This is a genomic window from Acinetobacter sp. YH01007 (assembly GCF_013420425.1).
Classification (GTDB): Bacteria; Pseudomonadota; Gammaproteobacteria; order Pseudomonadales; family Moraxellaceae; genus Acinetobacter; species Acinetobacter towneri.
This window is the reverse complement of the sequence record NZ_VOYC01000020.1, coordinates 1-57556: the sequence shown is the minus strand read 5'-3', so window position 1 is coordinate 57556 and position 57556 is coordinate 1. Positions and strand designations below refer to the sequence as shown.

The window sequence follows — 57556 nt, the reverse complement described above, 5'->3', positions numbered from 1 at the left end:
AAATCATTTGAATGATTTCTTCTTGGTCTACGTGCCATAAAATACTCCATATATTGATGTTTATAACATCATTTGAGGAGCAGAATATCACTTATAGGAGTTGTTCAAATTTACGGATCCATCTCTGTGCTTCAACTCATCTTAATGAATCATACTCACTAAAATCCAACGGATTCACATCAGCAGCAAGGGGTTGATAGGCTTGCGTAAATGTCGGTGACATGCGTTTTGGACGACCTGTAGCAATTTCCACACAAGCCCATTGTGTATTGCCCATAAACAGCAGACTTTTATCTTGAGGGCGATAAAACGCATATTGGCGGAATGAATACAACGCATTCAAATCACTTAACCATGTACGCAAAATCAGCTCCTCACCTTCGAGTGCCGCTTTACGATATTGCACATGATGTTCCACCGCCACCATCGCATGTTTTAGTTTTAAGTATTCCAGCACCCCTAAACCTAATGTTTCGATATGTGCCGATGCTACATCCTGCATCCACTGCACATACACCACATTATTTACATGCCCTAAAATATCAATATGTTCTGGCTGTACGGTGATTTTTAAATCAAATATGCTGCTCATGTCATCCTTTTAACTAAAACGGCGATGTCGGTCTAGTCTAACAAAAATACCGAGTTACATAAAAAAGTCGCCCTAATTCAAGAGCGACTTCCTTAAAATAAGTGGCTATTTAAAGTTTAGCAAGATTCTAAATTTTAGATAGATTTACGATTTTATGCCACATCAACTTATTGAATACGCATGCCAATAATCGCACGTTGCCCTTGACGGATAATCACCACACGCGCAATTGTACCTTGTTTCAAGGTAGATACTGTTTCAACAAATTGGTTGGCATTTTGGATGGTGGTGTTATTCAGTTGCACAATCACATCACCTGGCATAATACGTGCCTGAGCTGCCGAACCACCACGACGCACTTCCTGAATCAACACACCGCCTTTAATATCTAATTGGCGTTGTTCTGCAACGCTTAAATCACGAATCGACACCCCTAAAACAGGGCCTTTGGCTGCGGTATCAGGGTTGTTTTTGGCAGGCGTGTCGTCAGGTGCTGTGCTCACCGTAGCGGTAATATTACGGCGTTTATCATCGCGTAATACTTCAAGCTGAATACTTTGATTTGGCACTGAACGGTTTAAATAGTTCAACAATTCAGACGTTCTGGAAATAGGTGTGCCGTTGTATTTAAGAATCACATCGCCCGCGCGCAAACCTGCACGTGCCGCAGGTGAGTTTGGTGCAACTTGAGTAATTAATGAACCTTCAGGCTTACTGAGTTTATAAGATTCTGCCAAATTGCGGTCAATATCTTGCAAACTCACCCCTAAATAAGAACGAGTCACTTTACCGTTACGCTTTAACTGATCGGCAACATCCATGGCAACATCAATAGGAATGGAGAATGACAAGCCCATATAACCACCCGTACCACTAAAAATACGGGAGTTCACGCCGACCACTTCACCGCGCTGGTTAAATAGTGGCCCGCCTGAGTTACCTGGGTTAAGCGCCACATCGGTCTGAATAAATGGCACTGAAGTTTCACCCATCATATTACGCATTTTGGCACTCACGATTCCTGCCGATGCAGAATAGTCAAAGCCAAATGGTGAACCAATCGCAAGTACAGGCTCACCTACACGTAATTGATCGACATTGCCTGTACGCAGTTCTGGATAACTGCTGCCCTGCACTTTTAATAACGCGACATCGGTACGTTCATCACTACCCACGACAGTTGCATCAAGTTCACGGCGGTCATTCAGTACAATGGTAACTTTAGAAGCATCTTCAACAACGTGGTGATTGGTTAAAAGGTATCCATCTTTACTGATAAAAAAGGCACTGCCGTAACCTGTTTTTTCTTGTGGAATTTGCTGTTGAGGAATAATCACTTGATTGCCAAAAAAACGGCGTAAAATTTCTGGAACTTGTTGTTGTAAGAGTTCTTCCTGACTCATTTTTTTGACAACATTGACACTCACCACCGCAGGACTAACCTGCTCAACCAAATTAGAAAAGTCTACTGGTGGTGCTGCTTGAGTCTGCACAGTTGCCATAGTAAAAACAGCCGCATATAAACCTTTTTTTAAGTTGCGATTTTTCATAAATAGCATTCACTCAATAATAATTATGACTTTGAACTCACCTTATTTAGCACAAAATAATAGGCTTTTGCGTAATAAAATGTTGAATCTTTTTCAATTACGGTTTGGCAGGCACTGTGGAGGATAGCTGAGATAGCATCTTATATTTGACCCATCAAAAATGATGCGCCAAAGTGCTATAAATGAAAAGCGTGGAATCGAATCACAATAAAAGTGGGATATTCCATAAAAGTTGCCAGTTTATTCTTTTTTTTCATTATTCAAATCCACTTCGCACTTGCCTTTTTCTGTAAAAAGGGGTGTCATTATCCAACTTTTTTCAAATTAGCTGATGGACATGCCTAATTTAAACACAACACATCAATTTGATGTGATTATTGTGGGAAGTGGTGGTGCAGGTTTGAGTTTAGCGCTCTCATTACCCCAGCATTTCAATATTGCCGTTTTGGCGAAATCTACCCTCACTGAAGCCAGCACCTTCTATGCGCAAGGCGGTGTCGCGGCAGTGCTTGATGAAACAGATTCAATTGAACAACACATAGATGACACTATGATTGCAGGTGCGCATTTATGTGAAATGGATGCCGTCAAACAAACCGTAGAAGGCGGCAAACCTTCGGTAGATTTTCTGCTGAGACAAGGTGTTCAATTTACTTTAGATGAACAAGAACAGTTGCACTTAACCCGTGAAGGCGGTCACTCACAGCGACGTATTATTCATGCAGCCGATGCAACAGGACGCGCAATTTCGACCACTTTAGTACAACGTGTCCAAGAACAGCAAAACATCACCATTTTTGAAAATTTTATTGCGATTGACCTAATTACCTCGCAAAAATTAGGTTTAAATGAAAGCAATCGCACTTTAGGCTTATATGCACTAGATGAAAAAACACAAAAAGTGCATAGCTTCCTTGCTCCGTTTACCGCACTTGCCTGCGGTGGTGCAATGAAAGCCTATCTATATACATCTAACCCAGACATTGCCACAGGTGATGGTATGGCCATGGCATACCGTGCAGGTTGCCGTGTGGCAAATATGGAGTTTAATCAATTCCACCCGACCTGTTTGTATCATCCCCAAGCACGTTCGTTTTTAATTACTGAAGCCATGCGTGGTGAAGGTGCATATTTGCGTTTACCCGATGGTGAGCGTTTTATGCTGCGTTTTGATGAGCGTGCAGAATTGGCGCCACGTGACATTGTAGCACGTGCGATTGACTATGAAATCAAACGCTTAGGCATTCGTCATGTGTGGTTAGACATCACCCATAAACCTGCAGAATTTGTGAAAGAACACTTCCCAACGCTGTATGCACGTTTACTGGAATTGGGCATTGATATCACTACCGATATGATTCCTGTTGTACCTGCTGCCCACTACACTTGTGGCGGAGTAATGGTGGATGAACATAGTCAAACCGATATTGCAGGTTTATATGCGATTGGTGAAACTTCTTATACAGGTTTGCATGGCGCTAACCGTATGGCAAGTAACTCTCTTTTAGAATGTTTTGTCTATGGAATGGCTGCCGCCAAACATATTGAAGCCCATTACACTGCAGATTATAGCTCGCCTGAAGTTCCTGCTTGGGATGATTCGCAAGTGACGAACCCTGACGAAGATGTGGTGATTTTACAAAACTGGGATGAGCTACGTGCAACCATGTGGAACTATGTCGGCATTGTACGCACCACTAAGCGTTTAGAGCGTGCCTTACACCGTATTGAAATGCTAAAACGTGAAATCACCGAGTATTATCAGGACTATCAAGTCAGTAAAAACTTGATTGAGCTGCGTAATTTGGTTCTGGTTTCTGAAATGATTGTGCGCTGTGCCATGCAACGCAAAGAATCACGTGGTTTACACTTCACGCTAGATTATCCAGAGCTTGCGCCTGAATTGCGTAAAACTGTGCTCATTCCACCAAATTTCCAAGTGGAAACTCCATTGGTGAATGAGTGATCTGATTGCTTGTTACACAACAGCATTTGCATAAAAGTATCTGTGAATAAAGTGCATTTGAATTCTAATGCAAGAAAGCACCGAATCGTGTTCCATAACACGATTCGATATTTTATCATTTTGAATATGATGACGTTAACTTACTAAACCTCCCCCCAAGAATTCATCAAGTTGAGTTTTAGATTACGGCTGCAACTTGAGTACCATCTTGAATAAATGCTTCTAAGCGAACTTGACCAGCCAATAGTTGCTGTAATTGGTGGCTAATTATGTACTGCAATTGCTGTCGTGTCTGTTCGTCTATAGGCGCATTTTGCAATTGTTTTGACAAATGCTGTAATGCTGCTTGAGCCCCCAACTGCTGCATTTTAATTGCATACAGATAGCCCAACACCACTCCTTTCTGCACATAATTTGCAGCTAAATCATGCTGCAGATGATAAATCAAAGCACCCATCACCCGTTCATTGGCTGAGAGTTTACGCAAAGGGTCACGTGCCACACGCTGACACGGGTCTTTATAGGCATGTTCACATGAGTCCAGAAAGCTCTGTGCCAGATGCTTTAAGTTTTGCTGACGATGCGGCAACTGTGCAGCTAATCCCAACGCTACTTGTGCCGAAACAGCGCGGGTAAAATCTGCAACCAATGGGTCTGCCATTGCGACACCAATACTGTTATGCCCTATTAAACTGGATAACCAAGCCATCATGGCATGTACACCATTCCATAAACGATTTTTAATGAGTTGGATTTCGGCAATATCATCTACCAAAATCATTTGACGCATGTGTTGCAATAATGGACTGGCATTTTCCACATAAATAGGCATGTCACTTTCAGCATGAAATAAAATTAAATCCATACTTTGCAAAATGTGACTGGGCTGAAAATTGCGTCTTAAATCTTCTACATATAAGGTGGCTTGACGCTCTTGCTCAGGCTGCAATCGAGTATTGTCTTCAATTTCAATTGGCTCTGCTTCGTCATCCAACTGAAATTGCTTAAAAATATTATACTTGATGCGTAATTGGCGATATAAGTTTTGATCGCTTAATTTAGAGACCATTCTATTTACGACAGTATCGCAAAAATAATGCTGCGCCATAATTTTGGCTGCCGTATCGGGATCCAACAACGCCTCTAACGCCTGATGAATATGCGTCATCAAGAGCTGTTTTGCCCCAACTTTATTTAAAATTACCAAAATAGTTAAAGGCTGATGGAGTTCAAATTGCGCTATAAAACGGGCATATAAGCCCTGCGCAATTACTTTAGCCTCTTGCTGTAAAGCATGTTCAGGCAAACATAATGCAATTAGGCTCGACTCCACATACATTTGCTGCATCTGCTGCAAGTTCTCCGCATCAATGATGTGCATATTTTCAATTCGTTCATCATAAGAACATTGTCCATAACGAATTGAATACGTTCCAAAGGCGTTTACTGCAGAACGATATAAGGTATTCCGTGTAGAAGCATAAATACGTTTAGGACGGGTATAGCCATCCCAGTGCGATAAAATTTGGGCCAAATAGCCCCCACCTATTGCACCAAAACCATGAATCCCCACACTCAACTGATTTAAAGTTTGCGGGAAGGCCTCTTGTAAACTCGGCATTTCCAATACAGGAATAACTTGATTTAAGTCATCTAAATAAGCTTGCATACTTGCGTAATAATGCTGCGTGAGTGACAACATATTAGCATTAGGTTTTTTTATATCCCGAAATAGTATGGTTATGCCACCCGCTGCATGTGCAGATTTGATTCCATTTTCAGAATCTTCCAGCATGAAACATTCGCTGGGTTCTAGATTAATTTTTTGTGCGGCTGTTATAAAAATTTCAGGATGTGGCTTGCCCTGTTGCACCTCATCGCCACAAACTAATACATCAAAAAACTTATAGACATTGGCATTAATCAAATATTCTTCGGCAATGGCACGACGACTAGACGTAGCAACCGCCATTCTCAAGCCAGACTTTCGTAACCGCTCTAATACCTGCAACAAACTTTTTTTAATGGGCACACCAAAATTGCGCACACTTTCTAGTTCTAGTTCATCAGCACGCTGACGGATCTCACGGTAAGGAATGTCTGCACCATATTCTGCTTGAGCCAGTTGTTCAGCGCTCTTTGCACTCAAACCCAAACATTGCATGAGGTATACGTCTGAAAATTCAACGCCAATGAGCTCCTGAGATGCCTGCTTCAATGTTTGAAACCGTAATCGTTCAGTATCAAACATTGTTCCATCCATATCAAAGATTGCTCCATGAACAATATTGTTCTTAAATTTAAGCATTTAGCTCCCTTGTTTTATTACTTACGGGTTGCTAGCTTAGACAAAAGCAGATTTGATCTATATGAAAAACATAAAATGAAATATTTGTGATTATTTTTTAACCAATAAAACCCTGATTTTCATGTGGTATGTGTACATATGTAACCACATGGTAAATATAAGTAACTAAAATTAAGATAAAGCTGACTTTATTCTCAGCCAATCTGTGGAATCGAATACGTCCCTGTGACATGCGCCACGGCATCATCTACACCTTCGGAATATACCCAAACCTCACCGACCACGAGGTTTTTCCCTACTTTCATTAAGCGACATTCACCACGTAAATTACGCCCTGCTGCGGGCTTGCGTAAAAAGTTGATGTTTAAATTACTGGTCACCGCCAAAGCCACCAAACCCAACTCCCCTAAAATGGCGATATAAAGTGCATAGTCTGCAACGGTCATCATAGTCGGCCCTGATACCGTACCACCTGGGCGTAAATCACGTTCATCGATGTGATAATTCACCAATGCCCCACGTGGCGTGATGGACACAATTTCACATTTTTCCAAACTTTGCGGAAACTCAACTTTTAAAAATTCAATAATTTCGTCTTTGGTCATATTTACTATTCGCTATTATTTAAATAAAAAAATCTTCTAAAGCATTTCCACTATAGAAGATTTTTCCATTCAATCAAATGCATAACCATGACCCATTGGCTTGTTATACCTTTGTTTGTTATGCCTTAGCTTGCAAATAGTGCATCGCCTGTGCAAATACTTGATCGGGGCTTTGTGTTGCATCTAAGCGCTTCACTCGCTCAGGGTGTCGCTCCCACAAAGTTTGATAGCCACCTCTTACTTTCTCAAAGAAAGTTGCTTTCTCTTGTTCAAAACGATCAAGTTCACCACGTGCCCGTGCACGGGTCATACCCAGTTCAATCGGTGCATCCAGCCAGAAAGTTAAGTCAGGCATACGTGCCACAAAGTTATTATTTAAAGTCTGCAACTTGCTTTCACTCAAACCACGTCCTGCACACTGATAAGCAAAACTCGCATCACTAAAACGGTCACACAGTACAGTTTTTCCTGCAGCCAACGCAGGTAAAATCACCCGATCTAAATGCTGTGCACGCGCTGCATACATCAACAATAACTCAGTGTCTGAACACATTTTTTCTTCATGGTTGACCTCGAGCAACAAAGCACGAATTTGCTCTGCCATAGGGGTTCCACCCGGTTCACGGGTTAAAACCACCGACTGACCTTGTGCAGTAAAATAATCATGAATACGGCGAATAAGTGTAGTTTTGCCTACCCCTTCAGTACCTTCAAAACTGATAAACATGCTTATTCCCCTGATTTTTTCGTGCGTAGTACGTTTAAATATTCCTGTACGGCACGGTTATGATCTTGCAAATTGGTGCTAAATTTATGCCCACCGTTACCTGTCGCGACAAAATAAATATTGTCAGATTGGTCTGGATGCATAGCCGCTTCAATGGCTTTTTGACTTGGCAAAGCAATTGGTGTTGGCGTTAAGCCACTCATGGTATAGGTGTTGTATGGCGTTGGAGTGCGTAAATCCTGACGGGTGATATTGCCCTGATAACGGTCACCCATACCATAAATCACGGTTGGGTCAGTCTGTAAACGCATCCCCAGTTTTAAACGACGTACAAACACACCCGAAACCTGCTCTAATTCAGCATCAACATTGGTTTCTTTTTCAATAATAGATGCCATGATTAAAGCTTCATATTTATTTTTATAGGGCAAATCTGCTGCACGATTATTCCAAGCATCATCCAATGATTTCATTTGACGCTGATATAAATCGGTTAATATTTTACGGTCAGTTTCACCTTTGGCAAAGAAATAAGTATTCGGCGCAAATAAACCTTCGGGATGTGTAAAAGGAATATTTAAAGCTTTTAGCATTTGATCATACGGCAAATGCGACACTTCTTTGGTGACCAACTCATCTTTCTTTAACGCATCAATCAATTGTTTAAAAGTCGTGCCTTCGATCACCAAAATACGGTTCATTTGTGCATTTTCAGCATTGGCGATCATTTCCATAACCTGACGCACACTCATGCCCTGACGAACTTCATACACGCCTTTTTTCATGCTGTCGTGAATCATCACTCGTTGATAGAGCTTTAAAACAATTGGAAAATTCACATGATCTTGTTCTGCCAAACGATCAATAAAGCGTGAATAGGTATCACCATCATTAATTGCCAATAATTGTTTTTTGCCTTCAATAGGATAATCTTTAAATAAGCTTGACCATAAGATCATGCCAATGACCAAAAACAGTCCGAGTACAAAAATAAGCGCACCCTGAATAGCACGCTTAGACCATATAGGTTTGGTTTTCTTTTTAGATTTTGATGGACGCTTAGACATAAGAATGAATCTGATTCAGTTGAAGTTGCTTAAATAGTTCCACACACGGCTGCACATCTAAAACCTGCTGCCCTAAATGGCTGACAATTTTCATGGGCGTTAAGGCATTACAGAAAAACAGACTTTGAATCTGCGCAATTTCCGAAACATGAACATCACGCTGTTCACAATGCAAATTCTGTTGTTGCATGCGCGATAAAATTTCTGCCCGCATGACACCGTGCACGCCATTATAACCAAGTTGCGGGGTAATCCATGTATTGTTTATACGAATGAAACAATTACTACTCACACCTTCAACCACACTGCCCTGTACATCAGTAACCAAAGCTTCTGTCCAGCCTTTTTGATCGGCTTCTTGTTTGAGCAATACCTGTTCTAGTCGGTTTAGACTTTTCAGCCCAACTAAATTCGGCATGCTTAGTCCAATCGCTTGTGCCAAGATGCCACTTTGAATGATGTCATAATGATATGCCGTATCTAAAGCCGCTTGTACTTGTGGATAGAAAAACACCCAAACATCGGCAGGATGATCAGGCAAGCTGTAGCCACGCTGCCCCACACCACGACTTAAAACAATCTTCAAAGTACCATTTAACTCGCCATGCGCCTGCTTTAAAAGTGTCAGCGTTTCAGTGATTAACTCAAGATTGGCATTTAAAGAAAGTTGGCGATTGGCATATTGCAAACGCGCCAAATGGCGGTCAAATAATTCAATTTGATTTTGGCGAAAACGTGCAGTGCTAAAGCATCCATCACCATAATGAAACGCGCGATCTAACACATGAATCTGCTCGGTAGGCTTGGCATTTTTATAACACTGCATGGAAGAAGTACTCGTTATTTATCTCTAAATATAGAAAACAATGAAGAAATTTATATTTATCATTTACTGATATTCACCGCATTTTAAATTATTTTTTCAGCAAATAGACTACCGATATGCTTGCCTCATTCAACAACAGATTTAATACCTGAGGTCAAACATGAACTTTACAAAACTGAAAATTGGACTACTGGCGGCAGTACTTTCGGCAACAACCTTGAGCGTTTCTGCAAAAGACTTTCTGAATGTTTCCTACGATCCAACCCGTGAATTATACGATAACTTTAACAAAGATTTCGGTGCGTACTGGAAAAAAGCCACCGGGCAAAACATTAACTTTAAACAATCGCATGGCGGTTCGGGCAAACAGGCACGTGCGGTGATTGATGGTCTAGGTGCCGATGTCGTGACTTTGGCACTGGCTGCCGATATTGATGAAATTGCCAAACGCGGTCTATTACCTAAAGACTGGCAAAAGAAATTTCCGCACAACTCGACCCCTTATACATCCACAATTGTATTTTTAGTGCGTAAAGGCAACCCGAAAGGTATTCGAGATTGGGGCGATTTGGTCAAACCTGGTGTGGAAATCATTACTCCAAATCCAAAAACATCTGGCGGTGCACGCTGGAACTATTTGGCAGCGTGGGCATGGGCAAAACATCAACCTGCGGGCAATGATGCTAAAGCGCAAGAGTTTGTTCGCCAAATTTATAAACAAACCAAAGTATTGGATTCAGGCGCACGTGGCTCAACCACCACTTTTGCAGAACGTGGCATTGGTGATGTTTTGTTAGCTTGGGAAAATGAAGCCTATTTAGCCGTGCGTGAACAACCGGGTAAATTTGAGATCATCACGCCTTCTCTATCTATTTTGGCTGAACCGCCTGTGGCGATTGTAGAGAAAAATGTGCAAAAAGATGGCAATCAACACTTAGCCAAAGCCTATTTAAACTATCTCTATTCGCCTGCGGGTCAAAACATTGCTGCGAAGAATTATTACCGACCACGTAATGCTACGGTGTTGGCACAATATAAGTCGCAATTTAAACCATTGAAGTTGGTGACTATTGATCAAGAGTTTGGTGGATGGAGCAAAGTTCAGAAGCAACACTTTGAAAATGATGGCATTTTCGATCAGATTGTCAAAGCCAACCAAACCAAATAATACTCCGAAAGGTAAATCATACCAAAGCTCTAGCTGAAAACACCCAAATTGAAAAATGCGGGTGTTTTCACAAACGCATTTTTACCTGATTCACATATATCTCTTTTATTCATATAAAATTCATTTTTAATTATTTTTTTTGCATAGAAACTCTAGTTATCCTTGTTGCAGATTATTTAAAACATGAATTTTACAGCATTATCTTACTGAGTTTTGAATCCAAGTGATCACAGCCAAAGCTGAAAATGATGGGTTCAATTCATATTCAAGCGTTATTCAGATCATTATTTCAGGCTGAAATATGCGAAGGAGCATCGACATGATTCATACCGTAATTGTTCCAGGTGTAGGTGGCAGTGAACATGCTCACTGGCAATCTTGGTTACAACGACAACTCATGTCTTGCTCGCGTGTACAACAGTCAGACTGGAATAGCCCAATTTTACAGAACTGGGTTGCTGAATTTGTCAAAACAGTTGCCCCAATTCAGGACGACATTCAAATTGTGGCGCACAGTTTTGGTTGTCTGACCACAGTGGCAGCATTGGCGCAGCACCCTGAACTGCAGGCGAAAATAAAAAATGTGGTTTTGGTTGCACCTGCTAACCCTGCCCGTTTTGGTGAGTCTGGTTTTGCACAATATAGCCAAAGCAATTATTCGGCATATTTTCAGCAACTTAAATTGGCTGTACCGACACGCTTATTGATCAGTGAAAATGACCCGTGGCTAAGTTTTGCAGATGCACAGGCACTTGCCCAAGCATGGCAATTAACACCGATTAATTTAGGACAAGTGGGTCATATTAATGTTGCATCAGGCTTTGGGGCATTTCCTGAAATTTATGATTATTTGATTGCAGAAAATATGCAATCACATATCAGTATTTCTGATAACAACAAGTATTTATTCAAATTTGCAATTTAATCTTCGCAAATTATGCTTGTGCCGAATTTATCTTTTGCTTTTATCTGTTTGTTTTCAAACACTCATTCTCTCTTTTGAGGAGTCATCATGTCGCAGCGATCCAAAGTGCTGCCAGGATTTGGTCTTTCTCTAGGCTTTACCCTAGCGTATTTATCCTTAATTGTTCTTATTCCCTTATCGGCTGTATTTATTAAATCGCTGGGTATCGGTTGGGATGGTTTATGGGAAATTTTAAGTTCAGAACGTATCCAAAAATCTTTGCAACTCAGTTTTAGCGCTGCGCTCATTGCAGCCTTTATTAATGTCGTCTTCGGCTTATTATTGGCATGGTGTTTGGTACGATACAGCTTTCCGGGCAAACGTATTATAGATTCTTTGGTCGATTTACCTTTTGCATTGCCTACTGCAGTTGCGGGTATTGCCCTGACTTCTTTATACGCACCGACTGGCTGGATTGGACAATATTTAGAACCATTAGGCATTAAAGTCGCGTATACCCCTATCGGGATTACCCTTGCCCTGATTTTTATTGGTATTCCATTTGTTGTGCGTACCGTGCAACCCGTACTCAGTGACTTAGAAACCGAGTTGGAAGAAGCAGCATCTGCGCTAGGGGCTAACCGCTTTCAAATTGTCACCAAAGTGATTTTCCCTATTTTATTGCCTGCACTGATTACAGGTTTTGCACTCGCATTTGCGCGTGGCGTGGGTGAATATGGCTCGGTAATTTTCATTGCAGGTAACCAACCATTTAAAACTGAAATTGCACCCTTAATGATTATTTCTCGTTTAGAAGAATATGACTACGCAGGTGCAACCACAATTGCTGTGGTGATGTTGCTGATTTCTTTTGTCATGCTGTTCTTAATTAACTTATTACAAGCATGGGCAAGTCGTCGCACAGGGAGAGCTGCACGATGAGTTTAAATACCAACAGCAATGCTTTGGCTGAAAAACTACAATCACGCGATGCAACACGTGAACCGACTTGGGTACGCTATACCCTGATTGCAATTGCCTTCATTTTCTTCTTAAGCTGTCTGATTTTGCCGCTGATTTTGGTTTTTGTCGAAGCGTTTAAACAAGGCATTGGTGTCTATGCCCAAGCATTGGTGCATCCTGACACTTTATCGGCAGTGAAATTAACCTTACTCACTGCAGCCATTGCCGTACCTTTAAACGTGGTATTTGGTATTGCCGCAGCGTGGTCAGTGGCGAAATTCAATTTCCGTGGTAAGTCGATCCTCACCACCTTAATTGATATGCCTTTTTCAGTTTCTCCTGTCATTGCAGGTTTAATGCTAGTCCTGATTTTTGGTACACAAGGTTGGATGGGCGGCTGGTTGATGGAACACGACATCAAAGTTTTATATGCCGTACCTGCAATTGTGATTGCCACCATCTTCATTACTGTACCTTTTGTGGCGCGTGAATTGATTCCTTTAATGGAAGCGCAAGGCACAGAGGAAGAAGAAGCTGCGATTGTATTAGGTGCATCGGGTTGGCAGACCTTCTGGAAAGTCACTTTGCCAAACATAAAATGGGGGTTAATTTACGGCGTGATTCTGTGTAATGCCCGCGCAATGGGTGAGTTTGGCGCGGTATCTGTGGTATCGGGGCATATTCGCGGAGAAACCAACACCCTACCGCTGCACGTCGAAATTCTCTATAACGAATATACCTTTAGTGCTGCGTTTGCGGTGTCCTCTCTCTTGGCACTTCTCGCGATTGTGACCCTGATTTTAAAAACTTGGGTTGAAATTCGCCAAGAAAAGCAAAACCAACGCAATGAAGATTCAACTGTTTCTTAAGGAATGACCGCATGAGTATTCAAGTTAAAAATATTGAAAAAAATTTTGGTGCATTCCATGCACTTAAAGACATCTCCCTCGATTTTCCAGATGGTCAATTGGTAGCACTGCTTGGGCCTTCAGGCTGTGGTAAAACCACCTTGTTGCGTATTATTGCAGGATTAGAGTCGGCAGATCGTGGGCAAGTGATATTAGAGGGTCAGGATGCAACCGATGTGCATGTGCGCGAACGTCAAGTTGGATTCGTTTTCCAACACTATGCCCTATTCCGCCACATGACCGTATTTGACAATATCGCATTTGGTTTACGGGTACGTCCACGTGCAACCCGACCTTCAGAAGCCGAGATTAAAAAGCGTGTTATGCGTTTACTCGACTTGGTACAGTTAAGCTTTTTAGCAGACCGTTATCCTGCGCAGTTATCGGGTGGACAACGTCAACGTATTGCTTTGGCACGTGCCTTAGCGGTAGAACCACGCGTATTGTTATTGGATGAACCTTTTGGTGCGCTTGATGCCAAAGTGCGTAAAGAATTACGTCGTTGGTTAAGAACTTTGCATGATGAATTACACATCACTTCAATTTTCGTGACCCACGATCAGGAAGAAGCACTCGAAGTTGCCGATCAAATTATTGTCATGAACAAAGGTAATGTCGAACAAATTGGTTCACCGCGTGAAGTGTATGAACAGCCTGCAACTCCGTTTGTATTTGACTTCTTAGGTCAAGCCAACCGTTTTGAAGGACAACATCATCAAGGGATTGTGCAAATTGGTGAAGATCGCGTACAACTTCTCAATCAACCAAATGCACCACAAGGCAAAGTGATTGCATTTGCGCGTCCAGATGAGTTGCATATTCATGCCCAACCACAGGAAAATACCATTCAAGCGACCTTCTTACGTGAGGTTTGGATTGCTGGTAAAGTAGTTGCAGAATTGCAAGATCGCCAAGGGAATTTAATTGAAATTGCACTCACTGCAGATGAAGCGAAACTGCACCAATTCCGCCCAAATCAAACGGTTTGGTTAAGTGTAACCACTTTACATTTATTTGAAAATCAAGTCGCATAAGGACATCAAGATGGAGCCTAACCCGCTCCATCCTTTTTAGGGTTGCACCACTATGAATTTCCAACAACTTAGAATTATTAGAGAAACCGTTCGGCAAAACTTTAATTTAACCGAAGCGTCTGCAGCACTATACACCTCTCAATCGGGCGTGAGTAAGCACATTAAAGACCTTGAAGATGAACTTGGTGTGCAGCTTTTTGTGCGCAAAGGCAAACGTCTACTAGGTTTAACCGAGCCAGGACAAGCTTTGCTGAGTATTGTCGAACGCATGTTGGTTGATGCAGATAACATTAAACGCCTTGCCGATGACTTTAATAAAGTCGATGAAGGCACGCTCACCATTGCGACTACACATACCCAAGCGCGTTATGTGCTGCCGCCTATTGTGAATTTGTTTAAAAAAGAATTCCCTAAAGTACATTTGATTTTGCAACAAGCCAGCCCTGTAGAAATTGCCGAAATGCTGCTGCAAGGTGAAGCCGATATTGGTATTGCAACTGAATCTCTAACCACTGAAGAGAACTTAGCAAGTGTGCCTTATTATGACTGGTGTCACAGCATTATTACCCCACAAGATCATCCTTTAGCCAGTAAAACTGAGATCAGCCTGACCGATTTGGCAGAATATCCAATCATCACTTATCACGGCGGCTTTACGGGACGTTCTAAAATTGACAAAGCATTTACCGATGCAGGAATTGATGTCAATATCGTCATGTCTGCACTTGATGCAGATGTCATTAAAACCTATGTTGAATTGGGCATGGGCGTAGGTGTGGTGAACAATGTGGCATACGATGCAGAACGTGATTACCGCCTAAAACAAATCCAGACTGATATTTTTGGGGTAAACACCACGTGGATTGCTGTTCGCAAAGGACACTTACTACGTGGTTACGGCTATGAGTTTATTTCTTTATGTGCACCGAATGCCGATATTAAAGCTTTAAAACGTATCGCCTATCCTGAAGAATAAAACAATAATGCATAAGAGAGCCTAGGCTCTCTTTTAGTTCTCTGGCAAAATTCTTGCTGATCTAAATGCCTAGAAATAATCAAAATAATGATTTTAATTTATCAGAAACATGAATAAAATATAATCAATAATAAAAAACGTAATTTGATTTTAAACACAATTGTATAATTTAGACCAAGGACGTAACATGAAATTTCACATTTTTGTTGGATTGCTGTGTGTCCTGCCGCTAGGTTATGCCTCTGCTGCCGCTTTAGAACGTAGCGGTCAATCGGTACATGCATTATTTGAAAAAGGAAATTATGCGGAAGTCGCTTTGCTACACGTGGATACCAATATTTCAGGTCAGGTACAGCATCAACAAAATATTGCCGAATTAGGCGTTCAAGATTTTTCAACAGGCAATTTAGTCAATAATCAACACTTCATCCAAGCTGCATTAAAATTACAACCACATCCACAAATTTCTGTGGCGTTATTATTTGACCAACCTTATTTTGTTGATGTGGATTATCACTATAGTCCTATTCTTTCAGGCGAACCTTTACCTATAGAAAATGCAGATATTAAGTTTGACTCAAGAAATATTACAGCGCTTATTGGCTATCAACCCACACAACATTGGAACCTCTTTACAGGTCTGAGTTACCAGTCATTTTCAGGTGATCTGAAAATTGGTACACAAGTTGACTATACCTTTTTTGATTATCACGTACATTTTCCAAAAGACCATGCGTGGGGTTGGTTGGCAGGTGTAAGCTACCAAATTCCTGAATATGCATTTAATACAGCAATTACCTATCGCTCTAAAATCAAGCACAGTACCAATGCAAGCGAAAGTATTTGGGGATTTCCTTTAGAGATTGCACCACAACAAGCAACTGAAATTCAGACACCTGAATCGGTGAATTTAGATTTTCACACAGGTTTACCTGCACAAAATTTTCTGTATGGATCATTGCGATGGGTCAATTGGCAATATTTTAAAATTCAACCCACTCAATTTGCAGCAATTCTGCAATCTGAAGGACTAGGTAATCAGTTCAACCTGATTGATTATCAAAAGAATCAATGGTCTACGCGTTTGGGTTTTGCCCATCAATGGTCACCCAAGTGGATCACTGCGGTGGAAGGATTATGGGATTCTGGTGCAGGTAATCCTGCCTCAAGTTTAAACCCTGTAGATGGTTATGTTGGTGTTGGTACGGGCGCAGTTTATCACTTTAACCCCAAAACGTTTATGATTGCAGGTCTGCATTATTTGCACTTTACCAAGCCAGACACGGTACAACCACAGTCATTGATCACTCAAATTTCAAGTTTTTCTTCACTCGAACAACGTGAGGCTTGGGTTTATCACTTGAAATTAGCACATCGCTTTTAAGACACAAAAAACGAGCCGAAGCTCGTTTTTTAAGGTTTAGCTAAAACTAATGGATATTACCAGTGGTAACTTACACCTAGTTTCGCTACTGGCATCCATTCGTATTTGTCATCATTGGCAATTTTTCGCTCTTCAGCACGTAAGGCATCTTGGAAGTCTTGACCGCCAGTCAAAGCATCACCACTACCTGTTAAAGATACTTTTGGATTACCTGTATAATATGCACCAACCTCACCAAACACGCCCCAGTTATTGTTAATCTTTGGAGCAAAACCTAAACCTAAGTAAGGTGCGATGTCATTTTTATATTCCATATGACCTTTAATATCGACACCATTGCCATTTTGATCAGCGATAAAGTTAGTATTATTTACTTTAAAGGCCTCACCTGGTTGAACACGACGCTCAAGACCATAATCATTGTCTAAATAAGCTACACCCGCAGCTACATAAACACCTTGTGCCCAACGGTTAGCACTTGCACCCCATGGACGAAGTTCAGCATTTAAATAAACGTTGTTGTTATCCATATCTAGGTCATATTCAGAACCATCAATTTTGACATCATCCGACCAAGAAATATCACCACCGTTATAACCCAGTGCTAAACCCACATACGGGTTTGCAGTCCAAAGCAATGCACCACCATAACCAGTTGTACCTACTTCAGCACGTACACCTGTTGGAATTAATTGGTTACGATCAAACGCATAGCCATCTTTTACCACAGCTGTATCTGCCATTGCAGAACCTGCAACTGCTGCCAATACCGAAGCGGCTAAAATTGTATGTAAAGTTTTCATTGTGTTTCTCCTCAAACTAAAGCTTTTTTGAATTTTCATTCGTTCGTTTTTCATGTGAAAACTATAAAGCTTATTGCGCTCAGTATTTATGCAAGATTTGCTAGGTTTATGTTATCTTTTGATACAAATTTATTTTTATTGTTTATTGCAAAAGCATTTATTTTCAAAACTTCAACAATTTAGCGCGCAACTTAACTTGTTTATCTTACTAAGGATAAATTCCAATCTGTTCCAATTTTTATCTATTCCTCACTCAATATAGTGTAAAATCTTTGGAAAATTTTTTTCTGGTAAGAACATCGATGTCTCAGCTTTCAACAATCATTGAACAAGCATTTGAAGACCGCGCTAATTTCAGCGCTGCAGATTGTCCCTCTGAAATTCGTCAGGCAGTTGAACAAGCAATTGCAGGTTTAGATAACGGCACATTACGCGTTGCTGAAAAAATTAATGGTGAGTGGATCGTTCACCAATGGTTAAAAAAGGCAGTTTTGTTATCTTTTAAACTCAATGATAACAAGCCAATTGAATCTTGCGATTTGCGTTTCTACGACAAAGTAGACACGAAATTTACAGGTTGGACTGACGAGCAATTCAAACAAGCAGGTGTGCGTGTTGTACCGCCAGCAGTTGCACGTAAAGGTTCATTCCAAGCCAAAAATGTGGTGTTAATGCCATCTTATGTCAATATTGGCGCTTATGTAGATGAAGGCACCATGGTTGATACATGGGCAACGGTAGGTTCATGTGCACAAATTGGTAAAAACGTGCATTTATCGGGTGGTGTAGGTATTGGTGGAGTACTTGAGCCACTTCAAGCAAATCCAACAATTATTGAAGACAACTGCTTCATTGGCGCACGTTCTGAAATTGTTGAAGGCGTGATTGTGGAAGAAGGTTCTGTCATTTCTATGGGCGTTTATATTGGTCAATCGACCAAAATTTATGACCGTGAAACTGGCGAAATCCATTATGGTCGTGTACCTGCAGGTTCGGTGGTAGTTTCTGGTAACCTGCCTTCTAAATGTGGCACTTATAGCTTGTATGCTGCTATCATTGTGAAGAAAGTAGATGCAAAAACCCGTGCAAAAACCAGTTTGAACGATTTATTACGCGAAGACTAAACTTTTTTTAGTTTTCCCCATCTCTACGGCCAGCAATGACCGTAGAGATTTTTGTTTTTTTACATACTGTGATGAATTTTATGAATACCCTCCGATCTTCCGCTATTCCTGTTTCTGATCCGTCTGCGGGTTTACGCATTACGGAGATTTTCTATTCATTGCAGGGCGAAGCCAATACATCAGGCTTGCCAACCGTGTTTATTCGTTTAACGGGTTGTCCATTGCGTTGTCATTACTGCGATACCACCTATTCTTTTGAAGGTGGCGAACGTCAATCTTTAGATGACATCATCCAAACCACGCTAGATTTTAAAACACCGTATGTATGTGTGACAGGTGGTGAACCTCTGGCTCAACCGAATGCACTGCCACTCATGCAACGCTTGGCAGATTTAGGTTGTGAAGTGTCTTTGGAAACCAGTGGAGCTTTAGATATTTCTAAAGTGGATAACCGTGTATCTAAAGTGCTGGATTTAAAAACCCCTGCATCGGGTGAAATGTCGCGCAATTTATTATCAAATTTAGATTTTTTAAACCCACATGATCAAATCAAATTTGTGATTTGTAATCATGACGATTATCTTTGGGCGAAGCAGCAAGTTGAGCAATATCAGTTGCATAAAAAAGTCGATACAGTGTGGTTCTCCCCTGCATTTGCTGTCGAAAAAGGTGCAGTCGCCTTGCCACAACTTGCACGTGATTTGGCACAGTGGATTTTAGCCGACCATCTCCCTGTTCGTTTCCAATTGCAATTACATAAATTGCTTTGGAATGATGAAACAGGTCGTTAATCTCCTCACGAATCCCCATTCGTATTGACGTCAATCTTCACACTTTTGCTCAAGTTCTATCGCTATATTTTAAAATTTGGAGTTCAATTATGCGCCCTCGTGCCATTGTATTGTTATCTGGTGGATTAGACTCAACCACGTGTTTGGCATGGGCACAAGCGCGTTATGAATGTATTGCACTTAGTTTTATGTATGGTCAACGCTCGACTACAGAGCTAGATGCTGCACGTGCCTTGACTAAAAATGCAGGCATTGAGCATCGTGTGATTAATATTGATTTAGGCAACTTGGGCGGTTCTGCCCTGACCGATCACAGCATTGAAGTACCTGATCATGAGCAAGAAGGTATTCCTGTGACTTATGTGCCTGCGCGTAATACCATCTTCCTGTCTTATGCTTTAGCAGCTGCCGAAGTTTTTGATGCAGAAGCAATTGTGATTGGTATTAATGCGGTAGATTATTCGGGCTATCCTGACTGTCGTCCTGAATTTATTGATGCTTTTGCCAATATGGCACGCTTGGCAACCAAAGTTGGTGTAGAAGGCAAACCGTTAAAATTTGAGACACCTTTGTTACATTTATCCAAAGCAAATATTATTCGCTTAGGTATTGAACATGGCGTAGACTATAGTCAAACGGTTTCTTGCTACCAAGCAGATGACCAAGGACGTGCTTGTGGTAAATGTGACAGCTGTCGCTTACGCAAACAAGGTTTTGCCGATGCCGGTGTTGCAGACCCAACGCGTTATATACCGTCATAACAAGGTAAAGTGTATGAAAAATTTAAAATCAAACATTATAGTTTCTGCGATTATGTCTGTTGCTGCATTATTCGCAACAACGACACACGCAAATAATGACAAGTTGCAACAAGCATATAAAAGCACCAATGTAAAAGCAGCTTTAATTAATGTTTGTAAAGAAGAAACTGCAAAAGGCAAAAAACTGACTACAGCTGAAGTAAGCAAATATTGTACTTGTGCAGTAGAAGCAGATGGTAAATTAACCAACGCTCAAAAATGGGAAATTCAAAGCGCAATTAACCAGAAAAAGAGCCCTGCGACTTTAGCTTTTGTACAAAAGCAAAATAAAGATTTGCAAACTTGTTTTGGTCCTCAGCTTACAGGTAAATTAAAAACCTTAACTGAAGAAGCAATGAAAGCGGCTGAGAAAAAATAATTTTTCTTAACAATTTCAACTAGCCACTTTATGTGGCTAGTTTTTTATGTGCATGATTTTGGAGAAAAATATGAGCACGACAATTCAATTACCAAATCAAGCTTTTCCTGCAACCACAGGCGAAGTCAATTTAACCGAACTTGGTACAGATTGGTTAGTGGTGTATTTTTACCCGAAAGATTCTACCCCAGGCTGCACCACACAAGCTGTCGATTTTACTGCGCTAAAGCCACAATTTGATGCGCTTAATACCACCATCATTGGCATTTCGCGCGACTCAGTCAAAGCCCATCAAAACTTTACCGAAAAACAATCTTTAGGCATCAACTTGATTAGCGATAAAGAAGAAGTATTGTGTCAGTTGTTTGATGTGATTAAAGAAAAAAATATGTATGGCAAAAAAGTTATGGGCATTGAACGCTCTACTTTTATTTTCCATCAAGGTCAATTACTGAAAGAATATCGTAAAGTCAAAGCTGCAGGACATGCCGAGCAAGTGCTTGCGGATTTAACCGCTTTACAGGCTTAATTTTCAGCCTCTAAAAAAACACAATGTTCTGGATGATTGAAAGCTTTTTCAATCATCCTTTTTCATTTAAAAACTGGATTACTCCGTCAAATTACTGCTGTCCTGCTGCTGGTATTTGTCTTGTAATTGACGATAAATTTCCGTGTTTTGAAATGCGGTTAAGAAATCAATTGTGCCTTGCGGGAAAAAATTAGGCTGTATTTCCCCACGATAATAAGCCTCACGTGCAGGCGTAGCAGACATGGCATCTTGCAAGCTGTCTAATTCTACCATCTCCCATTCAGGGAAAAACTTTAAATAATAAGACGAGTCATCTTTAAAATGCCCAATTAAACCAACACGATCTTGCGGTTGAATCAATTCACCGACTAAAGATTTGACTAGTTTTTGCCATTTTTCATCATTGTAGACATCTACGACATGCACAAACTTAATCCGTTCTTGCATCTCAGGTGAAAAGTTAGACAAAATCATCTGCTCACGTTCTTTGGCTAAAAACGGATTTTTTAAATTGCGCTCATTTTGTGCAGAACCTAATGCCAAAATCACATAATGACTACGTGCTAACGCAATTTGAATGGTTTGCAAATGCGCCAAATGAAATGGCTGAAAGCGGCCAATGAAAACCAAATAATCAAACGTATATTGCATAATAAATACGCCAATCCTAATTTTGATAACAACATGATGCTATCTGATACGCGGAAATGTCATCCACAACCTGCGTGGTATCAACTCATTATTGTTTTTGCAAGATAATAAATCAAAAACAATAATTGGGCAGGTTTCGTGGATGACAAATGGTTTTGCCTACTTTTGCCAAAACAAAAGTAGGTCGAACCGAAGGTTAATCCTAAAATAGAATTAATAGACGTTAAGATTCCGCCTTGCTTATTCATTTTTTAAATGAACAACCCCAAATTCTAAATAAATTTCACATTGAATTAGGAACGCAAATCTCATCATTCACTAACTTTTTATGAACTCATGAGTTGTGCCAGCGCTGCGAATTTGCGACATAATGAGCCATAAATTCAAACCAATCAAAGCAAGGATAGTACGATGACACTGAGCTGTATTCAACAACCTCACCCACATTTGAATGCGAATTTAGACAATGGCGTACTGACTTTAGCCATCAACCGACCAGAAGCAAAAAACGCGCTGTATGGTGAATTATATTTGTGGATTGCACAAGCCTTAGATGAAGCAGATCAGTCCAACGCAGTACGTTGTGTGATTTTACGTGGTGCAGATGCAGACTTTAGCGCAGGCAATGACATGCAAGACTTTATGAAGTCTGCCGCACTTAAAGGACAACTACCTGCTGCCGAAGGTCCTCCATTCATCTTATTAAAATCTGCAGCCAAGTTTTCTAAACCGCTGATTGCAGCTGTACGTGGGGTGGCAATTGGCATTGGTGTCACAATTTTATTGCATGCAGATTTGGTGTATAGCGACAATACTGCCCTATTCCAAATTCCATTTGTGAGCTTGGGCTTATCGCCTGAAGGTGCATCAAGCAAACTTCTGGTAGAACAAGCAGGCTATCACAAGGCGGCTGAACTGTTGCTAACTGCACAAAAATTCAATAGCGAAACGGCATTATCGGCAAATTTAGTTAATAGCATTGAAACCGATGTCTATGCAACGGCGCAACAAAAAGCAGCACAATTGGCAGCTTTACCATTGGCATCACTTAAACAATCTAAAGCCCTCATGAAACATAATGTCAATGAAATTGTGGCGTGGATTGACCATGAAGCAGAGATTTTTATGCAACGTGTCGGCTCAGCAGAAATGATGGAAGCGGTGCAGGCCTTTATGCAAAAACGTAAACCTGATTTCAGCCAATTTAATTAAGCGCTGTTTAGCTGAAATGTACTTACACCCATTTCAAGTGAACTAGATGTTTTAAAACCACATTCATTTTGGCTGAATGTGGTTTTTTCTTTATTCGCCCCCATATTCTGCAATGTGCTGTCAATCATTAAAAAATTGAGGAAAATTGTAATGTCTAATCCAAATCCAACCGATGTTAAAGCTGAAAAAAAAGAACGTTATTTTGAACCTGCACCACAAGATATTGATGTAGAAAACTTTAAAAAAGTCATTCAAAGCCGTCGTTCGGTGCGTAAATTTACCGACAAAGCCATTCCTGCAGAAGTATTGGATGATTGTTTAGATATGGCTTTATTGGCTCCAAACTCATCTAATTTACAACCGTGGACTTTTGTCGTGGTGCAAAATCCTGCCAAGAAAAAACAACTGGTTAAAGCCTGCTTAGGACAACTCGCTGCTCGTACTGCAGCAGAGCTAATCGTGTGTATTGCACGTACAGACCGTGTTGATGAAATGGCAAAAAAGAATATCAGCGAGTTCCCTTTTCCTGAAGCACCTGCTGCAGTCAAAAAATATTACAAGTTTATTCCTTATAACTACATGACTGGCTATTTAAACGCAGTAGGTAACTTTAAGAAAGTCGCTTTCAAAATTGCACGTAGTTTAGATAAACAATTACCTGTAACTGCGTTTAACCCTGCCGATGCCAAACTTTGGGCAAGTAAAACTACAGCACTCGCCTGTGAAAATATGGTCTTAGCCCTTCGCGCACACGGTTTTGATAGCTGTATGATGGAAGGTTTTGATGAGCCGATGGTACGCAAACTCTTAAAACTGAATGAACAACAATTTCCAGTGATGGTGATTGCTGCAGGTGAACGTGCCGAAGATGGTGTCTTTTTCCCGCAATACCGTTTTGACCGTGACCTGTTTATTCAGAAAGTCTAGGGGCTGTTAACATTTCATAAATGGCTTGCGCTGTAGGCTAAAACTGAGCAGATTAGGCATGAAACGCAAGGAATAGCGAGACTATTGCCAAGTTTCATAACGTAATCTGAGAAAGTTTTAGCCACATGAGCAAGAACAAAGCGCTGCTTTGTTTGCTGCGCAAGGGGACGAGCATATTTTTTGCTGCTATTGCGTTATGAGTCAGTCATTTAGAATAACTAAATTTCCTGCCCCATGCCTTATAGCAGCTAAAAAAACCTTGCGAGATATATCTCTCACGTCGCAAACATAGATGAAGTGTCAACAGACCCTAATATTTCAACTGTACTTTTAAAACCTAGCCACATTTCGACTCGTGACAAGGCGACAAGGATGTCGCCCGTTAGACTGTGGTACAGGACGTACCATCAGTCTAACAGAGGGCTTTTGTTACTTTTCGCCCGTGAAAAGTAAACTCTATCTACGCAACTTATATTTGCCCCAATCCATATATGAGTGATAGTGCAATTCTATTTTTCTTTAAAAATTGGTATTTAAGTCTTTAAAAATTAATATCTAAAAGTTGCATAAACTCAAAGGCAGGCTCTTCGTAAGGATGACTTGCCTTGAGCGCTTTTGCGACTGCCTGAGCATTTTGCTCAGGTACAATAGTTTCCACGCGCCACTCGGCAACGTGTTCCAAAGCATCTAACTCGCCAACAAACGGATTTGCTCCTTTGACAGGTTTAAATTGCCCTGTGCCTAAAACCTGCCATGCACAATGTTCATAATTGCCAATTCCACCTGCACCCGCTGCAAAAACCGCCAGTTTAGTTTCTTCAAGATGAGATTCAGGCACATAGTAAATCAGTTTGAGCATATTTAAACTTCGCTATCCATTTCACAATTAATTAGAAATTAGCATAAAAATTTGAGCATTGTTGCTATTTTGGCAACCTATACGCATCATCCAATCCTCAATTTATACAGTTCCCCAAAAAAACTTTAAAGTACGCTTCGCCACAAACTTATCCCCCATTTTGTATGAATTTAGATTTAAAAAGACAAGCCATGTCGCACGCCCCTAGAGCTTTTGTCATTTTTTTGGCATGATGCAAAACAAGCACATAGTGAATAATGATAAATGACTCAAATGCGTTGGTTAGAACTGCTTTCCACAGTTCGAATTGGTAGTAAAAAACAAAGTACAGAACAGGCGCGCAGCCCTTTTCATAAAGATTATGACCGTATTATTTTTTCGCAAAGTTTTAGACAACTAAACCGTAAAACCCAAGTCCATCCACTGACTCAACACGATGGTATTCACACTCGCCTGACCCATTCTTTAGAAGTGTCTTGTATTGGACGTTCATTAGGGATGCTGGCTGCAGAAAAAATCAAAGACCATTTGCCTATGTGGATTTCCCCTGCCGATGTCGGTGCGATTATTCAAGCCGCTTGCTTGGCACATGATATTGGTAATCCACCTTTCGGACATGCAGGCGAATATGCCATTCGTGAATGGTTTGACGATGCTTCACACGGCAATTTTCTCGCCAAACTTAGTGATGAGGAAGAAGCCGACGTACGTCAATTTGAAGGCAATGCGCAAGGTTTACGTCTACTCACCAAAATTGACTATCATCCAAATGATGGCGGCATGCGTTTAACCTATGCCACTTTAGGCGCTTATTTAAAATATCCGTGGCTCTCCAAAACCATTGCCGAACAAGGCAACCGCCCTGCCAATCAACGTGATAAATTTGGTTGTTACCAAGCTGAAAAAGAAATTCTCAAACAAATTGCAGAACAACTTGGACTGATTCAATTGGGCGATTATCACTATTGTCGTCATCCACTGACATATTTATTGGAGGCAGCGGATGATATTTGCTATGCCTTAATTGATTTGGAAGATGGCATTATTTTAAACATGCTCAGCTATGAAGAAGTTGAACCGATCTTTTTAAACTTGATTGGTGACTACGGTATTCCTGCAGAACTAGCGATGGCACGTACCACATGGCAACAAAAAATTGCCGCTTTGCGTGGTCGGGTCATGAAGCGTTTAGTCGATGAAGTCACCACAGCGTTTGCCAAACACCATTTTGAAATCCTAATGGGACAACTTAAAGGCAGCCTTTTACAGTATTGCTCAGCAGATATTGAAATTGGTATTAATCGCGCCAAAGACTTAGCGCGTGAGAAAATTTTCGAGCATCCGCAAAAAGCTGGATTGGAAATTATTGCGCATCAAAGTTTACAAAATATTTTGGATGCGTTTATTCCGCTCACCACACCCCATAAAACCCTAAGTTTTAAAGAGCAGCGTTTAATGTCCATCTTGCAACGCTCAGGGGCAGATTTTGCGCATAATCATTATGACAATATCATGCAAGTCTTGGACATTATCTCTAAGTTTTCAGATCACCAAGCCTATAATTTATCGCAAGAATTACAAGGCAATAAGGTTGGTCTGCTATGACGAATCACATGTATATCAATAACTTATATAAGATTGACGTAGAATTTAAGCACGAATTTTGCCTTTTGTGAAAATGCGCTCTACTATGCGAACAGCAACTTATTTTAAATCAATCAGTGAATCACAAATATGATCGGATGTCTTATTGGCGAAGTATTGGCTTTAGAAGCACCAACCGTGTTGCTGAATGTGAATGGTGTGGGCTATGAAATTGACACGCCGCTCACCACATTTTGCCAATTACAAAAAGGGCAGAAAATTACCCTATGGACGCATTTAGCCGTGCGTGAAGATGCTCAATTGTTATATGGTTTTTTAGAAGCCCAAGAAAAAACCATTTTCCGAACCTTACTTAAAGTCAATGGTGTCGGCCCAAAAATGGCGCTAGGTATTTTATCAACCTTAAGCGTCGAGCTACTGATTCACACCGTAGAACATGAAGATATTAATACCCTGATTAAAGTGCCAGGTGTGGGCAAAAAAACTGCTGAACGTTTAATGATTGAATTACGTGATCGCTTTAAAGCCATGTCCAACGAAGTGAGCAGCAGCAATTCCACAATGACTCAAATCCAGTTTACAGGCAATTCTGCTGTTGCCGAAGCCGAAGCCGCTTTACAGTCTTTAGGTTATAAACCTGCCGAAGCACAAAAACTGATTAATGCAGTTAAGGCCGATTTTACTGAAGCCAGTGATATTATCCGTGCAGCATTAAAGTCGATGAATAAATAAAAGATGCCAACAAACCTAGCGTAAGTTCATCTTTCCAATATTGGATACATGACTGGCGACATGGATGTCGCCCGTTGAGTTGGGGTATAGGGATATACCCTCAACTCAACATAAGATTTTTGTTACTTTTGATCTTTCAAAAGTAAAATCATGCCTTCGCAAAGGCATTTAAACGCAACTCATACTTTGAGGCTGTGCATGCAGCATCAAAATGCCCAGCTCAAGAGATTAGTTAACACGATATGCAAGACCGTCTAATCAGTGGTTCTGAAAAACCCGAAGATCAAATTGATCGCGCCATTCGCCCCACCTCACTCGATGACTATATTGGGCAACCTGTAGTGCGTGAACAAATGGAAATTTTCATTGGTGCAGCCCGTGGACGCGCAGAAGCACTGGACCACACCCTGATTTTTGGACCACCAGGTTTAGGTAAAACCACACTCGCCAATATTATTGCCCGTGAAATGGGCGGCAATCTTAAATCCACTTCAGGGCCTGTCTTGGAACGCGCAGGTGATTTAGCCGCCATGCTGACCAATCTTGAAGAAGGCGATGTGTTATTTATTGATGAAATTCATCGTCTTTCACCTGTGATTGAAGAAATCTTGTATCCAGCGATGGAAGATTATCAACTGGACATCATGATTGGTGAAGGGCCTGCAGCACGCTCCATTAAACTGGACTTGCCACCATTTACCCTTGTCGCCGCTACCACACGTGCAGGCTTACTCACCTCACCGTTACGTGACCGTTTTGGTATTGTGCAGCGTTTGGAATTTTATTCGGTTGAAGATTTGACCCATATTGTCAAACGCTCGGCGAGTTTAATGGATGTGCCAATGACCGATGCAGGAGCCAATGAAGTCGCTCGTCGTTCGCGCGGTACACCACGTATTGCCAACCGATTATTGCGTCGCGTTCGTGACTATGCGCAGGTCAAAGGCACAGGTGAAGTCACGCAAGAGATGGCACAACGTGCGCTAGATATGCTGAATGTCGATAAAGATGGTTTAGATACCTTAGACCGTCGTTATTTATCAATGTTATTAGAGCGTTTTGATGGTGGGCCTGCAGGTGTGGAAGCTTTGGCCGCTGCTATGGCTGAAGACTCTGGCACTTTGGAAGATGTAATTGAACCATACCTAATTCAACAAGGTTATGTAATGCGAACCGCTCGCGGGCGTATTGCCACCAATATGGCGTATTTACAATTTGGGATGACACCGCCAGAGCCAAAAGAAAAATAGCTCAAAGGAAAAAATAGCTTGAAGGGAGCTATCTCCCTTTAAGCTATTAAATATTTAGGTCAATTGGGTCTGTAGATAGACCCTAATTTTCGATGACACGCACATCTTCAACGAGCATTAATTCACACGCGCCCGCCCCTGTGTCATTGCGGCTTAAAGAACTACGCCACTGCCAACCATCTGTGGCAGTGACCTCAACCAATTTACCTTTCAAATAAATCAAATCATCTTCATCAATCTGTTTTAACTGTGTCGCAATCGCGGGCGTTGCAGGAATTAAATGCGTATTGGCACTCATACTTGCAATCTCTTGCACAGGAATTGGTGGTGCTTGTTCATAACGCCAATGATACCAACGGTTGCTTTGACGAATAGACAACTGTTTATACACTTCAGGCTTGGCCATTTCGCCCCAGCCCAAGGCAAAATCTACAGGGCTAAGCTCGGCTTCACGTCCAAAATTGTAATTTTCACGTGACAATACCCGAAACTCACCTTCATAGCTTTCCAAAACTTTAATGGTATAGTCTTTAAACTGATGGACTTGCTGCGATGACTGATAGGTTGTGCTATCCGCAATTCCTCCATCTGACTGGAGCAGCATCATCCACAACAAATACAATATGGCAATCACCACAAAAAATTTAACTAAACGACTCATGTACTGCTCATTGGGATGGATCATCTGCATGTGTAAGGCAAGCAGCTAATTTTAACTTAAAAGCATGTTTGAAATCTTGTGCCATTGGACGAAGCGTTGAGAATGATAAACTGCCACGCTATACACAGCTTGACTTATAGCCCCGATTCACGTCAATTTCATAGACATGGTTTAAGCTATAAGTATTGCTTATCAAACAACTTTGCAACATTGAAGCGGAACATCATTATGGCGAATAAATTTGAATTTAAAATTCGTATCTATATGGAAGATACTGATGCAGGCGGCATTGTTTACCACGCCAATCATATTCGCTTTATGGAACGTACCCGTACCGAATGGCTTCGTGCGTCGGGTGTTGATCATTATTGGCATCAACAAGATTACAACTTTGTCGTACATAAAATTAACGTGAAATATTCACGTCCAATCTTAATGGATGACCTAATTACTGTTACAGCAAGTGTAGTTTCGTGTAAAGCATCATCATTTGTATTGCAACAAAATATTTATCGTGGTGAAATCATGCTTGCATCTGGCGAGGTTGAATTGGCCTGTCTGGGTTCAGATATGAAACCACGTCGTCTGCCAGATGAAATTCGTAGCCTTATTCTGAAAGAATTAGGACAAGATTAAAAAAATGAATTGGCACATGTAGTAACTATGGCAACACAACTCGAATCATCTCTTCAAGTATCAGATCTTATTTTACAAGCAAGTCCTGTTGTTCAGCTGGTAATGCTCTCGCTGCTTTTAGCATCATTATACAGTTGGTATCTGATTGCCAAGTTACACATGAGCTATAAAAAGGCACAGGCAGATGATCAGCATTTCCAGAAAATCTTCTGGTCTGGTGCAGAATTAAATACGCTTTACAACAATGCACAGCTCAATTCAAAACGTGTCGGTTTGGAAGATATTTTCTATCAAGGCTTAGGTGAGTTTTTAAAACTCAAAAAACGCCAAGCGCCTGCTCCACAAACCATTGAAGGCACAGAACGTATTTTACGTGTCGGTTTAAGCCGCGACCAAGCTCAACTTGAACAAGGCTTAGGCGCGTTAGCCAGCATTGGTTCGGTTGCGCCATACGTGGGTTTATTTGGTACCGTCTGGGGCATTATGAATGCCTTTATTGGGTTGGCAGATGTCGATCAAGTCACATTGGCAACAGTCGCACCAGGGATTGCCGAAGCCCTCATTGCCACAGCCATTGGTTTATTTGCCGCCATTCCTGCGGTACTTGCCTTTAACCATTACACCGCCAAAGGTGAAGCAGTTTATTCTGATCGTGCTTTATTTGCCGAAGAAATGGTGGCTTTATTACAACGTCAATCTTTAGGCAACACTAAGGATCACGACTAATGGCCATTCAACGCTCAGGACGCTTCGAGCGCATTAAGAAACCACTCAAAAGTGACATGAATGTAGTGCCTTATATTGATGTCATGTTGGTGTTATTGGTGATTTTTATGGTTACTGCACCGATGATTACCAGTGGGATTCAAGTCGATTTACCTCAAGCCAATGGTAATCCAATTGAATCGAAAGATGCCCCTGCTTTGGTGACTTTAAATAAAGATGGGCAATATTTTTTAGAATACAAAGAACACAAAGCCGAACCTTTGGAATTAGCCCAACTGAAACAAATTTTGACCGATGCTCAAATTCAAGCCAAAGCTGAAAACAAAGAGTTTCAGGTTGTTATTCGCGGTCATAATACACGCCCTTATGGTGATGTGATTGCGTTAATGTCTGACTTACAAGATGCGGGTTTAACCCAAGTTGGATTGCTGACCGAGCCTTTAAAGTAATTTATGAAAGATTTTAAAAAGCCACCTTTTCAACAAAAAGCCATCGCGATTGGGTTCACCGTAGGTGTCCACCTTATCGCAGTGGTTGGCTTGCTTTATTTGGGCATGAGTAAAGCACCTGAGCCGCCTAAACCCATTAAAACGGTATTAATAAAACCAGAAGATTTAAAACCCTTATTAGAAACTGAATCTGCTGAAACCACACATGAAAATGTAGCAGAGCAAATTACTCAAACAGCCGAGCCTGCTCTTGAACCTGCCCCTGTCATTCCAACACCTGCAGCGGCTCCTACGCCACCCGCTCCTCAAGTTGATACACAAAAAGCTGCACAAGCAGCAGAGGCGCAAGCACGAGCAGAACGACAAGCTGCTGAAGCCAAACAAATAGCCGAGCGACAAAAATTAGAAGCTGAACGCTTAAAAGCACAACAAGCACGCGCTGAAGCACGTGCTCAACAAGAAGCTGACGCCAAAGCAAAAGCCCAGGCCGATGCCAAAGCACGTACTGAAGCAGATGCTGTACGTCGTAAAGAAGCCGAAGCCCTGAAAAAAGCAGAAGCTGCAGAGAGACGTAAACTCGAAGCCAATGCAGCAGCAAAACGCAAAGCTGAAGCAGATGCAAAAGCCAAGGCAGATGCTGAGGCAAAACGTAAAGCTGCTGCAGACGCAAAAGCCAAAGCAGATGCCGAAGCAAAACGTAAAGCTGACGCAGATGCAAAAGCCAAAGCAGATGCCGATGCAAAACGTAAAGCTGCAGCAGATGCAAAAGCCAAAGCTGATGCCGACGCAAAACGTAAAGCTGCAGCAGATGAAAAAGCCAAGGCTGATGCCGACGCAAAACGTAAAGCTGCAGCAGATGCAAAAACCAAAGCTGATGCCGAAGCGAAGGCGCGTGCCGATGCTGAAGCCAAAGCTTCAGCTGCCAAACAAGCCGCAGAAGAAGCCGCTCAGAAAAAGGCCGAAGTAAGACGTATTGCATCCACAGCTAAACGTGATTTTGAAAATAAAATTAGACGAGCATGGGATACCCCAGCAGGTTCTTCAGGTCAACGTGCAACTGCTCGTGTGACTTTAAGTGACAGTGGTGCAGTTCAGTCTGTCGTGGTTAATTCTAGCGATCCTGATATGAAGGCCAGTGTAGAGGCTGCCGTTCGTGCTGCTGCGCCTTATCCGATGCCGTCAGACTCAGAGGCACGACGCGAAGCACGTAGCTTCACCTCTACCTTTACAGCACAATAAGTTACCAGTTAGCCGAATAACATCTATTCGGCTAACTCCTTCTCAAAATATTCGTGAGTATAAATAAATTTAAATTTTCACAGTGTTATAACAGTTTTATTATAAATTCATGCTTTCATTCCTACCAAAGCATGCCATTATGTACCACAATTACATCCAAAAAAGTTATGTTGATTTGAGAAAATAGCGAATGATGGAAACAACGCGTAAACACCTACTTTGTCTTGCTATTTTAACTGCGCTTAGCCCAGTTTTAAGCACACAATCTTTTGCACAACTGCATTTAGAAATTGCCAAAGCACCAGAAGAAGCACCTAAAATTGCGATTGTGCCGTTTGGCAATGATCAAAGTATTTATCCTATTGTAGAAAACGATTTAAACCGTTCAGGCAAATTCACCAGTTCATCTAAAAACCTTGCTGCAACTGCAAGCATGAACAATCCAAATGCAGCTGCATGGCAAGCCGCAGGTGTACCTTATGTGGTGACGGGAAATGTCAAAGCCACTGCAGAAGGCGGTTATGAAGTTCATTACCAACTTTATGATGTGCAAAAACAGCAATACTTATTGAATGAATTATTAAGCGTGCCTGCGTCACGCGTACGTTCTGCTGCACACATGATCAGTGATGCCATTTATGAAGCACTCACGGGCATTAAAGGTGACTTTAGCGGACGCATTGCTTATGTACTGCGCAACCCTGCAACACCTGAACAACGCTATACCCTGCAAATTGCCGATACTGATGGTGAACAGCCTAAAACTATTTTGACTTCGCGTGATCCTATTTTATCGCCTGCGTGGACACCAGATGCCAAAAAAATTGCCTATGTGTCGTTTGAAACCAAGCGTCCTGCTATTTATGTGCAAGACTTAGCGACAGGTCAGCGTGAAAAATTAGCCAGTTTCCGTGGTTTAAATGGTGCTCCAAGCTTCTCACCAGATGGTCAAAGCATGTTGTTTACCGCATCCATGCATGGCAATCCAGAAATTTATCAAATGAATTTAAGCACCCGTGAACTGCGACGCATGACCAATGACAGTGCGATTGATACCGAAGCACGTTATGCACCAGATGGTAAATCATTTATTTACACTTCAGATCGTGGTGGTTCCGCACAAATTTATCGTTATGACTTTGCCACAGGCAGCAGCAAACGCCTAACCTTCCGCGGTGCATTTAACGCACGTGGTACGCTCAGTGCCGACGGTCGTAAACTGGCATTGGTACATCGTCCAAGTGGCAGTAACTACAAAGTCGCAATTCAAGACATCAACACCAATATCACCAATATTTTAACCCCAACCAGTTTGGATGAGTCGCCAAGCTTCTCACCAAATGGGCAAATGGTAGTGTACGCGACACGCGAAGGTGCTCGTGGCTTATTATCGATTATGTCTTTAGATGGTCGCTTTCGCATGAACTTACCTAGTGAACAAGGTGAAGTGCGTGAACCTGCGTGGGCACCAAAATAATGAGTACCCGCAAGGTAAACACTTTTCAGTTCTGTTTTAAAACCAAAAATCAAGCTTCATGGAGATGAGGATGAACGCAGTTAAATTATTGGTACTCCCTGTTTTGGCATCGGCTTTAGTGATGACAGGTTGTGCAAACCGCAAACCAACGACTGACTCACAAGCAGGTCAAACACCAAGTGGTGCAACTACAGTCAACACCCAAGGTTTGAGTGAAGATGCAGCTTTAAATGCACAAAACCTTGCAGGTGCATCTGCCAAAGGTGTAACCGAAGCCAACAAAGCTTTCTTGGCAAAGCGCGTGGTGCATTTTGACTACGACAGCAGCGAATTATCTAATGATGATTACCAGACCCTACAAGCACATGCACAGTTTCTAATGGCGAATGCCAACTCTAAAGTAGCGCTTACAGGTCATACCGATGAACGCGGTACACGCGAATACAACATGGCTTTAGGCGAGCGTCGTGCCAAAGCGGTTGAGAGCTTCTTAATCACCAGCGGCGTTAACGCAGGTCAGCTTGAAGCAGTGAGCTATGGTAAAGAAATGCCAGTCAACCCTGGACATGATGAAAATGCATGGAAAGAAAACCGTCGCGTAGAAATTAACTACGAAGCTGTTCCACCATTATTGAAATAATAATTTGCTGTTTGGGAAAAACTCGTTTAGAACGTGTTTCCCCAATACGAAAAAAGCGCTCTTTATTACAAGGGCGCTTTTTTATGACATAAAAAACTGGGCAAACGAATATTTTAAAAACTAACAGATAAGTGCAGAAATACAGCTTTGCTTCAGTTATTCCGACTCGGCATCAGCTTTTGCAGTTTGCATAGATTCAATCAAATCATGCTTGTTAAACTTTTTATATTCAGGTTTAGACTCGTAATCTTTCCAAGCGGCTTTCATCTTGTCCTCAGAAATATCGTCTAAACTAATCCCTTCGCTTGGCGTTGGAGTCGCATCAAACTTTAACGTTGTCATATCTGTGCTCCTATCTCAAATTAAATCCTTCACATCAACATAGCACTTTCTGCAGGACTTGCAAGGGTAAAATCACAGCAAATAGTCGAGTTTAATTTTTCTTTTAACGCGTTCTCATCTAAACTATTGCAGCATATTGTTATCCTCATTTTTGCAGTCATTCGGAGTTTTCCAGTCATGTCATACCGCACCCTTTCCCAATTTCTACAACAACAAACTGGAAATTTAACAACCGAACTTGCTCAAGTAATTGAAACCATTGCCAATACTTGCAAAACAATTGACCAAACATTACAAAAAGGTGCGTTGGCGGGCGTATTAGGCAGTGCGCAAAATGAAAACGTACAAGGCGAAGAACAAAAGAAATTAGATGTTATTTCAAATGATTATTTAATTGATGCGTTACAAAAACATCCTAATGTGGGTGGTTTGGCGTCGGAAGAATTAGACGAATTCACTCCTGCTCAGGAAAATGGTCAATATTTAGTGTTATTTGACCCACTGGATGGTTCAAGCAACATCGACATCAATATGTGTGTGGGTACTATTTTCTCAATTTTACCTGCAAAAAATGCCGTGACCCAAGCTGCAGACTTTATGCAAGCAGGTACACAACAAGTTGCTGCAGGTTATGTCCTGTATGGCCCATCTACCATGATGGCGCTCACTGTTGGTGCAGGCGTGGTATTCTTTACCTTTGACCCAGAAAGCCAAGAGTTCTTGGTGACTGCAGACAACATTCAAGTTGCTGCCGATACAAAAGAATACGCGATCAATGCTTCAAACCAACGCCATTGGGAAGCACCTGTAAAACGCTATATTGATGAGCTTTTGGCTGGTAAAACTGGGCCACGCGAAAAAGACTTTAACATGCGTTGGGTTGCATGTATGGTGGGCGATATTCACCGTATCCTTTGCCGTAGCGGGGTTTTCATGTATCCATACGACTTAAAAGACCCGAAAAAAGCAGGTCGTTTACGTTTAATGTATGAAGCCAATCCAATGAGTATGCTCATGGAACAAGCAGGCGGTGCGGCAACCACAGGTCGTGTGCGTATTTTAGACATCCAACCCACAGACCTACATCAACGTGTGCCTGTCATCATTGGCTCAAAAAATGAAGTCGATTTGGTCAGCAGCTACCATCAATAATTTTTAACAACAGCAGTCGGCCATTCGCTGACTGCTGTGGATTTTATCGCATGCCTACGATTTTTTTAGAATCAAAAGATAACCCGAAAATTAAACACTTACGTGGTTTAATTGAACAAAATAACTATCGCAAAAAACAGGGACAAACGGTACTTGAAGGTACACATTTGTGTCTGGCGTGGTTACATGAAAATAAAAAAATCAATTCGATTTTTACCACCGAACATGCACTAAGCCATCCTGACTATGAGCGTATTTTGGCTAAATACACAGGCGTGGTCTTTGTCATTGGCGAATCTTTATATAAAGATTTAAGCACTTTAGGCACTTCCCTTGCCTGTTTAGCCATTGTCGACGTGCCAAGTTCAAGCCAAGCTTTAGACTTTAAAGCAGACACACTGATTTTAGAAAATGTGCAAGATCCGGGTAATGTCGGCACCTTATTGCGCTCTGCAGCAGCAGCAGGTATTGAACAAATTATTTGTACCAAAGGTTCTGCCTCACTTTGGTCGCCACGGGTGTTACGTGCAGGCATGGGCGCACACTTTAGCTTGCATACCTTTGAAAATATTGAACTCGAAGATGTCTTAGCACAATTTCAGATTCCTGTATATGTGACCAGTTCACACCATGCAGAAAGTCTCTATTCCAAAAATCTGCGTAAGGCTTGCGTCTGGATTCTAGGCAATGAAGGTCAAGGTGTGTCCGATTATGCCTTACAGCATGCAGAAGCGGTAAGTATTCCACAACCAGGTGGACAGGAATCTTTGAATGTGGCAATTGCAGGCTCAATCTGTTTCTTTGAAATGGTACGCCAACGTCTGTAAATGGTTAATTTATTTTAAAAAGACTAGCCCTGCAAAAAAAATAGATTAGACTGAAAATAATAACTTGCAATGTCAACCAAACCATTGTTTTTAGCGTTATAAAAATATGATGTTAAAAATAATGGTGGGTATCCAATGACAGGATTTTCCATCTCTATGGATTTAAACCCGAAGTCGTCACACTCGGAAAATTTGAGTGCTCTTAAGAGTACGGCTGAGCAACGTCTGAAGAATTTCATGCAAGACGTAACGGGGCGTGCCTTAGTGATGATGGAAAGTGCAACGCAAGGACAGCACGGCATTGCTATGGATTTGGTGCAAGAAGCCTTTATTTCCTTGCATAAATCTTATGCTGACAAAGCCACAGAGGAATGGTATCCCCTGTTTTACACCATTTTAAATAACAAATTACAAGATTGGCGTCGTAAAGAAGCTCGCCGCGCTCAACCGTTTTCATGGTTCAAAAAAATCAGTTTAGATGATGACGATGTTGAACAACTTGATATTGTCGATGAGCAAGCACTCAATCCTGCAGAGTTTTTAGATCAAGCTGTGACTGTAGAAGAAATTCAGGCAGCAATTGCGGGGCTTCCTGTGCGGCAACAACAAGCTTTTATGTTACGTGCTTGGGAAGGTTTTGATACGCAAACCACCGCACAAATTATGAACTGCACTGAAGGCAGTGTAAAAACGCATTATCACCGTGCTATTCAAGCTTTACGCAACAGTTTGGCACATATGAATCCGTATCTGGGAGGATCATCAGAATGAAACAAGATGATTTCTTAAAACAAGTGACATCTAAACTTGATGGATTGGCTCGCCACCATCAAGACAAAGCCGCGGTCATGAATCATGTCTTGGACAATATTCAAGACAAGAAAACATCGCGCTATGGGCTTTGGAAAATGTCAGGTTTTGCATTGGCTGCGGCAATTGCAGGTTTTGTGGTCTTGCCAAATTCAATGGAAATGACCACACAGCCGCAGAATCAAGCTGTATCTGTTCCTAAACTTTCTCCACAAATGGTGGAAGATTTAGAAATGTTAATGGTGTTGGGTGAGGACAAAGTTCCACATGGCAGCTAAACGAATTGTGATTGCGTGTTGTGCGCTCAGTTTTTTACAAACCAGTTTTGCAGGGTTTGAGCGTTTTTGGATTTTTTCCAAAGATGCAGATACGCAAATTTCAGAAACCTGGGAAACTCTTTCTGAAGAAGAACAATTGGCCTTAATTAAGCGCTATCAAAACTTAAAAGAAATTCCTGCAGAAAAAAGCGTAGCTTTACAGCAGCGGATGGATTGGTTTACTCAACTGCCTGATAGCGAAAAACAAAAAATGCGTGAAACTTGGCAAAAAATGAGCACGCAAGAACGTCGTGAATTAGGACAACGCTTGCAACAAGCAACACCTGAACAACGACCTTTAATTCGTCAGGAATACATTCTTAAATATCAGCAGCCTGCAATGAGTCACTAATTTTATCTGTTCATGGATAATAGAAAGTACTTGAAGTCACCAATAACAAAAGCCTCATCGTGTAAAACAGATGAGGCTTTTGCAATAAAGAGTCGGTAGATTACGATTTTCTTGGACGTTGACGATAGAACGCCAATCCGATTAAACCAAACATACCCCAGAAACCTAAGCTTCCCCCACCGCCACCACTGGCTTCATAATTGGTATTTTTCGCTGTATTTTCTAAAGTAATGGTCGCTTCAGGCGATAATTCCAGTTCATGATCGAAAATCGTGTATTTCAGCTCATAATCAAATGGGCTAAAGCTATTACGCACTTGTACCTGAATATTGCCTCCATAGCAGGTTTCACGTTTATAATCACCTGGACAAGGTGCTTGACGATCTGCCGTAAGTATCACACCTGAAGGCAGTTGCTTAAAACGAATTGCCAGTTCTTGTCCTGTACTATCTTTATAGAATGCAGGCTTATTGGTATTTTCTTTCAGAGTGCTGATAGAACCATCCCCACCATCGCTATCATTCGCCAATGGATTAAAACTAACTTTCAAGTCTGACCCATATTCCATACGTATGTGATCATCTTTTGCAATTGGGGCAATATTGCTAAATTTACCTTCAAGTAAGCCCGAAGAATGCAAATTACTGTCCAATTTTGAGGTAATGGTGTATTTACAATACGCTGAATCGGTTGCTTCTGTGACTTTATCATTCAGTCGATACATCACAATCCGTTGCAACTGTGCATCCCATTCACATTTGAATAGTGGATCTTGGGTCAATTTATCGGTACTAAATGTGGTACCTGAACCCGAAATTGCACCAATCCCCAATACTTCAGTGCTAATGCTAAAGTTGTCAGAATTAAGCTGTCTTAACTGAACAAATTTCCCATCTGCAGTTGGTTCATCTTGCTTTAATGCCATCGCAAATGGATCAACATAAATGGCACGATATTGCTGCTTAGCTTTGGTATTCGCCAACAAATCCTGCATCGTTTTCAAATCAGTACGCGATTGAGAAACGACCGAAGATGCAGCATCTTTACTTTGATCTATCGCAGACTGAATACGGTCAATTTGTTGCTGATAATTGGCAAATAAACTTTCATAAGAGACATTACGCAAGCTTTGAATATCGGCTGCATTTAAGCGCATCACTTCTACAGAGCCAATTTCACAGGTATTTTTTGCATCAGGATTTAAAGTTAAAGTTGCATTACTCACCCGCGCTAAACCACGTTGTTCATAATCACTACACCCCATGCTGTTTACATCAATCAAATCTTTCGCAGGGTCTGAACCAAGTTTTGGATAATACAACGGCAGGAATAAATTATAAGCAGATGGTTCTTGCAAGGGCTGCAATACTTGATCAAAGCTAAGCCCTGTCAAATCCAAATTTTTAGCACCATCATAAGAACTATTTGCTGTTTCAGGCAAATCACACTCGCCTTGCTCTGTCGCTGATCCCATTGCGAATAAGGCATTGCGAATTGTGTTGATGTTGCGCGCCTGCTCTAAGCTCGCAGGGAATGCATAACGACAAGATTTACCTTGGTTAAAGGCCAACATATTAAAAGAGAGGACAATACGTGGATAATTGTCATAAAACAAAGTACTCAATGCTTTATTTTCAACAATGGTATTACTTTGCAAATACACCTGTGACAAAGTGCTAAGCGGATGATTTTCTGCATTACTTAAGTTAAAGATATGACCTTTGCTGGTATCAGCTTGGTTTTGTGCAATCGTACTGGCAGTCAACGCAAGATCTGGTTGGCCGCAAAGATCAAAAGTACTAAGACTATTTGCAGCACCATTTTTCACAATACTGCTGCGGTCAATTTTCACCATAGAGCGTGTATTGACCAAGTTAGCACTACAATCCATTGCCAACACACTGCCTACTTTGGCTTGGTTCGCATGGATATAAGCATTCTCTAAATTGACTTGACGCTCCGCTTGATGAGCAACAACGTAAATTGCACCACCTTGTTCTGCATGCGAATTTTGAATTTCGACATTGTTCGCAGCTAATGGGCCTGCCACAAATAATGCACCACCCTTGCCTGCATCTGCAGGGTTTGCATTACCACCACCATGGGCATTCCCATTTTTTAGAATGACATCGTATAGCGCCACGCTGGCTTGGGTATCTGAAGTATTGATAATGCGGCTATTGCCATGTGCATTAATAGTGGTTTTTAACGGTGCAATTGAAGGATAACGATGTGTAATTGGATCTACTTGGTTATAGTCGACCGCTGTCGCCCCATAAATACGCACCATAGATTGCGGGCGTAATTCTGAGTTTAAGATATATTCCCCAGCCTGCAACTGAATCATATCGGTTGCACCACGGTTGGTATTGCCTGCGCTACATCCACCGAACGCAATATTCTGCTTGGCCGCAACTAACGCTTCACGTAATGAACATTTGCTTAAGTCTTCACCATTTTGATCTTCAAAAGTCGTGACCTGAATCACACGATTATCTGCTGCCATAAGCGACATAGCAGACAGCACCATTATCCCTAATAGTGTTTTTTTATTATTTTTCATATTCATCCTTTATGCTTTTCTACGGCGTAAACCCAACAAGCCCAATAAAGCCATTAATCCGTAAGCGCTCCATGCACCGCCAGAAACTTTTATTTTATCGCTTTCCATACGATTTTCATGTTCTTGAATAACTTGGACTTTCACTTCCATATAAGGTGTTGTGCTGTTAAAACGTGTGGTACTGGTGACTAATTTAATTTTAAAAACATCTGCACCATGCCAAGCAGAATCTGGGGTATATACCAAATTCCCCAACTCATCTACGGTCAATTTTCCTTTAGAACGTGTATCGAGTTGCTCAATTTGCACACAACCTGCTTGCCATGCTTGGCCTGTCGGATTGTTTGGATAGACTTGATCACAAAATTCTTTAGGCACCAAATCACTATCACCCAACAAATCACTCACCGACATTTTAGCAATTTGACCCGCCAAAATATCTTGACCTATAAGCCCCATAGTTTCAGGAACCATCACCTCTATTGCACCACGGTCACATAAGGTAATATCTGACTGACGGTTTTTACCGCGCTGATCTGAAGCAGCACAACCGACTACCGTATTATCCCCCAGTTGTAATTGCCCCTGATTCAACACCACAGAATCTTTCAGGCTGTTATAATTGAGCAATACGCGTGGGCGCATAAAGCCCAAGAATGAGTTTTCAGGAACTTGATATGGACAAAAGAGTGCCGTTTTATCTTGACTGAGGGTTTGGCATGCACCTTCAAGCAGATTACCTGCAAGCACCGAATTTGCAGTCCATAGCGTATTTGGATAGTTGCTATCGCCTGCTCCACAGCCTGCGCCGACTAAATTATTTTGCAATCTTGTTGCATCTGAACCTGCTTGCACACAGTTTGCTGCAGTATTCACACTCACAGGATGTGGATTACCCAAAATCACACTATTGGCAATATAGGCTTTACCCAAAGGTGCGTTGAGATACACACCACGGCTGTTACCAATCAAGCTAATGTTATTGACACCAATATCATCCAGCACATTCATGACATAGCCTTCATTTGCAGTAAAAGTACTGCTCACGATCATATTCCCCATACTAGGAAAGGCTTTGATTTCTTCATCTGCCAAACTTGCTGCAGAATAGAGATTGGCTGAAGCAACTGATATGGTTTTGTTGCCTTTAAATACTGAAGTTGTAATCACAAAGCGTGGGAATTGCGTATAAATGACGCCACCTTCCTGCGCTTGGTTAGCTTCAAGCAAGCTATTTTTGATCTCAATAAAACCTGCAGGGATCTTCTCGTCAGTCATTTGTGCGAGGTTATAAATTGCCCCACCTTGATTGGCTACACCCTGACTCAGTTTCACATAGTCTAAAATTAAATGTTCATTATTATAAATCAGACCACCTTGTTGCTGACGACAGCGTTCCTCACCGCAGCCCTGTAAAGTTAATTCTTTTAAAGAAACTTTTAAGAAACGATCCTTGCTATCTTCAATGTGGAAAATTCGCTCATTGCCGCGCATCTGAATCGTGGCATTATTCAAACCTGGGGCAGTTTTATCATTCAGACTACTGTCATAGGTGGTTTTAATTTCAAGGTTTTCTGTAATTTTAAGTTGAGTATCAATTTGATAGACGGCTTTCTTTTCTAATAAAATCACACTTGAGGCATTTTTGCCGCCACAGCCCAAATAGCCTTCTTCGGGCATGCCTAAATTAATATACTCAATGGCTTCACGCAAAGAACATTGTTGATCATCTGCTTTGGTGTCAGCAGTGGTGGTGACAATGATATTACTACTATATGCATGACCTGCGATAAACAGCATACCAATGCCGATGCTCTGCTTGAGCATAAGCGTACTCCTTGTAATTTTCTTTGTTTTTTTTCTTCTTTAGTTGCAAATTCCCTGCAACTTCGAATTATTTTCCGAATAATTTGGCATAGCTTGCGCAAATTCTCAAGTAATTTTAATTTTTACCGATATTCGTCAATTAAAGCATAAATCTGACGCAGGTTTGCGCCACTTAATTTCGTTTTCTCTCCTTTAAGTAATTGCACCAACTGTTCAAGGCTTTGCAGCAAAATCGAGGTCTGCTGTGGGCCATGTAACAACAAATAATCAATAATTTGTGGGTCGATGATAATCCCGCGACGCTCTAACACGGAACTCACTAAAGCTTGTCGGTCTGCATACAAACTGCCTGAAGGCACTTTAACACTCACTGCCTGCGTCAAACGTGATTGCAAATCGGGCAATTCAAGCTTTAATTCAATCGGTGCAAAACGTGATGAAAACACCAACTGACCACCAACCTCATTGCTGTAATTGATTAAGTGAAACACCGCACGTTGCCAATGTGGTACACCACTAATCGCTTCAATATCGTCTAAAGCAACCAAATCATAACGGTCTAAAGAGGTAATTGCTTCAGTGGGGGCATCCAATAATTCAAGTAAGGATACTTTAATAGCTGATTTGCCAATTTCTAAATAGGAATCGCAAATTGCAGACAATAAATGACTTTTGCCTGTGCCCGCACCACCATAGACATAAAAGCGATTGACCAATCCTGCATGAAGCTGTCGAACTGCATCAATCACATGCCCCCAACCCGGACCAGAAAAATCACTGATCCGTGCATCTAATTGAGGCTCGATATCTAACTGCAGTTGACGCATAGAATTGTAATCACCTAGGAGTTTTGCTGATCTGAGGGCTTTATCTTACTTGATTTTTCAGTCTGTTGCAGTGAATTTGCTGACTGAGGATCAAGCTCAATATCAATATGAACTTGTGCTGTATCAATGCTGATATCACCCGATGCACCATCTTCCGACACCACCACAGGTTGCCCATACAAATAACTTTTTTCGTAAAAATCACGTAAATGACGCAGTAAAACCACAATCACTGCTGCTACTGGTAAAGCAATCAACATACCCATGAATCCAGCCAGTTGTGCACCTGCTAAAACAGCAAACACCACCGCGACTGGCGAAAGCCCGATTTTATCACCCAATAAAAACGGTTGTAGAATATAGCCTTCCACCGCCTGTCCAATCATAAAGACCACAAGGACTAAAACCAATTGCATCCAGTCAATGCCAAATTGTAGGAAAGTGGCAATAATGGCTGCAACAATCCCTACAGCGAAACCTAAATACGGAATAATACTAGCAAGTCCCGCAACCATCCCAATAATCAAACCGACTTCTAAACCAATCAGTTGCAATCCAGTCGCATAAACGACGCCCAACAAGATCATCACCAAAAACTGACCTTTAACGAAAGCACCTAATACACTGTGACATTCTTGCACCACAGCTAAAGTGCTTTGCTCATAAGGACGCGGAATTAAGCGACGCAGGCTGTCGAGCATACGCTGCCAGTCGAGTAGAAAATAGAAAGCAATAATTGGAATCAGCACTACGGTACCACCAATTTGAATAAAATTCAGACCAGACTGTGCAACACTCAATAACATGGCCTGAATACTATCGGCACTATAATTGGTTTGCACATAATCCATGACGATGCTGCTCATGTGCGAGGTATCAATTTCCATTTCTTCAATATGAAAAGTCGAAGACACCCACGGCAAGAAGGTCGAATTGATCCAGTTAATACCGACAGGAATACTGTCACGCGCAATCATCAACTGCTTCCAAACCAAAGGAATGATGTACCAAACTGCCAAAGTCAGCGCGATGCCAATCCCAATAAAAACCAAACTGATAGATAGCCAACGTGGCAAACCGACTTTGCAAAATTGTTCAACCAATGGGCTAAATAAATAAGCCATGAAAAATGCAACAACAAAAGGAATGACAACCGGTTTTAATAAGTACAGCACCCAAAGGAGCAGAACTATCCCAGACAGGATAAAAATGCGACGCAAGGTACGATCGACCATAGAAATTCGCCTTTTTTCAGTTTATTCGTTATAGAAGTTAAAATATTTGAATAAAGATAGCATTTTAGCGCATAAATAACATAAGAGTTTCGTATATTCAGGTATAATCGCCCCGCGAATGCGGAGACTTCATTATGAGCAACTCAACTTCTAACCCAACCACTGGTTTAAGCTATAAAGATGCTGGTGTCGATATTGAAGCGGGCGACGCGTTAGTCGATCGTATCAAATCTGTCGCTAAGCGCACGACTCGTCCTGAAGTGATGGGTGGATTAGGCGGCTTTGGCGCACTTTGTAAAATTCCGAAAGGTTATGAAGAACCTGTGCTCGTATCTGGCACAGATGGTGTAGGAACTAAATTACGTTTAGCGTTGAACCTAAACCGCCATGACACAATTGGTCAAGATTTGGTGGCAATGTGTGTAAATGACTTACTGGTGTGCGGTGCTGAACCTTTATTCTTCTTAGACTACTATGCAACAGGTCACTTAAATGTAGACGTTGCAGCCAATGTTGTTACAGGAATTGGTAAAGGCTGTGAGCTTGCAGGCTGTGCGCTTGTAGGTGGTGAAACTGCTGAAATGCCAGGCATGTATGAAGGTGAAGATTACGATCTTGCAGGCTTCTGTGTGGGCGTGGTTGAGCAAAGCAAAATTATTGATGGCTCTAAAGTAAAAGCTGGTGACGTTCTGATTGGTGTCGCTTCTTCAGGTGCACACTCAAACGGTTACTCTTTACTTCGTAAAATTTTAGACGTAAAAAATGTTGATTTAACTCAACTGGTTGATGGTCGTCCACTGGCTGACGTTGCCATGGAACCAACACGCATTTATGTCAAATCAATGCTTGAACTGTGCAAACAAGTTGATGTGCATGCTATGGCGCACATTACGGGTGGCGGTTTACCAGGTAACTTACCACGTGTATTGCCAAATGGTGCGCAAGCAGTGATTGACGAATCATCTTGGGAATGGCCAGAACTGTTCAAATTGTTACAACGTGAAGGCGGTGTAGAACAGTTTGAAATGTATCGCACCTTTAACTGTGGTGTAGGTATGGTTGTTGTTGTAGATGCCAACGATGCAGACAAAACAGTTGAACTTCTCAACAGCCTTGGCGAAAAAGCTTGGGTGATGGGTCATATTCAAGACAACGCCGAATCCGTTGAAGGCGCAGATGAAAAAATTCGCGTAATTTTTGCGTGATTTGACTCAGATGATCAAAATAGCTGTCCTCGTTTCAGGCAGCGGAAGTAACTTACAAGCCCTGATAGATGTCAATCTTTCAGGGCAAATTGTTGGGGTTATTTCCAATAAGCCTGATGCTTATGCTTTACAACGCGCTCAACAAGCAGGGATTCAAACTGCAGTGATTGAGCACAAACAATATCCGAGTCGTGAATTATTTGATGATGTCATGCATCAACAATTACTTGATTGGGATGTTGATTTGGTGGTGCTTGCGGGCTTTATGCGTATTTTAAGTGCCAAATTTGTGCATGCTTGGGAAGGTAAAATGCTCAACATTCATCCTTCACTCTTGCCGCATTATAAAGGCATGCACACCCATCAACGTGTACTCAATACAGGCGATACTTTACATGGTTGTACCGTGCATTATGTCACTGCTGAATTAGATGCAGGTCAAGCACTGGCACAAGGTGTGTTGCAAGTAAACATCCACGATGATGCCGAAAGCTTGGCGAACCGTGTGCATGTGTTGGAGCATTTGATTTATCCGCAAGTGGTTGAATGGATTTGTAACGGAACCATTCAGCACACTGCGCAAGGTGTGATGTATCGCCAACAACTGATACAACAACCTGTGCAGTTTTGCAATTTTTAAATATTCTTTAAGTATGTAGCTTTTGATATATACGAAAAAACGCCTGTTGATCAGGCGTTTTTTATGGTTCGTATTTGGTTCAGACTGAATTAAACAGAAGCAGCTTTACTCTGCTGTGCTTGAATCAAATCTTTAATCAACTGCACCGTCGCTTCAGGTTTTTCTAAAGGGAACATATGTCCACCTTCAACCACCTGATAAGCAATGTTGAATTTCTTGGCGGTAATTTGTGGGAAACCTGCTTTTAAGAACGGCCCTTTTTTTGCAATCACCAATTCTGTCGGCACTTGCAGTTTTGCTTGCGGTAACCACCACAGTGATGGATTGGTTCTAAAAATATTGACCTCGTCCATTTTTGGAATGGTCAATTGCACCCCGCCTCGTACATGGTCATCAGTCAAAGCATGCTCGATATAAGCCTGAAAACAGTCGGCATCAAAATCTTGATAAAAACCTTTCGGACGCAATAAGTCTGCTGCTTGCTCACGACTTTCCCAATGATCACGACGGCGCAAAGACAAAGATGCAGGCGACAGTTGATCTACTGCTTTAAGCTTAAACATTTTGGCAAAATGTAAAAACACCGATGCTTTACCCATAATTAAAGGTGGATCAAGCATGATCACTTGTTCAAATAATTCAGGGCGTTGTAAAGAGGCTTGAAACGACAACACTGCACCTAAAGAATGCCCCAACGCAATCACTTTACGTCCCTGAGCTTGACGTACAACACTGTCAATCACTTGTTGGGTTAAGCTTTGCCAATGATTATCAATCGGATAACGCTTATCTGGCCCCAACAAAGGGACGTAAATCACATCGTAATCATCTTTAAGTAAATCAAACAGTTTTTGATAAACCTTCGATGGCACGCCATTGGCATGCGCAAAATGAATCAGTGGTTTCATTGTAATTTCACGTTTTGCTCAGTCTGAATATGTTGAGATAAAGAAGTGGCAAAGCCCTCTCCCACTGCTGCACCCATACGACCCAACACAGAGTCTAAAGGACTGTGTTCAATGGTATAGTTCACTGTTTTATCTAGGTTTAAATCACGCTTCAGGCTATTTAAACTGCCAATCTTATCGGCAATGCCTAAAGTCACGGCTTGCTCACCTGTCCAGAACAGACCTGAGAAAATCGCAGGATCTTGTGATTTCAGTTTCGCGCCGCGTCCATCTTTCACTGCTTGAATAAAGTGGCCATGCACATTATCTAATACGGCTTGCACATGTTTTTTCTGTTCAGGATCAACAGGTTGTGTCATCGACAATAAGGCTTTATTTTCACCTGAGGTCATAGTACGATCTTCCACACCCATCTTCTGCATTAAACCGCTCAGCCCATAATTTGGCATAATCACGCCAATTGAACCCACCAAACTTGATGGATTGACAATAATTTCATCTGCAGCGGAAGCAATGTAATACGCACCTGAAGCGCCAGTATCGCCAATCACGGCATAGAGTTTTTTCCCTTGATGCTGTTTTTTCAGATATTGAATTTCTTGCCAGATTTCATCTGACTGCACAGGTGAACCACCCGGAGAATTAATATTTAGCACCACCGCCTGACTGTTGCTGTTTTCATAGGCTTTTTTCAGTGACTTGATGGTGTCATTGCTGTTCACACTTTGCTTATCAGATGCAATTGTGCCAACAATATCCACCACCGCGATATGTGGACTCGCTGCCGATGGATTCGTGGTCGTGGTACTGCACCCTTTGCCCATTATCACCAACAGTAAAAATATATAAGCAAAAGTTAAAAACTTAAAGAAAATCCCCCAACGACGTGCACGACGTTGTTCTTCAACTGAAGCTAAAACAGCTTTTTCTAATAGTTTCCACTCATTGCCTGTGGGCTGCTGTGCTTGTGGAGATATTTGTTGTGATTCATTTTGTGGTTTTGGTGGCCAATCGGACATGAAACAATCCAAAAAATAGTAAATTTGCTCCATTATATACACGGAATTGGCAAAAACTGTCTAAAGCCTGTATTTTCTCCTATAATATTTTACATCTTTATCCTTTCTATCAATTGATGCTGTCGTTATGACCGAACCTGCACCGACAACGGCTTTATCGCGCCTGCTTGATTTTGTCAGTCGACAACCTTTAACAGTTGCGCGTTTTTTTGCAAAATCTTTGGCTTTTTTGGTCAATACACTGCGTTTGAGTAAAACCTCTCAAACCATTCAACTCAATCTACAAATTGCGCTTCCTGAGCTGAACTCACAACAACGCGAACAGATTATCCAGCAAGCAATTCGTAACGAACTGACCTCTTATTTTGAGTTTTTTCATATTTGGGGATCAAGCAATCAAAAAAATATTCAAAGAATCCATCAGGTACATGGTTTAGAACTATTACAAGATGCACTGGCTGCACAAAAGGGTTTGGTCTTAATTGTGCCGCATTTTGGCACTTGGGAAATTATGAATGCGTGGATCGCTCAATATACGCAAATGACCATCATGTATAAACCTGTCAAAAACCCTGCGGCAGATGATTTTGTGCGCCAAGCACGTAGCCGTGAACAGGCACATTTAGTCCCAACAGATGAATCTGGGGTACGTCAAATTTTTAAAGCACTCAAACAAGGCGGAACCACTGTCATTTTGCCAGACCATACCCCAAATATAGGTGGTGAGATGATTCCTTTTTTTGGTATTCCGTTGGAATCGAGTAATTTAAGCGCCAAATTGATTCAGAAAACTAAAGCAAAAGCTTTGTTCTTATATGCGTTAAGAAATGCAGATCAAGGCTTTGATATGTATATCGAAGCGATAGATGAGCACATTTATCAGTGTGATGCCAATGCAGGGACAGCTATTATTCACCGTGCAATTGAAGATTTGATCCGTCGTTATCCTACACATTATCACTGGAGTTATAAACGCTATAAAGCCCATCCAGATTTACGCGGGGTCTATCATAAACCTGTGCAAGAAGCCTTGGCAGATGTGCAGGCTGTACGTGCCCAGACACAGAACCAAACTAACGCTGCAACCACAATTTCTGCTGCCGATACGGCTGTATAAGCATACGCTGTTGTGCATCTACAGAAAAACGTACGCTGCCCTGTTGTATGGTGTTCATGAACGGAATATTGAGCGCAGCCAAGCGTTGCTGAACTAAAGAACTAGGATGTCCATAACGATTATCAAAACCTGCAGATGCCACGGCCAATTTGGGTTTAAAATGTGCTAAAAAATCATAGGCAGAACTGTGCTTACTCCCATGATGACCCAAAATTAACACATCTACTTTTAAATCAGGATATTCCTGCAACAATTGATATTCAGTTGCCCAACCTGCATCGCCCATCACTAAAAAATGCTGATATGGCTGTGCGGATGGCACTGAAATATACAACACACATGACAACTCATTTTGTTGCTGTGCGGCATAGGGTAATTGACTCGGTTTAGGAGATAAAACTTGTATCTGTACCTGATGTGGTAAAGACCACTGTTGCCCTTGCTGACACAAATTAAACTTGCTATTTACTGCCACATCTACGGTCTGATTGGCAAAGACATGTTGAATATTGACTTCATTTTGCAAATGAGGAAATGCACCACTATGGTCTTGGTCTAAATGACTTAAAACCACCAAGTCCAGTTGTTTAATACCATGCACCGCTAAAAATGGACGTAAAATTTGCTGTCCAATACTAAACTTACTTTCATCATAAGAACCGCCCACATCAATCATCATGTTGTAATGACCTGAACGTAAAAATAAAGCTTGTCCCTGCCCCACATCGAGTACTGTTAATTCAAATGGTTGTCGTTGGCTATCGACTATAATCAGTGGAACAAAACATAAGATTGCCCAAGTTTTAGGCAATACCGATTGTGGTAAAAATAGCAGAAATAAGCCTAAACATAGACAGACATACACCGCTGCAGACATCGACAAAGTATGTAACCGTGGTACAAAAACGGTTTCCATCCCCCTAAAAATCAAGCGCAACAAAGCCATAGCTAGATCATTCAATTGAAACAGTATTGACGCCAAGGGTTCAAAAATAAAAAAGCAAATTCCTGCCAAAACATCTAAAGGCACGATCAGCATACCAATCAATGGAATTGCGATGATATTAATAAGCGGTGCAATCCACGCCACTTGTTTAAAAAACACAATCACTAAAGGAAATAAGGCAATAAAAATTTTCCATTGCGACTCGATTAGAATTTTGCTGGCATGTTTCAGTTGCTGCCAACGATTCAGCTCTATACGTGGTTGCGCACTCAAGCTCTGATAAATACGCAGTAGAATAAAACAGGCCCCGTAAGACAGCCAAAAAGCAGCAGACAGTACACTTAAAGGATCAAACCATAATAATAAGGCAGCACTATAAATCAGCAAGGCAAAGCCTTGAAGCTTCTGCTTCAGCACTAACATTACTGTCACTAGACTGCACATCAGCAAGGTTCTTAATGCAGGAATTTCAAAACCGACAAAGGCGGTGTACAGCAATACACAACTTAAAAATGGCAACATGAGCAAGTATTGTTTAGGCATCCACAAATACCAATGCGGACGGTAATACCTAATCAGCTGACGTAATGCCCAACATAGCATGCCTGCAAAAATCAGCACATGTGGCCCTGAAATAGCCAATAAGTGGCTAATTCCAAAACGCTGAAACTGTGCTTCAGTTTCTGCATCTAATAGGCTTTTATCTCCTGTGAGTAATGCAAGAATTAAACCTTGATGATGCAAAGGTTGCTGCTGAATAAACAGTCGAATTTGATAACGCTGCTGTTCAATCCATAATCGAAATTTTGCCCATAGCGTCTGTTGGGCACGCCAATGTTGTGTAAACCCCATGGCATAAATTTGTTCAGCCGAGATAGGCTGAATCTGCTCAACCCGAAAACCACTCATAATATTTTGCTGTAAATACCACCGCTCTACATCAAATGCACCTGCTGTGGCATAACTATGCGCAGGGCGAATTTTTCCACTTAATTTGTAATAGTGTCCAAGTTCTAAATTTTGCTCTTGATCTACCTGAGTTTGTGCTAAAGTTGCTAACCATGTCACTGTTTGAGGATGTCGGTTTAACACCTCAACCCTTTGTGAAATGCTGTTGTCATTTAGCTGATTTAACTGTCTGACATAAACCACGACTTCAGCAAATTCAGGTTGTAGTTCACGCCATTGCAAACGCTGCTGCATCTGCGTATCCGCATAGATCAAACCGAAAACAAGACTCAAAACACCTGCCACTCCTACATTCAAACATTTCCAATAGATTGAAGATAAGCGAGCTTGCAACAAGTATTGCACAACGATACTGCATAAAATCAGTAAAACCATTGCACTAGGCATGGAAGTCAATGAATGTATTGGAAAAGAAGAAGAACGTATTCCGACACAGGCGATCCCAATCACCCAAGCCAGACCAATCAATTGCAGCATGAATATTAAACTTATTATTTTTATTGGCATGCATCATAAAGCCCACCGAAGTGGGCTTCAACAAAACAATCTTATTCCAGCAATTGCTATTTTAAACGCAATCGCTTTTGAGCGGCTTTACGAGCTATGCCCCTAAGCATCTACCCAAACACCATCTTGCATGTGCAGAATGGTATCGGCAGATTTTGCCAGTTCTTCATCATGGGTCACAATTAGCATCGCCATGTTAAATTCACTGCGTAATTCACGCAGCAATTCAAAAATTTTAACTGCAGTTTTGCGGTCTAAGTTTCCAGTAGGCTCATCGGCAAGCATGAGTGCGGGTTTCGCCACCAACGCACGTGCCAATGCAACACGCTGACGTTCCCCTCCAGAAAGCTCACCAGGTTTGTGGGTTAAACGATGCGACAAACCGACACGCTCAAGCAGATACTCTGCCTGTGCCTTCACCTCTTTATAGTTCGTGCCTGCGCGTAACATTAACGGCATCGCCACATTTTCAAGCGCACTAAACTCAGGCAGCAAGTGATGAAATTGATAAACAAAACCGAGGTATTGATTACGCAAATAACCGCGCTCAGCTTCGCCTAAATTGTCAAAACGCTGACCATTTAAAAATACTTCGCCTGTACTTGGTCGGTCTAAGCCACCTAAAACATGCAATAAGGTACTTTTACCCGAACCACTCGCCCCAACAATAGACATAAATTGCCCCTGCTGAACTTGTAAATCTAGACCACGAATCACTTCAACAGTGGTTTTGCCATCGGTAAAGTGTTTAGAAACTTGTTTGGCTTCCAGAACAATCTTACTCATAACGCAATGCCTCTGCTGGTTGAATTTTCGCGGCACGTAATGCAGGGTAAATCGTCGCCAAGAAACTTAAAATTAACGACAAGCTCACAATCACCACCACATCTTGCCATCTTAAATATGAAGGTAAGTAGTTGATAAAGTAAGCATCAAATAAATTTAGCCCTAATACATTATTCAACCATGCAATAAAACCACTGATACTAGACGCGAAAATAATCCCCAAGATTGCACCTGAAACCGTACCAATAACCCCAATGACCGTACCTTGCACCATAAAAATTTTGGTAATCGTGCTTGGTGATGCACCCAAAGTTCTTAAAATCGCAATATCCGATTTTTTATCGGTCACAACCATCACCAAAGAAGACACGATATTAAATGCAGCCACCAAAACAATTAGGAATAACAATAGGCTCACCATCGCCTTTTCCATTTGAATGGCGCTAAACAAGTTACCGTGAGTATAAGTCCAGTCCGAAGCGTAAAAGTTGGCAGGTAGCTCTTGCACAATATCTCGAGATACTTGTGGTGCAGCAAAAATATCATCCAGTTTTAAACGTACACCTTGCGCACCATCGGGTAAACGCAGCAAAGTCGAAGCATCATTCAGGGCGATATATCCCATCATCGAATCGACTTCTGCACCAATACTAAAAATACCAACCACTTTGAAGCGTTTAAAACGCGGTACAACCCCTGCAGGGGATGGCGTTGCTTCAGGTAAAACCAAGGTGATGCTGTCGTTTAAACCCAAACCCAAGGCATCAGTCATTTGTTTGCCCAAAACAATACCGAACTCACCCTTTTTCAGATTGTCGATACTGCCTGCAACCATGTGGTTTTGAATGATGGATACTTTCTTTTCGTATTCGGGTTCAATTCCCGTGACCATAATGCCCGACACTTGCCCTTGTGCGGTCAACATGCCTTGCAATTGCGTGAATGGTGCAGCACCAACAACATGCTTATGTTGCTCAACTTTCGTTGCAAGTTCTGGCCAATTTGTTAAAATTTGTGTTGATGAAACAGTGGCTTGAGGTATCATGCCCAAGACACGATTTTTTAATTCGCGATCAAAACCATTCATCACCGAAAGTACGGTAATGAGGACGGCAACACCCAAAGTTAGACCGATCATCGAAACTAAGGCAATAAAAGAAATAAAGTGGTTACTGCGCCGAGCGCGCGTATATCTCAACCCTATATATAGCGAGATTGGTTTAAACATACCATCAAGTCCGAGGTAATACATTATGGAAAATTTACAGCATCAAAGCGTCGCGTCTGAACGTCGTGTCATGTCACGAATTGATGCTGCCCTGAGAATCAATTACCAGATCATTTCTGACGATGTTGCGCTGAACGACCCTTACGATGCTAATTTTGTTTTACCGCGTTATTTTCTACTACTCGCAGAATTAGATCAATTTGATCATGCATTAAACTACGAATTAGAACAATTAACTGAAAAAGATCAACAAATTGCTCGAATCTTATCCTTATTCAACCAAAAATTAAACCTTATTACAGGGTCTTTATACGATGCAATTGTACAAAGCATGTTACCTATCCCTGAACAGGTCAATTTTTCAGAAAGTGGTTTCAGTTTTTATAGTGAACGTGAATTAAACACGGGCAGTTATATTCATGTCACGCTCAGCCATCCTGAAAACTTTTTCCATATAGCCGCAACCGCGCAAGTGGTTTACAGCCGTGAAGAAGAAAATGGACAATATCGTACTGGGGCGTATTTTATTACTCTACACCCTCAAGATCGCGTCAAACTTGCAGAAGCCGTTGCTTTAAAACAAGCATAATCTAAGAAATAAAATAAATCATTTCTGCATGTTCGCGTATATAAAATCACGTGGATAACGCCATCTTTGCATATCGTTAGGATGGTGTTTTGATTTTCTGAGCCAATGCCCGACTTGCTTTAAGATCACGATAAAAATACAGCACTAAGCCTGACAATAAAACCAAAGCGCCCACAAATACCATGACCGATAAAGCTTCTTGATTGAGTAAAGCACCAATCAACAAAGCAATCATTGGCGTCATGACGGTGGTTAAAGATAAGGTGGTCGCCTGAATATTCTGCACCAATTTAAAATAACAGAACATTGCAATCAAAGAAGCCATGATCACGGTATAAAGTAAAGCTGCGATAGATTTAAGACTCGGCAAACTAGTCGGTACATATTGCCAAATAAACGGCACAATACATAAAGCCGCAATGGTTGATACCAAAATCGAGCCAGTTGCCTGTGCTACAGGTTCAACTTGCGCATTAACTTTTTTCACCCAGAAAATAGACATGGTGTAGGTCAATACACTAAACAGCATTAAAACAATACCCAGAGGATGCACATGCTGTGTTTCGCCGCCAAAGCAGATGATGCCAAGCCCTAAAATGGACACTGTCATTCCGATCCATTGAATACGTGCCAAATGCAACTGAAACACAAAACGACCAATCAAACCTGCTATGATGGGGGTCAGACCAAACATCAGGGCGATAATGCCTGAGCTTAAATAAGCGGTGGCAATGTAGGTGAAAATTTGTGAACCGATCAGACTAAACGAACCTGCCAAATAACTATGCCACGCTTGTAGATGATGTGGAAATTTCACTTTTAACAGCAGCAATAAAATAATAGCTAAGGGCAAAGCAATGAAAAAACGTAGCACCAAAGCCCAAAGCATGTGTAAATCTGACACACTCCAGACAATTGCCAAAGGCGTTGTTGCCCAAATGAAAACCAATAAGGCATAGGTCATCATAATATTGGTTTTAGAAGGCATGCGTGACTCGTATTAAGCAGTTTTACGTTTTTGCTTTTGGATAGTTTGATCTAGACTACTTGAAAACTCACGTTTATCACGTTCTGAAATAGGTGCTGGCCCACCTGTTTGTACGCCTGCACCACGCAAAGTATCCATAAAATCACGCAAATGCAGACGCGCTTTCACATTGGCAACAGTATAAATTTCACCACGTGGATGAATCGCTATTCCGCCCTTTTCAATCACTTGTGCCGCTAGTGGAATATCCTGCGTGATCACAATGTCGTGTTCCTTCATGCGATCTACAATTTCCTGATCGGCGGCATCGGCACCATGCATCACTTGAATAGAGTTAATCCGTACCGAAGGCGTAATCCCGACCGATTGATTGGCAACAAAAGTGACTTCAAGTTGGTAACGATCTGAAGCACGTAAAATGACTTCTCTTAGAATTTTAGGTAATGCATCTGCATCAACCCAAAGTTTAAATGGCAGCACTGTGCAACCCTGATAATAATATGCGACTAGTGTATCAAACTCATTACATTGCAGTATGTTTAAAATGCTCAGAATTGCATGCTAAAGTGTAGATGGATGTGATTTTGTTTCTGCTGCATCGCTGTCCACAATCTGTACAAATGCAGTGGCATTACATGAAATTTCAGCCAAAGACTTGAAAAATCGAAATAACACTCGATCTAAGAGTAAACAAAAGAACCCAACATCTCAAAGTGCTTATGAACAATCAAAATAGACCAGAAATCATCCGCATTGAAGATCAGAACTTCGGCAGCCATGTTGAACATTGGAATTTACTCACGGATGAACCCTGCACCGAAGTTCCAAAATGGTTAGGACTGGCTCTAGATGCACCAATTATGCCAATGGGTTTATGCCGCCAAGAAGCAGAAATGGATCAAAGCACATGGCTGATTCAAGGCCCAAGCAAAGAGGCAATTCAATTGACACAAGTGATTGCGGTTGAAAATAACAAACCACAAGCTGTAAAAACGGCTTTCCCTTGCTTTGAAAGTCCTTACAAAGTTGAAGCTAAAATTGAACGTATCATTAGCTGCAAATCTAACACTCAAGCGGTGCTTCGACTCAATTTAGGCAACAACAGTATTGTCTATGCTTTTGACAGTTTATACAGCGTCAACCATCAACAATACCAAAAAGATCAAACCTACTGGGTGCATTTAAACGCATGGGCGTATGAACTTGAAGCTGTTGCTGAAGGCGAACAATTGGTGGTCGATGATCCTGCGTCAATTAAACACCATCGTGCGCTGAATGATATTTTAGCAGCCAATGATGGTGTTGCACCTGCCAATCTGCAAGAACAAATTGACGCATGGCAACCTAAGTCCGAAGATGACAAAGCACCTGTAACGGTGGATTTTTCTAAAATGGTCGCATATTTATATGGCGAAAATATCGGTCAGGAAGATGAAGCTTGGTTTCAGGGCAATGTTGTTGGTAAAACCAGTTTTGAATTCATGAATCAAGCCTATACTGTTTATGATGTCACTCTAATTCATGATGAAAATCAGCCTGCGATTTTAATTCGTCTTGCAACTAAAAATCCTGCGCACCAAAACTTTGAAATTGGACAATACATTCGTGGCAATATTTGGATTCAAGCCAATATTCACAATATAAAACAGTAGTTTATTAAAAATAAACCTCAAAGTAGCTGTCTAAATAATAAATTCATATTCATCATCCCCCCATCCTCGCCTTCTCCTCAGGGAGAAGGAACTTTCAATACTTATTTCACTGATGGCTTATAATCAATTTTTGATTGTTAAAAGCGTGCTATTGATAAGTTGACAAAAATAACTAATCATGCGAAAAAGTTTTTTTAGTTAACAGATGTTCACACATGCCTCGAATTGTTTCTGTACCACTTAGTTTAGAACAGCGAGAACGACTCATTTTTCTGGCCAAGC

At 41.4% G+C, this 57556-nt stretch carries 58 protein-coding genes and 1 pseudogene; 36 read left to right on the top strand and 23 right to left on the bottom strand.

Annotated elements, in window-relative coordinates; all coding sequences use genetic code 11:
• Window positions 1-136: 136 nt before the first annotated feature.
• Window positions 137-592, bottom strand: coding sequence for a thioesterase family protein (locus FTT74_RS11300; RefSeq protein ID WP_004971726.1), 456 nt, complete (start codon window positions 590-592; stop codon window positions 137-139).
• Between the two features lie 167 nt (window positions 593-759).
• The gene (locus FTT74_RS11295; RefSeq protein WP_131261155.1) at window positions 760-2142 is read right to left on the bottom strand and encodes a Do family serine endopeptidase; all 1383 of its coding nucleotides are present in this window, start codon (window positions 2140-2142) and stop codon (window positions 760-762) included.
• Window positions 2143-2473: 331 nt separating this feature from the next.
• Here FTT74_RS11295 and nadB point away from each other — a divergent pair, with 331 nt between their 5' ends.
• Complete coding sequence (nadB, locus tag FTT74_RS11290) at window positions 2474-4108, top strand: L-aspartate oxidase (RefSeq protein WP_154320890.1); 1635 nt, start codon at window positions 2474-2476, stop codon at window positions 4106-4108.
• A 178-nt stretch (window positions 4109-4286) separates the two neighbouring features.
• On the opposite strand, the gene mtlD is transcribed toward nadB, so the two are convergent.
• From mtlD to pabC, 5 genes are all read right to left on the bottom strand, one after another.
• Window positions 4287-6416, bottom strand: coding sequence for a bifunctional mannitol-1-phosphate dehydrogenase/phosphatase (gene mtlD / locus FTT74_RS11285; RefSeq protein ID WP_179989035.1), 2130 nt, complete (start codon window positions 6414-6416; stop codon window positions 4287-4289).
• A gap of 194 nt (window positions 6417-6610) precedes the next feature.
• Entirely contained in the window at window positions 6611-7021 is a 411-nt protein-coding gene (locus FTT74_RS11280) for a PaaI family thioesterase (RefSeq protein WP_096901103.1), read from the bottom strand.
• Between the two features lie 118 nt (window positions 7022-7139).
• Window positions 7140-7748, bottom strand: coding sequence for a dTMP kinase (gene tmk, locus FTT74_RS11275; RefSeq protein ID WP_131261157.1), 609 nt, complete (start codon window positions 7746-7748; stop codon window positions 7140-7142).
• 2 nt (window positions 7749-7750) lie between these two features.
• Window positions 7751-8815 (bottom strand): endolytic transglycosylase MltG, encoded by a 1065-nt coding sequence (mltG, locus tag FTT74_RS11270; protein ID WP_004971735.1) that lies wholly within the window; start codon window positions 8813-8815, stop codon window positions 7751-7753.
• A complete protein-coding gene (gene pabC, locus FTT74_RS11265; protein ID WP_019837698.1) occupies window positions 8808-9641 on the bottom strand; it encodes an aminodeoxychorismate lyase in 834 nt (277 codons plus the stop codon). Before pabC ends, mltG begins: the two co-directional genes overlap by 8 nt.
• Window positions 9642-9801: 160 nt before the next feature.
• Here pabC and FTT74_RS11260 point away from each other — a divergent pair, with 160 nt between their 5' ends.
• The 7 genes from FTT74_RS11260 (at window position 9802) to FTT74_RS11230 (ending at window position 16978) form a co-directional block, all read left to right on the top strand.
• Window positions 9802-10809 carry a sulfate ABC transporter substrate-binding protein gene (locus FTT74_RS11260; RefSeq protein WP_004971740.1) on the top strand — a complete coding sequence of 336 codons (1008 nt, stop codon included), beginning with the start codon at window positions 9802-9804 and terminating at the stop codon, window positions 10807-10809.
• Window positions 10810-11128: 319 nt separating this feature from the next.
• A complete protein-coding gene (locus FTT74_RS11255; RefSeq protein ID WP_179989036.1) occupies window positions 11129-11734 on the top strand; it encodes an alpha/beta hydrolase in 606 nt (201 codons plus the stop codon).
• Window positions 11735-11821: 87 nt separating this feature from the next.
• Entirely contained in the window at window positions 11822-12655 is an 834-nt protein-coding gene (cysT, locus tag FTT74_RS11250; RefSeq protein ID WP_096901107.1) for a sulfate ABC transporter permease subunit CysT, read from the top strand.
• Window positions 12652-13545 (top strand): sulfate ABC transporter permease subunit CysW, encoded by an 894-nt coding sequence (gene cysW, locus FTT74_RS11245; RefSeq protein WP_096901108.1) that lies wholly within the window; start codon window positions 12652-12654, stop codon window positions 13543-13545. Before cysT ends, cysW begins: the two co-directional genes overlap by 4 nt.
• Window positions 13546-13556: 11 nt before the next feature.
• A complete protein-coding gene (locus tag FTT74_RS11240; RefSeq protein WP_168417798.1) occupies window positions 13557-14618 on the top strand; it encodes a sulfate/molybdate ABC transporter ATP-binding protein in 1062 nt (353 codons plus the stop codon).
• 52 nt (window positions 14619-14670) lie between these two features.
• Entirely contained in the window at window positions 14671-15594 is a 924-nt protein-coding gene (locus FTT74_RS11235) for a CysB family HTH-type transcriptional regulator (protein ID WP_178318841.1), read from the top strand.
• A gap of 187 nt (window positions 15595-15781) precedes the next feature.
• Window positions 15782-16978: an outer membrane protein transport protein gene (locus FTT74_RS11230; protein ID WP_179989037.1), complete on the top strand. Its 1197-nt coding sequence runs from the start codon at window positions 15782-15784 to the stop codon at window positions 16976-16978.
• 56 nt (window positions 16979-17034) lie between these two features.
• Here FTT74_RS11230 and carO read toward each other — a convergent pair whose 3' ends face one another.
• On the bottom strand, window positions 17035-17781 hold the full coding sequence (gene carO, locus FTT74_RS11225) for an ornithine uptake porin CarO (protein ID WP_179989038.1): 747 nt from the start codon (window positions 17779-17781) through the stop codon (window positions 17035-17037).
• 302 nt (window positions 17782-18083) lie between these two features.
• Between carO and dapD the strand changes: the two genes are divergently transcribed.
• From dapD to FTT74_RS11200, 5 genes are all read left to right on the top strand, one after another.
• On the top strand, window positions 18084-18905 hold the full coding sequence (gene dapD, locus FTT74_RS11220; protein WP_131261166.1) for a 2,3,4,5-tetrahydropyridine-2,6-dicarboxylate N-succinyltransferase: 822 nt from the start codon (window positions 18084-18086) through the stop codon (window positions 18903-18905).
• Window positions 18906-18985: 80 nt separating this feature from the next.
• A complete protein-coding gene (gene queE, locus FTT74_RS11215; RefSeq protein ID WP_179989039.1) occupies window positions 18986-19696 on the top strand; it encodes a 7-carboxy-7-deazaguanine synthase QueE in 711 nt (236 codons plus the stop codon).
• An 89-nt stretch (window positions 19697-19785) separates the two neighbouring features.
• On the top strand, window positions 19786-20457 hold the full coding sequence (gene queC / locus FTT74_RS11210; protein ID WP_136144778.1) for a 7-cyano-7-deazaguanine synthase QueC: 672 nt from the start codon (window positions 19786-19788) through the stop codon (window positions 20455-20457).
• Window positions 20458-20470: 13 nt separating this feature from the next.
• Entirely contained in the window at window positions 20471-20875 is a 405-nt protein-coding gene (locus FTT74_RS11205; protein WP_004971768.1) for a hypothetical protein, read from the top strand.
• Between the two features lie 70 nt (window positions 20876-20945).
• Window positions 20946-21404, top strand: a complete 459-nt coding sequence (locus FTT74_RS11200; protein ID WP_096901114.1) for a peroxiredoxin — start codon at window positions 20946-20948, stop codon at window positions 21402-21404.
• A gap of 78 nt (window positions 21405-21482) precedes the next feature.
• Here the strand turns inward: FTT74_RS11200 and FTT74_RS11195 are convergent, their stop codons facing one another.
• The gene (locus FTT74_RS11195; protein WP_096901115.1) at window positions 21483-22055 is read right to left on the bottom strand and encodes a nicotinate-nicotinamide nucleotide adenylyltransferase; all 573 of its coding nucleotides are present in this window, start codon (window positions 22053-22055) and stop codon (window positions 21483-21485) included.
• A gap of 411 nt (window positions 22056-22466) precedes the next feature.
• Between FTT74_RS11195 and FTT74_RS11190 the strand changes: the two genes are divergently transcribed.
• The gene (locus FTT74_RS11190; RefSeq protein ID WP_179989040.1) at window positions 22467-23267 is read left to right on the top strand and encodes an enoyl-CoA hydratase-related protein; all 801 of its coding nucleotides are present in this window, start codon (window positions 22467-22469) and stop codon (window positions 23265-23267) included.
• A 150-nt stretch (window positions 23268-23417) separates the two neighbouring features.
• Window positions 23418-24194: a nitroreductase family protein gene (locus tag FTT74_RS11185; protein WP_179989041.1), complete on the top strand. Its 777-nt coding sequence runs from the start codon at window positions 23418-23420 to the stop codon at window positions 24192-24194.
• 541 nt (window positions 24195-24735) lie between these two features.
• Here FTT74_RS11185 and FTT74_RS11180 read toward each other — a convergent pair.
• Window positions 24736-25053 carry an NGG1p interacting factor NIF3 gene (locus FTT74_RS11180; RefSeq protein ID WP_167845893.1) on the bottom strand — a complete coding sequence of 106 codons (318 nt, stop codon included), beginning with the start codon at window positions 25051-25053 and terminating at the stop codon, window positions 24736-24738.
• A 264-nt stretch (window positions 25054-25317) separates the two neighbouring features.
• On the opposite strand from FTT74_RS11180, the gene FTT74_RS11175 reads away from it, so the two are divergent.
• The 3 genes from FTT74_RS11175 (at window position 25318) to ruvB (ending at window position 28640) form a co-directional block, all read left to right on the top strand.
• Window positions 25318-26658 carry a deoxyguanosinetriphosphate triphosphohydrolase gene (locus tag FTT74_RS11175; protein ID WP_019837718.1) on the top strand — a complete coding sequence of 447 codons (1341 nt, stop codon included), beginning with the start codon at window positions 25318-25320 and terminating at the stop codon, window positions 26656-26658.
• Window positions 26659-26787: 129 nt separating this feature from the next.
• A complete protein-coding gene (ruvA, locus tag FTT74_RS11170) occupies window positions 26788-27390 on the top strand; it encodes a Holliday junction branch migration protein RuvA (protein WP_179989042.1) in 603 nt (200 codons plus the stop codon).
• 242 nt (window positions 27391-27632) lie between these two features.
• On the top strand, window positions 27633-28640 hold the full coding sequence (gene ruvB / locus FTT74_RS11165) for a Holliday junction branch migration DNA helicase RuvB (RefSeq protein ID WP_004971787.1): 1008 nt from the start codon (window positions 27633-27635) through the stop codon (window positions 28638-28640).
• 82 nt (window positions 28641-28722) lie between these two features.
• Here ruvB and FTT74_RS11160 read toward each other — a convergent pair whose 3' ends face one another.
• Window positions 28723-29301 (bottom strand): hypothetical protein, encoded by a 579-nt coding sequence (locus FTT74_RS11160; RefSeq protein WP_179989043.1) that lies wholly within the window; start codon window positions 29299-29301, stop codon window positions 28723-28725.
• A gap of 228 nt (window positions 29302-29529) precedes the next feature.
• On the opposite strand from FTT74_RS11160, the gene ybgC reads away from it, so the two are divergent.
• The 6 genes from ybgC (at window position 29530) to pal (ending at window position 34468) form a co-directional block, all read left to right on the top strand.
• The gene (gene ybgC, locus FTT74_RS11155; protein ID WP_004971791.1) at window positions 29530-29937 is read left to right on the top strand and encodes a tol-pal system-associated acyl-CoA thioesterase; all 408 of its coding nucleotides are present in this window, start codon (window positions 29530-29532) and stop codon (window positions 29935-29937) included.
• 27 nt (window positions 29938-29964) lie between these two features.
• Window positions 29965-30663: a protein TolQ gene (gene tolQ / locus FTT74_RS11150; RefSeq protein WP_179989044.1), complete on the top strand. Its 699-nt coding sequence runs from the start codon at window positions 29965-29967 to the stop codon at window positions 30661-30663.
• Entirely contained in the window at window positions 30663-31112 is a 450-nt protein-coding gene (tolR, locus tag FTT74_RS11145; RefSeq protein ID WP_070154130.1) for a protein TolR, read from the top strand. The genes tolQ and tolR overlap by 1 nt, the downstream gene beginning before the upstream one ends.
• A 3-nt stretch (window positions 31113-31115) precedes the next feature.
• On the top strand, window positions 31116-32351 hold the full coding sequence (gene tolA, locus FTT74_RS11140) for a cell envelope integrity protein TolA (protein WP_167845889.1): 1236 nt from the start codon (window positions 31116-31118) through the stop codon (window positions 32349-32351).
• Between the two features lie 193 nt (window positions 32352-32544).
• The gene (tolB, locus tag FTT74_RS11135) at window positions 32545-33828 is read left to right on the top strand and encodes a Tol-Pal system beta propeller repeat protein TolB (protein WP_026438303.1); all 1284 of its coding nucleotides are present in this window, start codon (window positions 32545-32547) and stop codon (window positions 33826-33828) included.
• A 70-nt stretch (window positions 33829-33898) separates the two neighbouring features.
• Window positions 33899-34468 (top strand): peptidoglycan-associated lipoprotein Pal, encoded by a 570-nt coding sequence (gene pal, locus FTT74_RS11130; protein WP_004971799.1) that lies wholly within the window; start codon window positions 33899-33901, stop codon window positions 34466-34468.
• A 156-nt stretch (window positions 34469-34624) separates the two neighbouring features.
• Here the strand turns inward: pal and FTT74_RS11125 are convergent, their stop codons facing one another.
• Entirely contained in the window at window positions 34625-34810 is a 186-nt protein-coding gene (locus FTT74_RS11125; RefSeq protein WP_004971800.1) for an NF038105 family protein, read from the bottom strand.
• Window positions 34811-34987: 177 nt separating this feature from the next.
• Between FTT74_RS11125 and FTT74_RS11120 the strand changes: the two genes are divergently transcribed.
• From FTT74_RS11120 to FTT74_RS11100, 5 genes are all read left to right on the top strand, one after another.
• Window positions 34988-35962, top strand: a complete 975-nt coding sequence (locus FTT74_RS11120; protein WP_179989045.1) for a class 1 fructose-bisphosphatase — start codon at window positions 34988-34990, stop codon at window positions 35960-35962.
• Between the two features lie 50 nt (window positions 35963-36012).
• The gene (locus FTT74_RS11115; protein ID WP_004971802.1) at window positions 36013-36789 is read left to right on the top strand and encodes an RNA methyltransferase; all 777 of its coding nucleotides are present in this window, start codon (window positions 36013-36015) and stop codon (window positions 36787-36789) included.
• Window positions 36790-36945: 156 nt separating this feature from the next.
• Window positions 36946-37560 (top strand): RNA polymerase sigma factor, encoded by a 615-nt coding sequence (locus FTT74_RS11110; RefSeq protein ID WP_004971803.1) that lies wholly within the window; start codon window positions 36946-36948, stop codon window positions 37558-37560.
• The gene (locus tag FTT74_RS11105; RefSeq protein WP_004971804.1) at window positions 37557-37877 is read left to right on the top strand and encodes a hypothetical protein; all 321 of its coding nucleotides are present in this window, start codon (window positions 37557-37559) and stop codon (window positions 37875-37877) included. Before FTT74_RS11110 ends, FTT74_RS11105 begins: the two co-directional genes overlap by 4 nt.
• Complete coding sequence (locus FTT74_RS11100) at window positions 37867-38268, top strand: DUF3106 domain-containing protein (protein WP_004971806.1); 402 nt, start codon at window positions 37867-37869, stop codon at window positions 38266-38268. The genes FTT74_RS11105 and FTT74_RS11100 overlap by 11 nt, the downstream gene beginning before the upstream one ends.
• 100 nt (window positions 38269-38368) lie before the next feature.
• Here the strand turns inward: FTT74_RS11100 and FTT74_RS11095 are convergent, their stop codons facing one another.
• The 4 genes from FTT74_RS11095 to cxpE form a co-directional block, all read right to left on the bottom strand.
• Complete coding sequence (locus tag FTT74_RS11095; RefSeq protein ID WP_257221853.1) at window positions 38369-40783, bottom strand: CSLREA domain-containing protein; 2415 nt, start codon at window positions 40781-40783, stop codon at window positions 38369-38371.
• 57 nt (window positions 40784-40840) lie between these two features.
• Window positions 40841-42658, bottom strand: a complete 1818-nt coding sequence (gene rbtA / locus FTT74_RS11090; protein WP_167845887.1) for a rhombotarget A — start codon at window positions 42656-42658, stop codon at window positions 40841-40843.
• Between the two features lie 122 nt (window positions 42659-42780).
• A complete protein-coding gene (gene hda / locus FTT74_RS11085; protein WP_004971812.1) occupies window positions 42781-43485 on the bottom strand; it encodes a DnaA regulatory inactivator Hda in 705 nt (234 codons plus the stop codon).
• A 14-nt stretch (window positions 43486-43499) separates the two neighbouring features.
• A complete protein-coding gene (gene cxpE / locus FTT74_RS11080) occupies window positions 43500-44720 on the bottom strand; it encodes a chloramphenicol efflux transporter CxpE (protein WP_167845886.1) in 1221 nt (406 codons plus the stop codon).
• Between the two features lie 134 nt (window positions 44721-44854).
• Here cxpE and purM point away from each other — a divergent pair, with 134 nt between their 5' ends.
• Together purM and purN are read left to right on the top strand one after the other, a co-directional pair.
• A complete protein-coding gene (gene purM / locus FTT74_RS11075) occupies window positions 44855-45925 on the top strand; it encodes a phosphoribosylformylglycinamidine cyclo-ligase (RefSeq protein ID WP_104853216.1) in 1071 nt (356 codons plus the stop codon).
• Window positions 45926-45935: 10 nt separating this feature from the next.
• Window positions 45936-46565: a phosphoribosylglycinamide formyltransferase gene (gene purN, locus FTT74_RS11070; RefSeq protein WP_179989047.1), complete on the top strand. Its 630-nt coding sequence runs from the start codon at window positions 45936-45938 to the stop codon at window positions 46563-46565.
• A gap of 89 nt (window positions 46566-46654) precedes the next feature.
• Here purN and FTT74_RS11065 read toward each other — a convergent pair whose 3' ends face one another.
• Both FTT74_RS11065 and sppA read right to left on the bottom strand, forming a co-directional pair.
• Window positions 46655-47473 (bottom strand): alpha/beta fold hydrolase, encoded by an 819-nt coding sequence (locus FTT74_RS11065; RefSeq protein ID WP_004971819.1) that lies wholly within the window; start codon window positions 47471-47473, stop codon window positions 46655-46657.
• Window positions 47470-48492: a signal peptide peptidase SppA gene (gene sppA / locus FTT74_RS11060; protein ID WP_179989048.1), complete on the bottom strand. Its 1023-nt coding sequence runs from the start codon at window positions 48490-48492 to the stop codon at window positions 47470-47472. The genes FTT74_RS11065 and sppA overlap by 4 nt, the downstream gene beginning before the upstream one ends.
• Window positions 48493-48619: 127 nt before the next feature.
• On the opposite strand from sppA, the gene FTT74_RS11055 reads away from it, so the two are divergent.
• Window positions 48620-49609 carry a lysophospholipid acyltransferase family protein gene (locus FTT74_RS11055; RefSeq protein ID WP_178865707.1) on the top strand — a complete coding sequence of 330 codons (990 nt, stop codon included), beginning with the start codon at window positions 48620-48622 and terminating at the stop codon, window positions 49607-49609.
• On the opposite strand, the gene FTT74_RS11050 is transcribed toward FTT74_RS11055, so the two are convergent.
• Window positions 49566-52001, bottom strand: a complete 2436-nt coding sequence (locus FTT74_RS11050; RefSeq protein ID WP_104853215.1) for a DNA internalization-related competence protein ComEC/Rec2 — start codon at window positions 51999-52001, stop codon at window positions 49566-49568. The genes FTT74_RS11055 and FTT74_RS11050 overlap by 44 nt on opposite strands.
• Between FTT74_RS11050 and FTT74_RS11045 the strand changes: the two genes are divergently transcribed.
• Window positions 51910-52137: a hypothetical protein gene (locus FTT74_RS11045; RefSeq protein WP_154648271.1), complete on the top strand. Its 228-nt coding sequence runs from the start codon at window positions 51910-51912 to the stop codon at window positions 52135-52137. The two genes, FTT74_RS11050 and FTT74_RS11045, sit on opposite strands and share 92 nt — an antisense overlap.
• Here FTT74_RS11045 and lolD read toward each other — a convergent pair.
• Together lolD and FTT74_RS11035 are read right to left on the bottom strand one after the other, a co-directional pair.
• A complete protein-coding gene (gene lolD / locus FTT74_RS11040) occupies window positions 52134-52817 on the bottom strand; it encodes a lipoprotein-releasing ABC transporter ATP-binding protein LolD (protein WP_104853214.1) in 684 nt (227 codons plus the stop codon). The genes FTT74_RS11045 and lolD overlap by 4 nt on opposite strands.
• The gene (locus tag FTT74_RS11035) at window positions 52810-54045 is read right to left on the bottom strand and encodes a lipoprotein-releasing ABC transporter permease subunit (RefSeq protein ID WP_104853304.1); all 1236 of its coding nucleotides are present in this window, start codon (window positions 54043-54045) and stop codon (window positions 52810-52812) included. Before FTT74_RS11035 ends, lolD begins: the two co-directional genes overlap by 8 nt.
• A gap of 25 nt (window positions 54046-54070) precedes the next feature.
• Here FTT74_RS11035 and FTT74_RS11030 point away from each other — a divergent pair, with 25 nt between their 5' ends.
• Entirely contained in the window at window positions 54071-54634 is a 564-nt protein-coding gene (locus FTT74_RS11030; RefSeq protein ID WP_004971830.1) for a PilZ domain-containing protein, read from the top strand.
• Window positions 54635-54710: 76 nt separating this feature from the next.
• Here the strand turns inward: FTT74_RS11030 and FTT74_RS11025 are convergent, their stop codons facing one another.
• Together FTT74_RS11025 and FTT74_RS11020 are read right to left on the bottom strand one after the other, a co-directional pair.
• Window positions 54711-55622, bottom strand: a complete 912-nt coding sequence (locus FTT74_RS11025; protein ID WP_104853213.1) for a DMT family transporter — start codon at window positions 55620-55622, stop codon at window positions 54711-54713.
• A gap of 12 nt (window positions 55623-55634) precedes the next feature.
• Window positions 55635-56102, bottom strand: coding sequence for a YaiI/YqxD family protein (locus FTT74_RS11020; protein ID WP_004971836.1), 468 nt, complete (start codon window positions 56100-56102; stop codon window positions 55635-55637).
• Between the two features lie 239 nt (window positions 56103-56341).
• Here FTT74_RS11020 and FTT74_RS11015 point away from each other — a divergent pair, with 239 nt between their 5' ends.
• Together FTT74_RS11015 and FTT74_RS14010 are read left to right on the top strand one after the other, a co-directional pair.
• Window positions 56342-57274 (top strand): hypothetical protein, encoded by a 933-nt coding sequence (locus FTT74_RS11015; RefSeq protein ID WP_019837949.1) that lies wholly within the window; start codon window positions 56342-56344, stop codon window positions 57272-57274.
• A gap of 215 nt (window positions 57275-57489) precedes the next feature.
• Window positions 57490-57556, top strand: a pseudogene (locus tag FTT74_RS14010) (helix-turn-helix domain-containing protein); the annotation flags it as partial.

Coding starts and splice junctions, on each gene's coding strand:
- FTT74_RS11125 (WP_004971800.1), bottom strand. CDS start 34,810: ATGACAACGTTAAAGTTTGATGCGACTCCAACGCCAAGCGAAGGGATT.
- tolA (WP_167845889.1), top strand. CDS start 31,116: ATGAAAGATTTTAAAAAGCCACCTTTTCAACAAAAAGCCATCGCGATT.
- FTT74_RS11240 (WP_168417798.1), top strand. CDS start 13,557: ATGAGTATTCAAGTTAAAAATATTGAAAAAAATTTTGGTGCATTCCAT.
- pabC (WP_019837698.1), bottom strand. CDS start 9,641: ATGCAGTGTTATAAAAATGCCAAGCCTACCGAGCAGATTCATGTGTTA.
- tmk (WP_131261157.1), bottom strand. CDS start 7,748: ATGTTTATCAGTTTTGAAGGTACTGAAGGGGTAGGCAAAACTACACTT.
- tolB (WP_026438303.1), top strand. CDS start 32,545: ATGGAAACAACGCGTAAACACCTACTTTGTCTTGCTATTTTAACTGCG.
- FTT74_RS11180 (WP_167845893.1), bottom strand. CDS start 25,053: ATGCTCAAACTGATTTACTATGTGCCTGAATCTCATCTTGAAGAAACT.
- FTT74_RS11195 (WP_096901115.1), bottom strand. CDS start 22,055: ATGCAATATACGTTTGATTATTTGGTTTTCATTGGCCGCTTTCAGCCA.
- carO (WP_179989038.1), bottom strand. CDS start 17,781: ATGAAAACTTTACATACAATTTTAGCCGCTTCGGTATTGGCAGCAGTT.
- cysW (WP_096901108.1), top strand. CDS start 12,652: ATGAGTTTAAATACCAACAGCAATGCTTTGGCTGAAAAACTACAATCA.
- FTT74_RS11160 (WP_179989043.1), bottom strand. CDS start 29,301: ATGAGTCGTTTAGTTAAATTTTTTGTGGTGATTGCCATATTGTATTTG.
- mtlD (WP_179989035.1), bottom strand. CDS start 6,416: ATGCTTAAATTTAAGAACAATATTGTTCATGGAGCAATCTTTGATATG.
- ruvB (WP_004971787.1), top strand. CDS start 27,633: ATGCAAGACCGTCTAATCAGTGGTTCTGAAAAACCCGAAGATCAAATT.
- lolD (WP_104853214.1), bottom strand. CDS start 52,817: ATGAGTAAGATTGTTCTGGAAGCCAAACAAGTTTCTAAACACTTTACC.
- FTT74_RS11205 (WP_004971768.1), top strand. CDS start 20,471: ATGAAAAATTTAAAATCAAACATTATAGTTTCTGCGATTATGTCTGTT.
- FTT74_RS11300 (WP_004971726.1), bottom strand. CDS start 592: ATGAGCAGCATATTTGATTTAAAAATCACCGTACAGCCAGAACATATT.
- FTT74_RS11095 (WP_257221853.1), bottom strand. CDS start 40,783: ATGTCGCTTATGGCAGCAGATAATCGTGTGATTCAGGTCACGACTTTT.
- FTT74_RS11115 (WP_004971802.1), top strand. CDS start 36,013: ATGCCTACGATTTTTTTAGAATCAAAAGATAACCCGAAAATTAAACAC.
- FTT74_RS11050 (WP_104853215.1), bottom strand. CDS start 52,001: ATGCTGCAATTGATTGGTCTGGCTTGGGTGATTGGGATCGCCTGTGTC.
- FTT74_RS11105 (WP_004971804.1), top strand. CDS start 37,557: ATGAAACAAGATGATTTCTTAAAACAAGTGACATCTAAACTTGATGGA.
- FTT74_RS11295 (WP_131261155.1), bottom strand. CDS start 2,142: ATGAAAAATCGCAACTTAAAAAAAGGTTTATATGCGGCTGTTTTTACT.
- FTT74_RS11185 (WP_179989041.1), top strand. CDS start 23,418: ATGTCTAATCCAAATCCAACCGATGTTAAAGCTGAAAAAAAAGAACGT.
- FTT74_RS11055 (WP_178865707.1), top strand. CDS start 48,620: ATGACCGAACCTGCACCGACAACGGCTTTATCGCGCCTGCTTGATTTT.
- FTT74_RS11100 (WP_004971806.1), top strand. CDS start 37,867: ATGGCAGCTAAACGAATTGTGATTGCGTGTTGTGCGCTCAGTTTTTTA.
- cxpE (WP_167845886.1), bottom strand. CDS start 44,720: ATGGTCGATCGTACCTTGCGTCGCATTTTTATCCTGTCTGGGATAGTT.
- FTT74_RS11030 (WP_004971830.1), top strand. CDS start 54,071: ATGGAAAATTTACAGCATCAAAGCGTCGCGTCTGAACGTCGTGTCATG.
- queE (WP_179989039.1), top strand. CDS start 18,986: ATGAATACCCTCCGATCTTCCGCTATTCCTGTTTCTGATCCGTCTGCG.
- FTT74_RS11200 (WP_096901114.1), top strand. CDS start 20,946: ATGAGCACGACAATTCAATTACCAAATCAAGCTTTTCCTGCAACCACA.
- sppA (WP_179989048.1), bottom strand. CDS start 48,492: ATGTCCGATTGGCCACCAAAACCACAAAATGAATCACAACAAATATCT.
- pal (WP_004971799.1), top strand. CDS start 33,899: ATGAACGCAGTTAAATTATTGGTACTCCCTGTTTTGGCATCGGCTTTA.
- tolQ (WP_179989044.1), top strand. CDS start 29,965: ATGGCAACACAACTCGAATCATCTCTTCAAGTATCAGATCTTATTTTA.
- dapD (WP_131261166.1), top strand. CDS start 18,084: ATGTCTCAGCTTTCAACAATCATTGAACAAGCATTTGAAGACCGCGCT.
- FTT74_RS11260 (WP_004971740.1), top strand. CDS start 9,802: ATGAACTTTACAAAACTGAAAATTGGACTACTGGCGGCAGTACTTTCG.
- FTT74_RS11175 (WP_019837718.1), top strand. CDS start 25,318: ATGACTCAAATGCGTTGGTTAGAACTGCTTTCCACAGTTCGAATTGGT.
- tolR (WP_070154130.1), top strand. CDS start 30,663: ATGGCCATTCAACGCTCAGGACGCTTCGAGCGCATTAAGAAACCACTC.
- FTT74_RS11015 (WP_019837949.1), top strand. CDS start 56,342: ATGAACAATCAAAATAGACCAGAAATCATCCGCATTGAAGATCAGAAC.
- FTT74_RS11255 (WP_179989036.1), top strand. CDS start 11,129: ATGATTCATACCGTAATTGTTCCAGGTGTAGGTGGCAGTGAACATGCT.
- cysT (WP_096901107.1), top strand. CDS start 11,822: ATGTCGCAGCGATCCAAAGTGCTGCCAGGATTTGGTCTTTCTCTAGGC.
- FTT74_RS11280 (WP_096901103.1), bottom strand. CDS start 7,021: ATGACCAAAGACGAAATTATTGAATTTTTAAAAGTTGAGTTTCCGCAA.
- FTT74_RS11045 (WP_154648271.1), top strand. CDS start 51,910: ATGGAAGTCAATGAATGTATTGGAAAAGAAGAAGAACGTATTCCGACA.
- rbtA (WP_167845887.1), bottom strand. CDS start 42,658: ATGCTCAAGCAGAGCATCGGCATTGGTATGCTGTTTATCGCAGGTCAT.
- FTT74_RS11110 (WP_004971803.1), top strand. CDS start 36,946: ATGGATTTAAACCCGAAGTCGTCACACTCGGAAAATTTGAGTGCTCTT.
- purM (WP_104853216.1), top strand. CDS start 44,855: ATGAGCAACTCAACTTCTAACCCAACCACTGGTTTAAGCTATAAAGAT.
- hda (WP_004971812.1), bottom strand. CDS start 43,485: ATGCGTCAACTGCAGTTAGATATCGAGCCTCAATTAGATGCACGGATC.
- FTT74_RS11235 (WP_178318841.1), top strand. CDS start 14,671: ATGAATTTCCAACAACTTAGAATTATTAGAGAAACCGTTCGGCAAAAC.
- nadB (WP_154320890.1), top strand. CDS start 2,474: ATGGACATGCCTAATTTAAACACAACACATCAATTTGATGTGATTATT.
- FTT74_RS11065 (WP_004971819.1), bottom strand. CDS start 47,473: ATGAAACCACTGATTCATTTTGCGCATGCCAATGGCGTGCCATCGAAG.
- FTT74_RS11190 (WP_179989040.1), top strand. CDS start 22,467: ATGACACTGAGCTGTATTCAACAACCTCACCCACATTTGAATGCGAAT.
- queC (WP_136144778.1), top strand. CDS start 19,786: ATGCGCCCTCGTGCCATTGTATTGTTATCTGGTGGATTAGACTCAACC.
- ybgC (WP_004971791.1), top strand. CDS start 29,530: ATGGCGAATAAATTTGAATTTAAAATTCGTATCTATATGGAAGATACT.
- FTT74_RS11025 (WP_104853213.1), bottom strand. CDS start 55,622: ATGCCTTCTAAAACCAATATTATGATGACCTATGCCTTATTGGTTTTC.
- FTT74_RS11120 (WP_179989045.1), top strand. CDS start 34,988: ATGTCATACCGCACCCTTTCCCAATTTCTACAACAACAAACTGGAAAT.
- FTT74_RS11230 (WP_179989037.1), top strand. CDS start 15,782: ATGAAATTTCACATTTTTGTTGGATTGCTGTGTGTCCTGCCGCTAGGT.
- mltG (WP_004971735.1), bottom strand. CDS start 8,815: ATGTCTAAGCGTCCATCAAAATCTAAAAAGAAAACCAAACCTATATGG.
- purN (WP_179989047.1), top strand. CDS start 45,936: ATGATCAAAATAGCTGTCCTCGTTTCAGGCAGCGGAAGTAACTTACAA.
- ruvA (WP_179989042.1), top strand. CDS start 26,788: ATGATCGGATGTCTTATTGGCGAAGTATTGGCTTTAGAAGCACCAACC.
- FTT74_RS11035 (WP_104853304.1), bottom strand. CDS start 54,045: ATGTTTAAACCAATCTCGCTATATATAGGGTTGAGATATACGCGCGCT.